The sequence below is a fragment of the Oceanicaulis sp. genome (assembly GCA_040112665.1).
Lineage (GTDB): Bacteria > Pseudomonadota > Alphaproteobacteria > Caulobacterales > Maricaulaceae > Oceanicaulis.
Window position 1 is genome coordinate 1,802,203 of the sequence record CP157796.1, and the last position, 53,320, is coordinate 1,855,522.

Consider the following 53,320-nt stretch of genomic DNA (forward strand, 5'->3'; position numbering starts at 1 on the left):
GGAGCGCTGAGTTTTCAGAGTAAGGCGCTCTACGCCCCTCACCCCACCCCCGGCCTCCGGCCGGACCCTCCCCATTGAGGAGAGGGAGTTAGGTTGGAGCTTTGCCTTCTGACGTTTCCGATAGCGCTGAGCCTTACTCCCTCCCCCCCCCTGTGGGGAGGGTGGATCGGCACGAAGCGCCGAGACGGGTGGGGGAGCGCCAGCGTCTGCAGATTTAGGCGCTCTACGATCCTCCGGGGCCTGCCGGCCCGTTCGCCGCCTTCAATCGATCCCCCGGATCGATTGATGCGCTGCGCGCACCGGCGCTCACCCCCACCCCCGGCCTTCGGGCGGACCCTCCCCATCAAGGGGAGGGAGTTGCGTTGGCGTTTTATGTTCCGACGTTCCCGGTGTTGCAGCGTCCGGCGCTCACCCCACCGGCTTGCCGCAGGCCGGGCAGTCCTCCGGCCCGCCTTCGTCCGCCTCGTCTTCGGCGCGGCCGTAGAGCCGGCCGCGCAGGGCGGACATGGGGAAGGCGGGGCCGGGGTCGCGCTTGCGGTTCGGGGCGATGTCGTCATGGCCGAGCACGGCTTCGAAGCCGTATTTCTCGTGCAGCGCCGCAGCGGCTGCGTGCAGGGCGTCGAGCTGTTCGGGCGTGAAGACGTGCCAGCCCGACGGGCCTGAACCGGGCGGGTCGAGGCGGTGAGGGGCGACGAGGACCTCCTTGTCCTTGTAGGTCTCCCCGAACCAGGCGCGCCACTCCCCGCCTTCGGTCTTTGAAAGCTCGCCGGCGTTGTCGAGCTCGATGCCGATCGAGCAATTGTTGAGCCCGGTCGCCTCGCCCCAGCTCGACCGGCCCGCATGCCAGGCCTTGCGGTTGAACGGGACCATCTGGACGATCTCGCCCTTGCGGCCGATGACCAGGTGCGCCGAGGCCTTGGCCTGCTTGTTCTGAAACCAGTTCACCGTGCTCTGAAGGCTGCGCCCGGCGGTGTAGTGGATCACCAGAAAGCGCGGCGTGATGACGCCCGATCGGTTCGGGCTCTCCTCATAGCTGACCGGCTTTCCGTTCTCGTCGAGCAGGCGATGGCTGACCACGCGCATGGGCGTCCTCCCGCAAACGTCAGGAAGGGGAGGCTAGCACGACTTTTCCGCGAGTGGGACAGGGGCGGGATAACTTTCCCGCGAACCGGTCAGCCGAGCACCGCGCCCGCCGGCACGGAAGTCCCGTTCAGGAACTCGCGCGCCTCCATCACCCCGCGGCCCTCGCGCTGCAGCCGGCTGAGGCGCACCGCCCCGCGCCCGCAGGCGATCAGGAGCCGGTCGTCGAGCGCTTCGCCGGGCTCGCCTTCACCCGGTTCAGGGCTGGCGAAATGGACCTTCACCCGCACAGGCCTGTCGCCGTGCAGCTCGAAATACGCGCCGGGGAAAGGGGACAGGCCGCGGATATGGTCGGCCACCTCGCGCGCCGGCCGGCTCCAGTCGATGCGCGCTTCGGCCGGGGTGATCTTTTTGGCGTAGGTCACCTCGTCTTCGGACTGGGGGCGGGCTTCCAGCGAGCCGCGTTCGAGCGCGGCCAGCGTGCGCGGCCAGAGCAGGGCGCCCGTGCCCATCAGCCTGTCGTGCAGGCTCGCGGCGGTGTCGGTCTCGGCGATCGGGACGATCTCGCTCATCAGGACCGGACCGGTGTCCAGGCCCTCCTCCATCTGCATGATCTGCACGCCGGTGACCTCGTCGCCGGCCATGATCGCGCGCTGGATCGGCGCCGCCCCGCGCCAGCGCGGCAGCAGCGAGGCGTGAAGGTTCAGACACCCCAGCCGCGGCGCGGCGAGCGCTCTGGCGGGCAGGATCTGGCCGTAGGCGACGACGCAGGCCGCATCGAGGTCCAGCGCCTCGAAGTCGTCGAGCACGGCGGCGTCGCGGAAGCTGGCGGGGGTCTGAACCTCCAGCCCGAACTGCTCGGCCAGCTGGTGGACGGGGGTCTTGGTCTTCTGCTGGCCGCGGCCGCGCCGGCGCGGCGGCTGGGAGTAGACCCGGACGACCTCGTGACCGGCGCCGACGATCTCGGCCAGCGAGGCGGCGGCGAATTCGGGGGTGCCCATGAAGGCGAGACGGAGAGCCATGAATGCGGTCGGATTTCTCGGCTGAAGACGGGAGATTTGCCGCGTGATACGCGTTTGTGACCGGTTTGACCACGTAAGCCCGTTTTCTGATGCTGTTGGAGCCTTTTTTGATGATGAATCCGACCACGGCCCGCCTGTCCGCCTTTGTCCTCGGGATGTTCGCCGCGCTGATCCTCGGCGCCTGCGCCGCGCCTGACGCGGGCGGTCCTTCCGACAATCCCCCGCCGCTGAAGCCCGGCCAGACCGTGGGCCTAGGGCAGGTCTGCGGCGGCATGATGGGGCTGCGCTGCGAAGGCGCGGAGGCCGGCGAGAGCTTCTGCCGGATCCCGGCCGAAGGCATGTGCGGCGCAGCCGACATGACCGGCGTCTGCGCGGTCCCGCCCCAGGCCTGCACCCGCGAATACCGCCCGGTCTGCGGCTGCGACGGGCAGACCTATCCCAACACCTGCGAAGCCCACGCGGCGGGCACGAGCGTGTCCTCCGCCGGACCCTGCACGAAGCGGGTGGAGTAGGCGGGCCCCTTCAAGACCTGGCGCTCTTTTGGCGCTCTTGGGAAAGTGGAAGGCGGGCGCCGACAGGAAATTCCCTCCCCCTCTGTGGGGAGGGTGGGCCGAGGCGAAGCCTCGGGTCGGGTGGGGGGAGCGCCAGCGTCTGTAAGTCTCGGCGCTCGACGATCCCGTCCGGGGCCTGCCGGCCCGTTCGCCGCCTTCAATCGATCCACCGGATCGATTGATGCGCTGCGCGCACCGGCGCTCACCCCACCCCCGCCCTTCGGCCGGACCCTCCCCATCAAGGGGAGGGAGTTGTGGTTCGGCTGGCGGCTCACACGCTTCAGAGAATGCCGACGCGCGCTTCCCTCCCCATAGAGCAGAGGGAAGCAGGGTCGGCGGCTCGGCTCCTACAGAACCTCGAACAGGCCGGCCGCGCCCATGCCGCCGCCCACGCACATCGTGCAGACGACGTATTTCGCGCCGCGGCGTTTGCCTTCGATCAGGGCGTGGCCGACCATGCGCGCCCCGCTCATCCCGTAAGGGTGGCCGACCGAGATCGCGCCGCCGTTGACGTTCAGGTTCTCGCTGGGGATGCCGAGCTTGTCGCGGCAGTAGAGCACCTGCACCGCGAAGGCCTCGTTGAGCTCCCACAGGCCGATATCGTCCATGGTCAGCCCGTTGGCTTTCAGCAGTTTCGGCACCGCATAGATCGGCCCGATACCCATCTCGTCAGGATCGAGACCGGCCACCGCTATCCCCCGATAGGCGCCGAGCGGTTCGAGACCGCGCTTTTCGGCTTCCTTGCGCTCCATCAGAACGCTCGCCGAGGCGCCGTCGGACAGCTGTGAGGCGTTGCCTGCGGTGATGAATTTGCCTTCCTTCACCGTCATGCCGTTGGCGAAGACCGGGTTGAGGCCCTGCAGGTTCTCCAGCGTGGTCTCGGGCCGGTTGCCCTCGTCTTTTTCCAGCGTGACCTCCTTTTTGGAGATTTCGCCTGTGGCCTTGTCCTTCACCAGCATGGTCGAGGGCAGGGGGACGATCTCGTCGTCGAACTTGCCCGCCTTCTGGGCTGCGGCGGTGCGCTGCTGGGACTGCAGGGCGTACTCGTCCTGCGCCTCGCGGCTGACGCCGTAGCGTTCGGCGACGATCTCGGCGGTCTCAAGCATCGACATGTAAAGGTCGGGCCGGTGCTCGTTGATCCAGGGATCGAACGCCTTGTGCAGGTTCATGTGCTCGTTCTGCACCAGGGAGATCGACTCGAGCCCGCCGCCCACGGTCACAGTCATGCCGTCGGAGATGATCTGCTTGGCCGCGATGGCGATCGCCATCATGCCCGAGGCGCATTGGCGGTCCACGCTCATGCCCGCTACGCCGGTGGGCAGGCCCGCCCGGATCGCGGCCTGGCGCGCGACGTTCTGGAAGGTCGAGCCCTGCTGCATGGCCGCGCCGATGACCACGTCCTCGATCTCGGCGGGGTCGATCTTCGCGCGCTCGACGGCGTGCAGAATCGCGTGACCGCCCAGCGCCTGGGCCTGGGTGTCGTTGAACGCGCCGCGATAGGCCTTGCCGATCGGGGTGCGCGCGGTGGAGACGATGACGGCTTCACGCATGGGTGAAACTCCTTTGAAAACGAGGGGGTAGAGGGGGTCAGCCGATCTTCACGCCGTGATGGTCGGCGGCGGCCTTGAGGAATTTGAAGGTCTGCGAGCCGCCTTCGGTGTATTCGTCTTGGCCGCCCGCGTCGGTGATCTTTCCAAGCGCGGCCATGACGTTCTCGGCGGTCTGCTTTTCCGGCTCGAGGTAGATCCCCGGCGTCTCGTAAATTTTCGTGGCCGCGTAACCGCCCGCGCCGGCGCACAGGATCAGACGGTTCGGCGCGTCCTCGGCGACCAGCGGGATCAGACCGGCGGTGACGCTTTCAGGCGTCATCAGCTCGCCGGCCTCGGGCGGGATCAGCCCTTCGGTCATGCGGGTGTAGGCGGTCGGCGACAGCGTGTTGACCCGGATGTCGTACTTGCGGCCTTCCAGGTGGAGCACGTTCATCAGCCCCACCAGGCCCATCTTCGCCGCGCCGTAATTGGACTGGCCGAAATTGCCGTAGATCCCCGAGCTCGAGCTCGTCATGGCGATGCGGCCGTAATTGTTCTCCTTCATGTGCTCCCACACCGCCTTGGTGCAGATCACCGAGCCCATGAGGTGGACCTCCAGCACCGCGCGGAAATCGTCGAGCCCCATCTTCGAGAAGCTCTTGTCGCGCAGGATGCCGGCGTTGTTGACCAGGATGTCGACCTTGCCGAACGTCCCGATCGCGGTCTCGACCATGTCGGCGACCTCGTCAGGCTTTGCGACATTGGCGCCGTGGGCGATCGCCTCTCCGCCGGCCGCCTTGATCTCGGCGACGACGTTTTCGGCGGCGGCGGAGGACCCGCCCGTGCCGTCGACCGCTCCGCCCAGATCGTTGACCACCACCTTCGCGCCGCGGCGCGCCAGCTCCAGCGCGTGAGAGCGGCCGAGCCCGGCGCCTGCGCCGGTCACGATCGCGGTTCGCCCGTCGAAGCGGATGTCGCTCATGAGTGCTCCTCGCCTTCCTTAATTCAGGTCGGCGACATGCGAGCCGGTTTTGCGCGCGATTGCAATCGCGCCCGTGCATTTACGGGTGCCGCGGCGAGCTCAGAGCAGGAAGGCGGGCCGGGCGGCGTCCTTGAACCGGTTGCGGCTGAGGAAGTCGCAGACGGCGTTGCGGGCGAAGCGCTCGAGCGCCTCGTCCTCGTCGAGCGCCCGGGTCAGGTCGCCTTCGCGCACGTCGCTGGCCGCGGTTTCGCAGCAGCCGGTCTCGACGACTTCGCTGGCGATCCTGTCGACGGTTTCGAGCCGGTCGCTCACCGCCCGCGCCGCCCGGGTCAGGCTGACGCCGGTCAGTGCGGCCAGGCTCAGCGCGATCTCCATGCGCAGCGCCGCCTCCAGCGACCACAGCCGCATCCGCCCGCCCTGGGGCCTGACGCCGTGCTCGGCCTTCACAAGGCCCAGCCGCTGCAGCTGGCGCAGCGTCGGCGCGGCGGGCGCCTCGGCCAGCGCCGCGCCGAGTTCGGCGTCGGTCAGCACCCCGCGCAATCGCCAGTCCAGCCCCAGAAGGGCGCTGAGGGCGGCGGGCTCGCGATAGGCGAAAGCGCTGTGGCTCGTCATGACTTCACCATGATCGTGTTCGGTGACCGTATATACTGAACACCGTCATGCGGCTTCGGTTAACGAAGTCTTGCGAAGCGCTTCGCCTGGGAATTTTTTAGTCGCAGGCCACCAAAGCGAGGCGCGCACCCCACAGGTCTCAGCGCGGGGCGCAACCGAGGCCGGAGCGCGCGCGTAGGCACAGCCGAGCCGCAGCGCAGGAGCGCCCATGGTTTTCGTGATCTTGTTCGCCCTGATGGCGGGGCTTGGGATATTCCACCATTACAGCCTGGCGCTGCTGATGCGGATGATTCCGTCCTGGATCCACACCCACGAGCTCCGGCCCATGGCGATCTTCGGCGGCATGGCGCTGGTCCATTTCATCGAGATCCTCGCGTTCGCGGGCGTCTACGGGATCCTGACCACTGCGCTCTGGCCGGACAGTTTCTCGCCCAGCTTCGGCGGCGCGCCGATGGACTACATCTATTTTTCCGCCTCGATGTTCACCACGCTGGGCTATGCGCCGTTCGTGGCGGAAGGACCGATGCGGTTGATCGCGGCGGGCCAGAGCCTTCTGGGCTTCATGGTGCTGACCTGGTCGGCCACTTTCCTTTACGCCATGGCTTCCAAGGAATGGCACGAGATCGCCGAGCGCAAGGTGAACGGCGATGACTGAAAAAATGCGTTCAATCTGCGCGCTAGCTGCATAACCGTACTTTCCTTCCGGGTATGGCCGCCTAGCTTGCGTCGCCGTCTAAGGCGGAAAGGGGCGACACATGGACTGGGCGCGGCAGGTGCGGGAATTCCGCGAACGGGTGAAACTCAAGCAGGATGCGCTGGCCGACCTCTTGCTGGTCAGCCAGTCGACGGTCTCGCGTCTGGAGAGCGGAACGCTCACGCCTGCGCCGGCCCTGCGCGCCCGGCTCGAGCGCCTGTTCAGCCGGCCTGAGAACGAGCCGCTTTTCTCCCGGTGCAGGACCCTGGTCGCCGTGTCCCCGGCCATCTGCTTCCTGCTCGGCCTTCGCGACGGCGCAATCGTGCTGGAAGCGGCCAGCGAACCCGCCCGCCGGCTCGGCCCGCCATGGAGCGAACAGGCGGTCGGCGCGCCGTTGCGCGGGGATCTCGGCGCCGACGCGCCGGCCCATCTCAAGAAACTCGTCGAGCTCGGCGTATTCCGGGGTGAAGTCTCCAGCGTGGACGTGCTCTGGACCCAAGGCGCGGGCGAAGCGACTGAGCGGTGGCATACTGTATTTGTTCCGGTCCGCGATGAGGCCGGTGACTGGTTTTTGCACGGCACTGCGGTCGCAATTGATGCGGAGGAATTCGCACGCTTCGAGCGCGGATGGGGCGGCGGCTTGCGCCTGCGCGGGCGGGAACCCGCCCAGGAGGTCGCGTAGAATGAATGCAATAATTCAATGCGCTAGCGGTTCTGAGCTGGAAAGGTCCTGTTAACTGCGCGACGCGGCATCTGGTCGCATGACCTAATCCAGGGAGGAGGGGCCATGACCGGGACCGACTGGGCCGAAAGGCTCGCATTCATCGAGGCGGCGGAGGGGCCCGCGCCTCAGATCGCAGTTGTCCGTGAAGCGCTGGGCCGGGCCATGCCCGATCTGCTGGACTCGCTCTATCGCGAAATCCGCGCGACGCCGCATACAAGCGGCTTCTTTTCCGACGGCGACACGATCGGACGCGCCCGGGGCGCGATGGAGCGGCACTGGTCCGCTGTGCTCGACGACGGATTTGACCGCGCGCGGGCCGCCGATGCGGCTCGGATCGGCCTGATGCATGCCGGTCTCGGGCTAGAACCGCAATGGTATATGGGCGCTTACGCTCGGGTCGCCGCCGGGCTGGTTCATGCTGCCGTTAAGGCCGGCGTGGGGGGTATGGCTGCGCCGGGCCGGGCGGATCGCGCGGCTGCGGCGGCCGAAACCCTCGTGCGTCTGTTCGTTCTGGACATGGAGATGGCGGTCACCGCCTATCTCGAGGCCCGCGATCGCCGCGCGGCGGCTGAGCGCGCCGAGACGGCTGACGAGATCGAAGCGAATGTCGGCGAAACCGCTGATGCGCTCGCCGCGGCCGCCGAAACGCTGGATCTGGCCGCAAGGGCTGTAACCGAAGCGATGAGCCATACCGTCGAAGCGGCGAGCAGCGCTGCGGCCGGGTCTGAAGAAGCGGCCGCCAGCGTCCGGTCGGTCGCGGCCGCGTCAAGCCAGCTGGGCGCCGCGAGCAAGGAGATCTCCGGCCAGACCGCGAGCCAGAGCGCCAAGCTCGGGGACGCCGTCGGCAAGGTCGAGTCCGCTTCGCGCACGATCGGAGAGCTGAGCGAAGCCTCTGGTGAGATCGGCGCCGTGATCGCCTTGATCGAACGGGTCGCCGAGCAGACCAACCTGCTCGCGCTCAATGCGACGATCGAGGCCGCGCGGGCCGGCGAAGCGGGCAAGGGCTTTGCGGTGGTGGCTGACGAAGTCAAGCAACTCGCCGATCAGACTGCGCGCGCCACTGAGCAGATATCGCAGAAGATTTCGGCCATGCAGGATGCGTCGCGCTTCGCGGTCGACGCCATCGGTGAAATTCGGACCGTCGTCGATGCGGTCAGCGGTTCGGCGCTGGCCATTGAAGCGGCTGTGGAAGAGCAGTCCGCCTCCATCCAGGAAATCACGCGCTCCGCAGAGGACGCCGCGCACGGCAACCAGTCCGCCGCAGAAGCCGCTGCGTCGCTGGACGCTCGGACACGGGGCGGCGCCGAGGCTGCGGCATCGGTCGGCGACGCAGCCGAGACGGTCCGCTCACGGTCCGGTCAGCTGCGTGCCCAACTCGACGGACTGCTGGCCAAGATCAGGGCTGCGTGATGTTTCTGACGCGACTGATCTATGTGAGCCGGCCCACTTTCGAGATTCGCCCGCCGGTCCTGGACGGCGAGTTGCGCCGGATCGCCGAGGCCGGCCTTCGCCGTAACCCTCTCGAAGCGGTGACCGGATTGCTGGCGATCGACAGCGACTGGTTTGTCCAGGTGCTGGAAGGCTCGCGTCCGACGGTGAACCGGACGGTCATGCGTATCGCAAACGATCGCCGCCATACCGGATTCGAAATCGTACTCGCCGAAGAGGCGGACAGACGGGTGTTTCCAGATTGGGCGGTGGCGTTCAGCGACCAGTCGACCCTGCCCCTGTCAGAGCCTCGCCATGTTGATTTCAGCGCCATGCCGGGCGACGCGCTGCTTCAGCGCATGCTCCGCATTCGACGGACGGGGGTGATCGCCTGCAGCTCGATAGAGGCGGCCTGAGCCGCCGCGCTGCGTTTCGCTGCGGGCGTACGCGACTCTCTGCCGTCTCAGCCGTTTAAGACGCCATGACAGACAAGGCGGCCTCCGGCGACCGGCGCGGCAAGATGAAGCGCGCCTCCGACAAGCTCGACGACGCGGCGCGCGGGCGCTGGGCGCTGCCCTTCCTGTTTCTGGGCTCGGTGCTGGAGTCCACCGTCTTTCCCTGGCCCATCGAGTTTCCGATGATCGCCTACATGCTCAAGGGCAAGCGGGCCACGGTGGAGGTGGTGATCATCGCCACGCTGGGCTCGATCGCCGGGGCTATAGCGCTCTATTTCGGCGGCCGGGCCGCGTTCGAAGCGATCGAGACCTATCTGATGTCCAGACCCGGGCTCGAGGCCGGGTTCGATCGCTCGCGAACATGGATCGACGAATGGGGCGCCTGGGCGGTGTTCCTCGCCGTGCTCGCGCCGATCCCGATCCAGGCCGCCGCCTTCGCCGCAGGTGCGGCCAAGCTTCCGGTCTGGGCCTTCGTGATCGCGGTGGCCGGCGGCCGGTCGCTGCGCTACGGAGCGATCGGGCTCCTGGTCTATTTCTTCGGCGACGACATCACGCGCTGGTGGAAGAACCAGCCCAAGGCGCTGCGGCGCTGGGGCTCGATCGCCGTCGTCGTGATCTTCGTGGCGCTGTTCGTCTGGGCGGTCTGGAGCGTGTTTTTCGGTTCGCCGATATAGGGCTCAGACGGGCATCATCCGGTTTCTCGGCTCAAGCCCGAACAGGCTGAACAGATGGGTCAGCAGCGTCAGGAAGAAGACGCCGCACACCAGCATGATCATCGTCCAGGGAATGTAGCGCGGCCGAAGCGGGTCGGACGGACGCCCGCTGCGCCAGGCCGACAGGGCGAACAGGCCTGCGGCCAGCGCCATCAGCAGCAATGTCGTCCATAGCGGCATCGGGCGCCTCCCGCCGGGTTCGTGAGACCCCGTGCCGGGTCTTCACCCAGACATAGGAGCGCCCCGGCATTTCGCGCAAGGCTCTGAGAAGCGCCGGACCCTGCGCGAGCCAGTAGACGGGCATTGCCGCGTAATCGAGAAGGCCCGCCTTCACGCCCGCCCGCCGTGCGCCCTGCACCGTGCAGGCGAAGGCGGCGGCGTACGCCGCGCCGGCGAGGCAGAGCCCGCACATCGCCGCAAAACCGGCGGTCCCGGTGAGCGCGAGGGTGATCGAAAACGCCAGCAGAACAAGGCCCGGCGCGAAAAGCCCGGCGAACAGCACGTTGGCGAGCAGGCTGAGCTGAAGTCCCGCGAGGGCGCGCAAGCCCGCCTGCTGAGCCAGTCCGCGGGGATCGCGCATATGCACCAGCCAGGTGACGAGATGACCCTTCAGCCATCGGCTGCGCTGACCGGTCCAGGCTTTCAGCGTGACCGGCGCTTCTTCCAGGGTGCGCGGTTCGATTAGCCCGCATCGCCAGCCATGGCGGGCGAGGCGAAAGCCCAGATCGGCGTCCTCGGTGACGTTGAACGGATCCCAGCCGCCTGCGTCCTCCAGCGCGGTGCGGCGGAACACATTGCTCGTCCCGCCCAGCGGCAGGGGAAGGCCCAGCCGGGCGTAGGCGGGCAGAAGCGCGTCGAACTGGGCGGCGTATTCCAGCGCGAACTGGCGGGTCAGCGCATTGTCGTTCGCATTGTACCAGTTCAGCGGCGCCTGAACCGCGCCCAGGCCTGGGTCGGCGGCGAAGGCTTCGGCGGCGGCGCGCAGCTGTCCGGCGGAAGGCGCGTCCTCGGCGTCATACACCGCGACGATTTCGCCGCTCGCAGCCTGAAGCGCGAAATTCAGTGCGCGGGGCTTGGTCGTCGGCCCGCACGGACCGAGCACCAGCACCTTCACCCCGCCGCGCCGCGCGGCCGCCCTGGCCGCTGCGATCGTGTCGAAGTCGTGATGTTCGAGCGCGAGCAGGATCTCGAGCTCGCCGGCCGGATAATCGAGCCGGGAGAGCGCGGCGACGAGGCCGGCGCACACCTCCGCCTCCTTGTGCAGCGCGACGATCACGCTCGCGCGGGGCAGGTCCGCATCGGCGAGGGGTGTTCTTTCGGCGTAGGCGGGTCTCAGTACTGCCCCGCAGAACCTGAGGACGGCGACGCCGGCGACCAGAAGGCCGACGAGGCCGAGCGCGATCGCCAAACTCGCCCCGGGCGCGAACATCATCAGTCCGAACAGAAACGTCAGCGGGCCTGCGATCAGGCGCAGCGGCGGGGCGAGCGGCGCGCCTGCGCTGGCTTTGGGGCGCCTGTCACGCAGGCCGAACGCGGCCTCGGCCTCGCTCGGCCGCGCCTCGTCATGATCGTCCCCGATCCAGGCGAGCGTCATCGCGCTTCTCCCCCATCCGGGGAAAGAAAAGCAAAAACGCGCCTGAAAAGCGAATCAGTTGTGGAAAACTCCGATCAGACCGGGTTCAGCCGGCCTTGGGATCGAACAGCAATACGCGGGCCGAGGCCGTCAGCGCACCGTCTTTCAGGGCGACGTCGAACACGCCGACCGAACTCGTCGGCCAGCCGCGCGGCATGCCGGTCGCGGCCTGTGCCGAGGCGGCGAGGGAGTGGGCTAGGCCGCCGATGCCGGGGTTGTGGCCGATGACCGCGACGGTCTGGGCGCCGCGCGCGATCAGCTCGCTGGCCGCCCGTTCGAGCATCTCGGTGGAGGCGTGATAGAGCGCCATCGGATCGTGCACCGGCGGCGCGCCCAGCGTTTCGGAGACCACCGCCCAGGTCTCCCGCGTGCGGCGGGCGGGGCTGACCAGCGCCTGATCGGCGGTGAGCCCGGCGCTCTTCATCGCCGCTGCGGCGCGGGCGGCGTCCTCCCGGCCGCGCTCGGTCAGGCCGCGTTCGAAATCGTCTTCGGCTTCGAGCCGGTCGACCGCCTTGGCGTGGCGCATCACGATCAGTCTGGGCACGGCGGTCGTCCTCGTCTGGCGGCGGGCGCGCCCGTCACGCGCTCGTGAGCGCCGCACAGGGTTGCGCGGCGCGGGCTTCACGTCCAAGTAAAGCGGCGTTCGACGCCCCCCGCAAACGCTCAATCGGAGGAAAATTCCATGGCCCTGCTGCTCGGCGACGTCGCTCCGGACTTCGAGGCGGAGACGACCGAAGGTAAAATCAAGTTCCACGAGTGGATCGGCGAGGACTGGGTGATCTTCTTCTCCCACCCGGCCGACTTCACCCCGGTGTGCACCACCGAGCTCGGGTACACCGCCAAGCTCAAGGACGAGTTCGCAAAGCGCGGCGCGAAAGCCATCGCGCTGTCGGTGGACCCGGTCGAGGATCACAAGAAGTGGATCGGCGACATCGAGGAGACCCAGAACGTCTCGATGAACTTCCCGATCATCGCTGATGAAAGCCGCGAAGTTTCCGCGCTTTACTACATGATCCACCCGAACGCCGACCCCAAGGTCACCGTGCGGGCGGTCTACATCATCGACCCCAAGAAGAAGATCCGCGCCACCTTCACCTACCCGCCCAGCGCGGGCCGGAATTTCGACGAGGTGCTGCGCCTTCTCGACTCCCTGCAGCTCACCGACGGCTACAAGGTGGCCACCCCGGTGAACTGGCGCGACGGCGAGGACGTGATCGTGGTCCCCAGCCTGTCGGACGAAGACGCCGACAAGCTCTTCCCCAAGGGCTACACCAAGATCAAGCCCTACCTGCGCACCACGCCGCAGCCGAACAAATAGGCGGCCCCCACCGCCGACCTGCGAACGGCCGGCCCTTTCGGGCCGGCCGTTTTTCGTTTCGGGCTGGCGAGGCGCGTCTCAGCGCCTAAACTGCGCTGAACACGACAGAAAACGCCGGGGAGGCCGCCTTGGACACCATCAAGCTCGACATCACGGACGGGATCGGTCTGATCACGCTCAACCGGCCCGATCACATGAACGCCTTCACCAAACAGATGGGCGAAGAGATCGCCGAGGCGTTCGACCGGACCGACGCCGCCGGTGAGGTGAAGGCGGTGGTGGTGACCGGCGCTGGCCGGGCGTTCTGCGCGGGCGCCGATCTCAGCGTCGGGGCGGAGACGTTCAACGCGGTCGCGAACGCCAAAGCCGAGGGCGCGCTCGACGACACCGATCCGCAATGGCGCGATTTCGGCGGTCTTCTGAACCTCAGAATCTTCGACAGCACGAAGCCGGTGGTCGCCGCGATAAACGGCGCCGCAGTGGGTATCGGCGCGACCATGATCCTGCCCATGGACGCCCGCGTGGGCCTTAAGGGCGCGAAATACGCCTATCCCTTCACAAAGCGCGGCATCGCCTGGGACGGCTGCGCCAGCTGGTTCCTGCCCCGGATCGTCGGGGTGGAGGCCGCACTCGACTGGGGTCTGTCGGGCCGGACCTTCCTGGCCGAGGAAGCGCTTGAAAAAGGCCTCGTTTCAGAGCTTTGCGACACGCCCGAAGCCGTGCTCGACCGGGCGATCGAACGCGCGCACGCGCTCACCGCCGGCGCTGCGCCGGTCTCGGTGGCGATGAACCGGCGCCTGCTCTGGCGCATGCTCGGGGCGAGCCATCCGATGGAGGCTCATCGCCTTGAAAGCAGAGCGATTTTACATCGCGGCATACACGGAGACGCCATGGAGGGCGTGACGAGTTTTCTCGAAAAGCGCGCGCCGGACTTCCCCGGCTCGGTTCCCGGCGACTACCCGCCCGGCTGGCCCTGGGACGCAGAGCCCGAGTACTGAGCAGGCATCACCGGCCGAGCCCCAGGCTCGCCTCGATCTCGTCGGCGATGTCCTGGCGGACCTGATCGCGGAACAGCCAGATGCCGTAATACCCGTAGGCGCATTCGAGCGCGGTGGCGTCCTCGCCGCCGATCAGTCCGGCCGCCTCGTCGCGCAGCATGTCGTCGAGCCGCCCGCCGTCATTGAGCATGTTGCGCACGACGCCGACCCGCAGCGGGTACTCCGCGGCCACGATATCGAGCGCGGGCGGAACCTGGTCTGCGAACATCTCAGCACGCGCCGCGCACGGGTCGCCGCCGCCTTCATTGGCTGCGTAAAAGTATGCGCCGCCGGCGACCACCGCGATCAGACCGATGAAGGCCAAAATATTTTTCATGCCTGTTTTCCTTTCAGGCTGAACCCAGTCATTGTGCGGCGTCTCGCTCGCCCGGCGGGTCGAACTCCGGCCCGGCCGGTCTAGCTTGCGCCGTGCGATTTCGAAGCCGGAGTCCTTTTTTGAAGCTTGCGACGCCTGATCCCAAACGGCCGGCCCTGACCACGGTCGAGCTGATCGCCATGGTCGGCGCGCTCATGGGTCTCAACGCATTATCGATCGATATTTTCCTGCCCGCGCTGGGAGAGATCGGCGAGGCGCTGGGCGCGCCGGGCAACGACCGGCAATTGATCATCACCGCCTACGTGTTCGGCTTCGGCCTCGCCCAGCTCGCCTTCGGCCCGCTGTCGGACGCGCTCGGCCGGCGCGTGGTCGTGCTGGGCGCGCTCGTCGCCTATCTCGCCTCGACCGCGCTGTGCCTGCTTGCGCCGAACATCGAATGGATGATCGCCGCGCGCGCGCTTCAGGGCGTCTCTGCAGCGGCGACGCGTGTGATCGCCGTCGCGCTCGTGCGCGACCTCGTCTCGGGCCGGCGCATGGCCGAGATCATGAGCTTTGCGATGACGGTCTTCATGGTCGCGCCGATTCTCGCGCCGGGGATCGGTCAGGGCGTGATGGCGATCGGCGGCTGGGGCGCGATCTTCGAGGTGCTGCTGGTGCTCGCCGGCGCGCTGGCGGTCTGGATGTTCATCCGCCTGCCCGAGACGCTGCAGCCCGAGCGCCGCGTCGTGCTCGGCGCGAAGTCCGCCGCGCGCAACTATCTGCTCGCCGCCAGCCACCGCCAGTCGGCGGGCTACATCATCGCTGCGGCGCTGATCTTCGGCGCGCTCTTCGCCTTCATCGCGACCGCCGAGCAGATCCTGCAGGAGCTGTACGGGCTGGAGGAATGGTTCGCGCTGGCCTTCGGCTCTGTGGCGCTGGGGCTCGCTGCGATCAACATCGTCAACGCGCGCATCGTCAGGCGGCTGGGGATGCGGCGGATCTCCCACGCGGCCCTGGTCGGGTTCGTGGCGCTGAACGCGATCCATCTCGCGGTCTCGCTGGCCAGCGACGGCGCGCCGCCGTTCTGGATCTATTACGTGCTTCTGTCCGCCGCGCTGATGCTGTTCGCGATGATGGGCGCGAACTTCTCCGCCCTCGTCATGGAGCCGGCGGGAGACCGCGCCGGCACGGCCGCAGCGCTGTACGGAGCGGTGACGTCGATGTCCGGCGCTGTGCTCGGATCGCTGATCGGGCAGACCTATGACGGCACGGTCACGCCGCTGCTCATGGGCTTTCTGGTGATGGGCGCGCTCGCCCTGGCGGTGGTCTTCGTCGCTGAACGCGGACGGCTGTTCGGCGCAGGGGAGGCCGAGGACGCCGAGCCCGCGGTCGCAGACTAGAACGCGTCGACCGGCAGGCTGTCTTCTGCGATCGCGCCGTCCAGCCGCCAGCCCGCGCCCTCGCTCTGGGCCAGGGTTTCAGAGAGCCACGGCAGCAAGGCGAGCAGGTCGGCTTCCAGCGTGAAGGGGGGATTGATCACCACCACGCCAGCGCCTGCGAGCTTGCCCTCGGTCCCGAGCTCTCGAACCCACAGATCGGCGCGCAGGATCTTTTCAGGCTCGAAGCCCTTCTCCTCGATCAGCCATTCGGCGAGACCGACGTCAAATCGTTCGGCGGCCCAGAGATCCTTGAGGGGCCGCCAGAAAATGAACGTGCCGGTGGGCCAGACGCTCAGCGCGTCGAACGCGGCCTGGGCCATGAAAGCCATCTCGTCGCGATGCTCGAAAGGCGGGTCGATCAGGGCGAGGCCGCGCTTCTCCTTCGGCGGCAGCACGGATTTCAGGCCCGCATAACCGTCCTCGTCGCGCACCTTCACCCGCCCGTCCCGGGCATAACGCCTGTCGAGCGTGCGCGAATCCTCGCGGTGAAGCTCGAACAGTGTCAGCCGGTCGGCTTCGCGCAGCAGCTGTGCCGCGATCTCCGGCGAGCCGGGGTAGGTTTTCAGCCCGGACGGGTTCATCGCGGTCAGGACGTCGAGCAGCGGTTCGAGCGCTTTGGCGGCGGCTTCAGGCTTGTCCGCCTCGATCACCCGGGCGATCCCCTCGCGCCATTCGGGGCTGCGCTCGGCCTCGCGTGCAGCGAGGTCATAGGCGCCGATCCCTGCATGGGTGTCGAGATAGCGGAAGGGTTTGGGCTTTTTCTTAAGGTGCTCTAGGCACAGGGCGAGCACCGCGTGCTTGAGCACGTCGGCGAAATTGCCGGCATGGAAGGCGTGGCGATAGTTCATGGCCGCGCTTTTACCGCGCTCCGGACCGTCCGAACAGGCGCCCTTGCGGCGGAACCCCGAGCGCTCCGCAGGCGTATAATTCCGGTTATTTCCGAAACAGCAGAAGGCCGTTCATGGCTGAGAACGAGACCGACCGCCGCAAGGCGGAGGAAGAAAACGCCGACCCGAAAAACACCTCCACCGTCGAAGGCTGGCAGGCCGAGCGCGCGGTGAGCGACCGGGTCCGCCCGAGCGCGCTCATGGTGTTCGAAACCGTCCGCCGCGAGGGCGCGGAGGAGATGTACCGTCCCTCCGCATCGCTGTGGTGGTCAGGGGTGGCGGCGGGCTTTGCGCTGTCGTTCTCGCTGATCATCACCGGCATTTTGACCGCGATCATGGAGCCCGGCGTGGCGGCTAGCCTGATCACGCCGTTCGGTTATGTGACCGGGTTCGTGATCGTGGTGTTCGGACGGCTTCAGCTGTTCACCGAGAACACGATCGCCGCGATCCTGCCGCTGGTCGCGAACTTCAACAACACGAACCTTTACCGCGTGATGCGGCTCTACGTGATCGTGTTCTCAGCGAACATGGTCGGGGCGGGGTTGGCCGCGACGGTGCTCACCTTCCTGCCCGTGCTCAAGCCCGACCATCTGGCCGGACTTATGGAGGTTTCCCGCAAGGCCATGGAGCCTGGCTTCTGGGAGACGCTGGCGCTCGGCGTGCCCGCGGGGTTCCTGGTCGCGGCGATGGTGTGGATGCTGCCCGCCTCGAAAGGCGGCGAGTTCTACATTGTCGTCACGCTGATCTATATGGTGGGCCTGGGCGAGTTCGCGCACGTCATCGTGGGTTCGGTAGAGGCCGGCATGATGGTGCTGGCCGGTGAAATCAGCCCGTTCAACGGCCTGTTCGGCTTCATCCTGCCCGCGCTGCTCGGCAACATGATCGGCGGCACCGCGCTGTTCGCGCTCCTGTCCTACGCGCAGATCCGCGACGAGATGCGCCAGTCCAAGGAGCGCAAGGTCTGAGCCTTGCGGTTCGCGTATAGCGCTATAACGTGAGCCTGTGATCGCGTAAGGAGCGAGCATGGGCCCGGGGGCTGCGACACGGCGAAGACTGCTCGCCTCGATGGCGGGGCTGGCGATGGCGGCGCCCGTGCTGGGCGGCTGCGCGGGCGGTGCGACCTATCGCTCGGGCCGGGGCGCGCCGCCCGAACGTCGCGTGCTGATCCTGCCCCCGCACACCATGCTGGGGCAGCGCGTGATGGGCGGGCGCTTCGATCTGCGGCGCGACTGGAGCGAGGTGCTGCGCCCCGTGCTCATCGCGCAGACCGCGCGCATGCTCGACCGGCGCGGCCGCACGCCGGTCTTCCTCGATTCCGATGACGATCTCGATCAGACCTGGCGGCTCGTCAGGCTCGGCGCGGAGGTCTCGCGCGCCGCGCTCGGAAGCGACCGGGACGAACACGGCGGGCGCAATCCGCCCACCAGAGGTCTCTCCGGGCCGTTCTCGATCGGGCCGGGCGGCGCGGGGCTGATGGACCGGCACGCCGCGCCCACCGCCGTCCTCATCGCCGTGACCGGCGACTGGCCCGCCGGCATGCAGCGGGTCGGAGAGTATTTCGGCGCGGCCAGCTTCGGCGTGCGGCGCGAGCCGCTCAGGCGCGAACTCATCGTGGCGATCGTCGCGCTCGAAGACGGCCGGATCGTCTGGGCCGGATCGCGCCGCGACCGCGACATCCGCGATCCGAGGAAAGCGGCGCGGCATGTCAGGGGGCTTCTCGGCAAGGCCTGGCTGAACCCCGAGCCGCGGCCCCGCCGCCGCCGGCGCTTAGGACGGCCGGTCACATGATCCGCCTGATCGTTCTCGCCCTCGTGCTCGTGCTCGCCGGCTGCGCCGGTACGGGCGTGTACGGGCCGGGGCTCTACGATGCGGGGCGGTATTCGCTCGCGTTGCAATCGCGCTGGAGCCGGATCGGGGCGGCCGCCGACGGCGACCTCGCCACCGCGCAGCTCACCCGAGACGGGCTCTTTCTGAACCGTGTGATCCTGGTCTCGGAGCTACGGCCCGGCGGAACGCTCTTCACGCCGGGCTTTGATCACCCGCCGCGCTTTGATCCGGCTGCCGGAGAGGCGGGGATCGATACGTTCCTGACCGGCTCGATCGAACGGCTCGACTATCAGGGTCTGGAGATCACCAAACGCGAGACGGACGAAGACTGGACGGTGCGCCGCCTCGCCGCCCGCCGGCCCGACGCGCTGGCGATTTCAGGACTGGCCTGGTCGCGGGTGCAGGACGGCCGGCTCGATCTGGTGATCTATCTCGCCCCGGACGAGCACTATTTCGAGCGCGACCGGGCCGAGGTGGAACAGATGCTCAGACGTTGAACTTGAACAGCATCACGTCGCCGTCCTGCACGACGTACTCCTTGCCTTCCTGGCGCAGCTTGCCCGCTTCGCGCGCGCCCGACTCTCCGCCTGCGGCGACATAGTCTTCAAAGGCGATGGTTTCGGCGCGGATGAAGCCGCGTTCGAAATCGCCGTGAATGACCCCGGCGGCTTTCGGCGCGGTCCAGCCGCGGCGGATGGTCCAGGCGCGGGCCTCCTTGGGGCCGGCGGTGAAATAGGTCTGAAGGTCGAGCAGCTGGTAGCCGGCGTGGATCAGCCGGTTGAGGCCGGGTTCCTCAAGACCGAGTTCCTGGAGGTATTCTTCGCGCTCTTCGGGCTCGAGCAAAGCCAGTTCGGCCTCGATCTTCGCGCTGATCACCACGCAGGCGGCGCCTTCCTCGGCGGCGCGCTTCTGCACCGCTTCGGACATGGCGTTGCCGGTCGCGGCGCTGTCTTCATCGACATTGGCCACGAACATCACCGGCTTGGCGGTCAGAAGCTGCAGCATGCGCCATTCGCGGCGGCGGTCCGCAGGAATGTCCGCGCGGCGGGCGGGGCGGCCCTCCTGAAGCTCGGCGAGAGCGATGTCGACGAGTTCGAGGGTCGCCTTGGCTTCCTTGTCGCCGGTCTTGGCCTTCTTCTCGAGATTGGAGCGCCGCTTTTCCAGGCTCTCCATGTCGGCGAGCATCAGCTCGGTCTCGACGGTCTCGAAATCGGCGAGTGGGTCGACCTTGCCGGCCACGTGGGTGACGTCACCGTCTTCAAAGCAGCGCAGCACGTAGAGCACAGCGTCGGTTTCGCGGATATTGGCCAGGAACTGGTTTCCCAGGCCCTCGCCCTGGCTCGCGCCTTTCACAAGACCTGCGATGTCGACGAAGTTCATCCGCGCGGGCACGACATTGGCCGACTTGGCGATCTCGGCGAGCTTGTCGAGCCGGGGTTCGGGCACGGCCACTTCGCCGACATTCGGCTCGATCGTGCAGAACGGATAGTTCGCCGCCTGGGCCGCAGCGGTCTGGGTCAGCGCGTTGAACAGGGTGGACTTGCCCACGTTGGGAAGTCCGACGATGCCGCATTTGAAACCCATGTCCTCGCCCTTCTCGGCCGCTCATCTGTGCAGCCCGGGCGTATAGGCGAAGCGGCCTTGTCGCGAAAGAGGCGCGTCAGCGCGGCGGGTCGTCACCCTCGCCGCCGCCGGGCTCGTCATTGCGCCGGCCGGAATAGGCTGCGAGCCAGGTGTCGAATTCGGGCGGGTCGTAGCTTCCGTTCCCGTCCGCATCGTAAAGCGCGTACTGGGCTTCGGTGACGTCGGGGGCGACGGCGAGCAGTTCGGCGTGGGTCACCGCGCCGTCGCTGTCCGCGTCGACCTCGATGAAGCTCACCGGATCGGCGACGCCGGCGAGAACGAGCGATAGCGCGGCGGCGCTTGCATGAAGGGTCATGGCTGCCTCCCTGTCTCAGGCACGGTGAAACGCAAAGCCCCGGCGCCGGGTTCGGCCGGGCCGGAACGAAAAACCCCGGCGCTCTGGCCGGGGCTCGGTGTTTCCTTGCAGCTCGATCAGGCCTCTCCGACCGTGTCGAACATGGCCGCCGACACCGCCTCGGCCGCGCTCTTGCCGCTCCACAGAAGATAGTGGAAGGCAGGGTAGAGCCGCTCGCCGGCCTCTTTGGCGGCCGCGATCAGCGCGGCGGCCTGGGAGACCGATACGCCCTCGGCTTCAGGCAGGGTCAGCGCGTGGCGGAAGATGATCGAGCCGTCGTCTGCCCAGACGTCGAAATGGCCCAGCCACAGCCGCTCGTTCAGCCGCGCGACCAGCTCGCACACGTCCTTGAAGCGGTTGTCGGGCGCTTTCAGCTCCAGGCTCGCGCAGACATGGATGACGTCCAGCTCGGGCCGGTAGGCGAACCAGATCTGATGGTCGCGCCAGGCGCCCGGCGCGGCCAGGTGCAGCTCCAGCTCGTCGCGTTCGTATGGATATTGCTCGCCGATGACGGCCTGTTCGACGCTTTCGAGCGGATCGATCGCGGTCGAAACGTCCTGGGTCTCGAGCTCCATGTGGTCCTCTCCCCCTAGCGCGCCGGTCTTGTGAGCCGGACGCGCGAACGACGGTAAGCCGCGTCGTGGACGCGGCGCAACTGAACAAAAGGTGACAATGCTAAGCGATTAATCGGACGCCTTTTTCGACGTTCCGCGTTTGGCCGCCGGCTTGCGGGTGGCGGTCTTGGCCCCCGCCGGTTTCGCCTCCAGCGCGTCGAGCCGCGCCTTGAGCGATTCGAGTTCGGCCTCGGCGCGCTCGGCTTTCAGGCGCACCGCCTCGAACTCCTCGCGGGTCACCATGTCCAGCTCGGCGGCGACGCGCTCGGCCTGCGCCCGGAAGGCGGTGCGGGCCTCCTCGCCCGCCGCCTGGGCGGCGGAGAACGCATCCGTCATCAGATCGGCGAAATCGGAAAAGAAGGGACTGCGCGACTGCATGACAACACCGCTCGAACTGCTATGAAGGCCCCATATAGGCGGTCGGGCCCCGCCCGCGCAACGTGCGCGGCGGAGATCGAGGCGCCTGACCTGCGTCCGGGAGGGGATGAATGGGCTTCTGTCCGCCGAGTTTCGACCTGATCGATCCGGTGCTGGTGACCATCCCGGAGGTCTTCGGGATCGGCCCGTTCCCCATCCGTTGGTATGCGCTGGCCTATATCGCGGGCCTGTTCATCGGCTTGTGGTGGGTGCTGCGGCTTGTGAAGAACGACGCGCTGTGGGGCACGACGGCGAAGACCATGACCGCGCCCTATTCGCGCGCCTTCGTCGACGATCTGGCGCTGTGGATCATGCTCGGCGTGATCGGCGGCGGCCGTCTGGGCTATGTGCTGTTTTATCAGACCAGCGCGATCTGGGAGCGGCCGCTCTGGGTGCTCACCGGCATCACCGAAGGCGGGATGAGCTTCCATGGCGGCCTCATCGGCGTAGCGCTGGCGGTCTACTTCACCTCGCGCCATTACAAGGCGCCGCTGCTCAGGGTCGCCGACGCGGTGGCTGCGGCCACCCCGATCGGGCTGTTCTTCGGACGGCTCGCGAACTTCATCAACGGCGAGCTTTGGGGCCGGCCGACCGACCTGCCCTGGGGGATGCGCTTCGCCACCGATCCGCTGTGCGTCGATCGCCATCCCAGCCAGCTCTACGAAGCGTTCCTGGAAGGCGCGGTGCTGTTCGCCGTGATCGCGTTCCTGATCTACCGGTTCAAGGCGCTGGCCCGTCCCGGCCTCAGCGCGGGCGTGTTCTTGCTGGGCTATGGTGTTTTCCGCGCCATGGTCGAGCTGGTGCGCGAGCCTGACCGGCACATGCCAGAGGCGCTGCAGGGCTATGTCACGATGGGCATGATCCTGTGCATCCCGATGATCGCCGCCGGCGCGTTCCTGATCCGCCGGGCGCTGCAGCGCCCGGCTATCGGACAGACCGCCGCCGCCTGAGTTTCGTGATGACAGACGACGAGTTCCGCCCCGCCGAGATGCTGGCCGAACGCCTGCGCGCCCGCATCCGAGAGGAGGGGCCGCTGCCCGTCTCGGCCTATATGGCCGAGGCGCTGTTCGATCCGATGGCGGGATTTTACGCCACGAAAGATCCGCTGGGCGCTGGAAACGACTTCATCACCGCACCCGAGATCAGTCAGATGTTCGGCGAGCTGTGTGGGTTGTGGGCCGCCGAAGTGTGGGCGCAGATGGGCGCGCCCGCCCCGGTCCAGCTCATCGAGCTTGGTCCCGGCACGGGCCGGATGATGAGCGACATGCTGCGCGCGAGCCGCGCCGCGCCGGGCTTTCTCGATGCGTGCGACGTCACTCTGGTCGAGGCCAGTCCCGCGCTGAAAATGGTGCAGGGCCGGACGCTGTCCAAAGCGCCCGTCCCGGTGCGCTGGGCCAGGCGGATCGAGGACGCCGCCGCAGGGCCGTGCGTCATCGTGGCGAACGAGTTTCTCGATTGCCTGCCCATTCGGCAGGCGGTGCGGATCGAAGGCGTCTGGCGAGAGCGCGTGGTCGGCATCGCGCCCGACGATCCGGAGACGTTCGCCTTAGGTCTGGGCGCCGTGCTCTCCCCGGCCGACCTTGAAAGCCTGCCCGAGCCTCTGCGCGAGGCGCCGGAAGGCGCACTTGTCGAGCTGCGCCCGGCGGACGGCCCGCTTATCGAGGAGATCGCGCGCCGGCTGAAGGCTGCGCCCGGCTATGCGCTGTTCATCGATTACGGATCGGACGCGCCGGAGTTCGGCGACACGCTTCAGGCCATCCGCAGGCACCAGAAAGTCGATCCGCTCGACGCGCCGGGCACGGCGGATCTCACCGCCTGGGCGGCCTTCGACCGGTTCGGCGCGCTGGCGCGGGCCGCCGGGCTCGACGTGTACGGCGCCGAAGGGCAGGGCGCGTTCCTCAAAGGACTCGGGATCGAACACCGCGCCGCCGCGCTCTCTCGCGGCCAGGACGCCGAAGGCCGCGGCCGGATCGCCCGCCAGCTGCAGCGGCTCGTCGATCCTGAAGAGATGGGGACCCTGTTCAAGGTGATGGCGCTGGCGAGCCCCGGCCTGCCGCCCGCGCCAGGGCTGGAGCGGTTCGGGGAGTAGACCTAGAACCGCACGGCGATCCCGGCGTCTTTCAGGATCGCGTTCGTCTCCCAGAAAATGCTCGGCACGAGGTCGGCGAGATCGCGGGAGGCGAGAGCCTCTGCTGAAAGATGGTTAGCCACGATCAGTTTCGGCGCTTCCTCGCGCATCACCTGCTCGAATTCCTCGATCGTGGCCGCTTCGATGTGCAGGCCGAGGATATCGCTTTCGGACACGTAGACGCCGGCTTCGTCGTCCCACAGGGCTTTCACACGGAAGGCGGGATTGGACATGGGCGCTCCAGAGATGTTTGACCGAAAAGAAGCTAACGCATTCCGCGCGTTTGCGCGAACACGCCCCTACCGCCCCCAGCCTTTGCGCGGCGCGCCCATCCTGCTATGAGCGCGCCGGACACGGACGATGTGCGAAAGGCGATTCCCATGAAGCTCATGTGCGGCAACGCGAACCGACCGCTCGCCAAGGCGATCGCCGATTATCTCGACGCGCCGCTTTCGAACGTCGACATCGAGACCTTCGCCGACGGCGAGCTGTTCGTCCGGATCGACGAGAACATGCGCGGCCAGGACGTCTTCATCATCCAGTCCACGTCCAAGCCGGCGAACGACAATCTGATGGAGCTTCTGATCTGCATGGACGCGCTCACCCGGGCGAGCGCGAAGCGGATCACCGCGGTCATTCCCTATTTCGGCTACGCCCGGCAGGACCGGAAGACGGGCGGGCGCACGCCGATCACCGCCAAGCTGGTGGCGAACCTCATCGCAGGGGCGGGCGCGCACCGCGTGCTGACGCTCGATCTGCACGCCGGCCAGATCCAGGGCTTTTTCGACATTCCGACCGACAATCTGTTCGCAACCCCGGTGATCGAGGCGGACATCCGCCGCGCCTACGACACCAAGGATCTGATGATCGTCTCGCCCGACGTGGGCGGGGTGGTGCGCGCGCGCGCGCTCGCCAGCCGCATCGGCGCGGACATCGCCATCGTCGACAAGCGCCGTCCCAAACCCGGCCAGGCCGAGGTGATGAACATCATCGGCGACGTCGAAGGCCGGCGGTGCATCATCTTCGACGACATCATCGATTCGGGCGGCACGCTGTGTAACGCCGCCGCCGCGCTGAAAGACCGCGGCGCCGCCGAGGTCGCCGCCTACATCACCCACGGCGTGCTGTCGGGCAAGGCGGTCGAGCGCATCGGCGCCTCGGCGCTGAAGGAGCTTGTGGTCACCGATTCCATCGACGTGACCGAGAAGCTGGGCGGGCAGAAAACCAATGTGCGCGCTCTTTCGGTCGCGCCCCTTCTGGCCGAGGCGATCCGGCGCATCGCCAACGACGAATCCGTCTCCAAGCTGTTCGACTAGAACCCCTTCACCGAAAGCGCTGCGACCGCTCGGAACGGGGCGGGTGGGCTCGCGTTGACTCCGCTGAACACGCCGCAGACGCGGCGCGAACAAAGGAGGACGACCCGATGAAAAAGTTCGCTCTGATCGGCTCTGTCGCAGCGCTCGCCCTCGGCGGCGCGGCTTTCGCCGACCATCACGACGAAGACGAAACCTGGATGGACGCTGACGAAGAAGGCTTCGTCATGATGTTCGACAGCCGTCTTCAGCGCGCCTATTCGGCCATCGACGCGAACGATGACGGGACCGTCTCGTACCAGGAATGGGGCGAGTGGCAGGCCGATGACGGCTTCTACGCCGAACGCTTCGACATTTTCGACACCGATGGCGACGATACGATCAGCTGGGACGAGTACCGCACCGCGACCATGTCGCTGTACGACACCAGCAACCTGACCGACTAAGTCTGGTCGGAATTCTCCGGAAGGGCCCGGCGCGCCGCGCCGGGCTTTTTCGTGTCTCAACCCGGCTCGCCTCCGGTTTTGCTCGCCTCCGCCGCTTCGCCCCGCTAGATTCGCTGCAGGCTGACCAGAAAGGGAGGGCGGCGCATGCTGCTGGCGATCGGGCTTTTTCTGTTTGTTTGCGGCGTGGTGTTCGTGGGCGCGCCGTTGATCAAGCGCCCGGCGCTGACGCGTCTTCTCGAGCTCGACGGCCGGTTCGAGGCCGCCGCTTCGATCTTCGCGGGCGTGCTGTTCCTGCTTTCGGGCGGCGCGCTTCTGACCGGGTTCGAGCAGCCGCGCTGACCGGCTTCAGGAACGCGGCTTTAACTCAGCGCCTGCGCTTGCGCCCCCCCGCGTCATCGGCTATACGCCGCGGCTCGAATTACGGCGAAGCGTCCATAAAGCGCTGCGCCTCGTAGCGCCGCCGGCAGGCGGCGCTCGCGTTTGAACCGACTTCGCCTAAGGACCGGACCGATGAGCGATATTGTTCTTAATGTCGAGGTGCGCGAGCGCACCGGCAAGGGCGGCGCCCGTCAGGCGCGCCGCGACGGCTTCGTGCCGGGCACGCTGTACGGCGGCGGCCAGGACCCTGTTTCGATCTCGCTGAAGAACAACGAGCTCATCAAGGCGATCAACTCCGGCAAACTGCTGGCGAACATGATCACCATCGAGCACAAGGGCGACAAGCAGACCGTGTTCGCCCGCGACGTGCAGTTCCATCCGGTCAAGGACCTGCCGCTCCACGTCGACTTCCAGCGCGTCAACGCGCAGGACGTGATCTCCGTGGAAGTGCCGGTGCACTTCGTCGGCGAAGAGCAGGCCGAAGGCATCAAGCGCGGCGGGGTTCTGAACGTGGTCCGCCACGCGATCGAAGTGAACTGCCCCGCCGGCTCGATCCCCGAAGCGATCGAAGTCGACGTCTCGGGCATGGATATCGGCGACTCGGTGCACATCTCGGCGGTCTCGCTGCCTGAGAACGTGACCCCGACCATCACCGACCGCGACTTCACCATCGCCACGATGCAGGGCTCGCGCGCCCTGGTCGAGGAAGAGGCCGAAGCCGACGACGAAGGTGAAGGCGTGACCGACGCCGAGGGCGACGAGGCCGAAGCTTCCGCCGAGGACGGCGAAGGCGAAGGCGACGCCGAAGACTAGGCGCGCCGGCCTATTTGCAAACCCGTTTAAGGGCGGCCGGCCGGACATCGCGGCGGCCGCCCTTTTCGTTTCCGGGAGCGGGCGGATGTATCTGATCGCAGGGCTGGGAAATCCAGGTGCGCAATACGCCGGCAACCGGCACAACGCCGGCTTCATGGCGCTGGACGCCATCGCCGAGCGTCATGCGCAGACCCCCTGGCGCAAGCGCTTCCATGGCCAGGCCTGCGAGGCGCTGATCGAGACCGGCCAGGGCCCTCAGAAGGTGCTGCTCTTAAAGCCTGAGACCTACTACAACGAGGCCGGCCGGTCGGTCGGCGAGGCGGCGCGCTTTTACAAGATCCCCACGCCCATGGTCGCCGTCTTCCACGACGAGCTCGACCTCGCGCCGGGCAAGTTCCGGCTCAAGCTGGGCGGCGGGCATGCGGGAAACAACGGCCTGCGCTCGATCATGGCGCATCTGGACGGCGATTTCCGCCGCGGCCGGATCGGCATCGGCCACCCCGGCGACAAGAACAAGGTGACCGGCTGGGTGCTGTCGGACTTTCCCAAGGCCGAGACCTGGATCTCCGACCTCACCGACGCGATCGCCCGCGCCGCCCCGCTTCTGGTCGAAGGCCAGGACGACGCCTTCCAGACCAAGGTCACCCATCTCGCGCCGGCGCCCTGACGTTCAGCTACCTTTCGCTTCCGCTAAAGTTTGCTATCTGCTAACCTCCGCGCATGAAGCGTGTGGTCTATGAGCGGCAGGCGGTGAGAACGCTCGCGAAAATGCCCGCGAACACGGCGGGCTTGATCCGTGAGAAGATTGATCACTCGCCGCCGATCCCACCTCGCTTGGAAACAACGTCAGGCGCTTGAAGGGCCGGGAAGGCGTTTTTCGCCTCAGGGTCGGGGACTGGCGCGTTCTCTACCGGGACGGTGTCGTGATCGCGGTCATCCGGATCGCGCCGCGCGGATCGGCTTATGAATGAGGATGTCATGTCGAGACAGGTGATCACCGCTCCGAACGGCGACCGGCTCGTCGTCATGCCGGAGGCCGAGTACGAGGCTCTGGTCGAGGCGGTCGAGGACGCCGAGGACCGGGCCGTGGTGGACGCTTATGATCGTGCGGCTGCGGCGGGATTGACCGATCCGGTTCCCTCCGAGATCGTCGATCGCCTGCTCTCCGGCGCTGAAAGCAAGGTGCGGATCTGGCGCGAGCATCGCGGCCTGTCGGCGGTCGAACTCGCGCGCGCCGCCGAACTGAGCGCGCCCTACGTCTCCCAGATAGAAAGCGGCCGCCGGGAGCCGGGCATCGACGCCCTGAAGCGTCTGGCGGCCGCCTTGAAGGTGGATATCGACGATCTCGTCTGAACAAAAACGCCCCGCTCGTCCGAGCGGGGCGTTTGTGTCCGACCCTGGCCGCTGATTAGAGGCCGGACGCCTTTATCAGCGCGCGCAGGTGGGCGCGGTGGGCCTTGGCTTCACGGCTGCCGATGAGGTCGGGCAGCCAGTCCGGGCCGACCCAGCCCTTGACGTCGTTGATCGACGCCAGCGCCGCAGAGCGGGCGAAGGGCGCATACGGGCCCGACGGGCTCGCGATCGCGATCAGCTGCTGCAGATAGGCCACCTGCAGGTTCTGCCGGTAGGTGTTCGGCTCGCCGCGCACGTCGGCGGCGAACATGATCGCCGTCAGGTCCTGCATGTAGTCGGCGACCGGGTACTCCCCGCCGTAACGCGCCGCGTCACCCATACGGTTCAGGACGTTGGGGTGGACGAGGTGTGCGAGGATCGCCTGCTGCTGGGCGAAGGCCCGGGCGTGCAGGGACGGGTCCTCGTCGGTCGGGAAGTGGTCGAAGAAGCGCCGCTGGCGCTGCAGCCGGTCGGCGTAGGCCTCCTCCACGGTGAAGGCGTCGGGGCCGAACACCGCCGCTTCGAGCACGTCGAGCGCCTGCTCCTGCTTGGCGCGGGGGACCGGCACGAAGGGCGTCTGAGCGCCTTCCTGACCGACCACGGCGCGGTTGTTGTAGATGCCGCCGACATGACGGCTCGCCACGTTCGCCGCGCCGAAGCGCTGGCCGGAGAGGATGAGATAGCTCGTCAGAAGGTTCTGATAAGTCTCGCCTTCTTCGACCGCGATCTCGGGCAGGCGCGCCAGCGTGTCGTTGATCAGCGCCACCCGGCCTTCGGCCCAGGCGACAGGATCGTCGGACAGGTCGTTGATCATCACCCGCGGGTCGATGTGACGGCCGGGCGAACGCATGTCGTCGGCATCGTTGCCCAAGAACAGCTCACGCTCGGTCGATCGTGCGAGGATCGTGGGCAGAGCCGCGTCCTCAGCGGTGTAACCGTACTGGATCGCCCAGACATCGTAGGCGCCCGGAATTTCCTGGGAGTACTGCACGCTCGCGCCGGGCTCGCCGGGCAGGTTCAGCGCCGGGTAGTCCATGATCGAGTGGGTCACGGTCTGGCCCGAGGCGAGCTCTTCCAGGCTCACGCCCGAGCTTGCGCCCATGTTGTGCATCAGGCCCAGCGTGTGGCCGATCTCGTGGATGACGAGATAGTGGAGCGCCTGGCGGATCAGCTCGTCGATATCGACCTGGCTCGCGCCCTGCGCCCTGAGCGCGGCGACGCCGGCCTGGGTCTCGAACTGCAGGTGTTCGGCGAAATTGCACATCGCGCCGTGCTCATGATCGTGCGCGAACATGTGCGCCGGCTCGCCGGTCAGCTCGGCGAGCTGGTCTGCGGGCAGCCACTGGCTGAGGCCGGCCACCTCGAACAGCTCGGAATAGCGGATGCGATTCGTCAGGAAGACGTATTCGAGCATGATGTCCGCGCCGATGATCTCGCCGGTGCGCGGGTTGGTGAAGCTCGGCCCGTAGCCGCCGAAGGGCGGGGTGGGCGAAGAGGTCCAGCGCAGCACGTTGTAGCGGATGTCGCCGGCGTCCCAGTCCGCGTCGTCGGGCTGAACGCGCACTTCGATGGCGTTGGAGAAGCCCGCCGCCTCGAAGGCCTGGTTCCAGGTCAGCGCCGCCTCGCGGATGGTGTCGCGCAGTTCGAGCGGGGTGGTGTTCTCGATCCACCACACGATCGGCTCGACCGGGTCGGAGATTTCCGCCTCGGGGTCCTGCTTGACCAGCCGCCAGCGATTGATGACGTCGTCATACGGCGTCACCGAGGTGTCGGTGAGATTGGTCACGCGCTGGCCGAAATAGCCCACGCGGAAATCGTCCGCGCGCGGCTCGAAACCCTCTTCGGGCATGGCCACGAAGGAGTGCTGCAGCAGCACCGCCACGGTGCGCGGATCGGTGATCTCCGCGCCGGCCGGGCCGTTCGGCGTGCCGTCGTGATAGACGTACTCGACGACCACGTCGGTGTTTTCCGGATAGGAGCGCACGTCGGTGATACGGGTCTGGCCCGACTGCAGCCGGCCGAGCTGGAACGTGGTCCGGGCCGCCGGACCCCGCGGCGGGGTCGGCTTGATCTGGTGCAGGTCTTCGCCGCGGAGCAGGTCGCCTACGTCGATCAGATAGCGCGCCGGCGCGGCGTCCTCGCCTTCGCCCGCGGGCGTTTCCGCTTCGATGTCGAGCATGGCGAGCGGCGCGCGGGTGATGTTCGCGTCCGCGGCGCGCGAGAGCGCGTTGTCTTCATCGAAGGAGAAGTTCGTGTTTTCCGCAGCGATCTCGATCTCGCCGTAGCGCTTGGTGAAGGTCAGCACCCGGTTGGCGCGGAACTGGCCGCGGAAATGCCCGACCCGGGGCGCGCCGTTCTCGGTGTAGGTGAAATAAATCACCTCTTCGCCGAGTTGGTCTTCGCCGATCTCCATGTAGAGATCGCCGTCCTCGGGATCGCGATAGAGCGTGAACAGGCCTTCGAAGCGCTCGAAGTCCTCGGTGAAGCTCTCGATGGTGTCGTCGTCCTCGTCCGCCTCGGCGTCCTGAGCGAAGCCGGGCGCACCGGCGACCACGGCCGCGAGCAGCGCCGCGGACCAGCGGCTGCGAATAAAGCGCATGATGGAATCCCCTCCCGTTCTGTATCGAACAAACTAGGTCCGAACACCCCGGGGGGCCAAGGCGCGGAACGTTACCATTCGTTCAAATTGCAGCCCGCTGTCGCCTTTATGCACAGACCGCTGCACCCGCGCGGCTGGCGTGCGCCACGCTTTGTTCTATAAACGTTCCTGTGAGCACAGCCGAGATCGGCGAGGGGATATGAGCGGCGAGGACGAGACATTGCGCGACGCGCTGGCCTACGCGCTGTGGCGCTCGCCCTGGCGGACGCGGCTCGGCGGGCTGGACGCGTGCCGGCTCGCCGCGGCCGATCTGGTGCGTCATCTTCGGCGCGCTGGCTACGAGGTCCGCCCAGGCCCCCCGATGGAGCCGCACGGGGGGCTTTCCAGAGGCGCGCCGGACGATCAGTCCTCCGCCCACTGACGCAAGAGATTCGCCCGGCTCTTGGCGATCCGGTCATAGGCTTCGGTCTTGCCGCCGGTCCTGAAGACCTCGCGTGCGGCCGCGCCGAGATCGAACAGGATCTCTCGCTGGTCGGCCCGGCGCACGAAGCTGCGCACCCAGCCTACACAGGCCAGGCGCTCGCCTCGGGTCACAGGCGTCACCTCGTGCAGGGCGCCTGTCGGGTAGAGCACCGCGTCACCGGCTTCGAGCTTCACCTCCGTCGCCCCGGCGCTGTCGTAAAGCACCAGCGCGCCGCCTTCATAGCCGGACGGATCGCTGAGAAAGACGGTGAAGGACAGATCGCTGCGGCTGCGCCCCATCAGCGCGTCGTCGACATGGACGCCATACGCCTCGCCCGGCCCGTAAAGGCTGATCATGGTGCGCAGGATGCGGTTCGGAAGGGCGGCTTCCCGGAACGTCTCATGACGATTGAGCGCGGCCTCGACCAGTCGTCTCGCGGTGTCCGCCTGAGGCCCGGGACGCATCTGCCGGTTCGCCTTCACCGCCCTGGCCGCCGCGCCCGCGGTCCGCGCGCCGTCGGAGAACAGGGCGGGATCGGCGGCGAGCTTTCGAACCGCAGCGAGGTCTTCGGCGTTCAAAACCTGTGAAAGGCGATGCAGCATTGCGGGCTTTCTTGCAAATCGTTCGCAGCCGGGCTAGCACGGCCGCCACAAGAAAGAAAAGGACGCGCTCATGGCTATCCGCAAGACCCCGTTGTTCTGGACCGCGAGTCTGGCCGCCGTCGCCGCCGGTTCGCTGGGCGCGTGCGGCGAGCCGGAGACCGGCCGGGAAAGCGCCGATCAGGTCGAACTGACCGATCCCGAAGCGCTGCGCGACGGCGAGGCGGCGATCACGGCGTCTGACGATGAAGCCGGTACACAGACCGAAACCGCGGCCGCGGGTCCCGATCTCGAAGGCGAGGGCGGAGAAGGCGGCGAAGGTGGCGAGGCCGGCGGCGAATTCGGCATCGACCCGGCGATCGCGGCCGACGATCCGGTGGTCTATCTTTCGGCGATCGAGGTGATGCGGGCGCACTATCTGGCGGGCCTCGCCGCGCTGGAAGCGGGAGACCGCAGCGCTGCGTCGGAAATGTTCTCCCACCCGGTCTCCGAGATCTACATCGACTTCGAACCGGTGATCGAGGAGCGCGGCGGCACGGTCATGCTCGAAGAGATGAACGAGGCCGCGGTGCTGCACTTCCAGGGCGCGTCGGACGAGGAGATCCGCAACGCGGTGGTCACCGTGCTCGAGCTTCTCGATCAGAACGAAGAGGTCGCGCCCGCGCCGCGCACCGAACAGGCGCTGGTGGACGCCGAGGTCCTGCTCGATCTCGCCGACCGCGCCGCGCTCCAGTACGGGTTCGCGGCGGGCGAAACCGCCGGCGGGGAAGCCTGGCTCGACGCTTATGGTTTCAACGCCGCCGCCCAGATCTACGCACGGCGCAAGACCGAGGCGATCATCCTCGAGCGCCCTGATCTGGCGCAGGCCATCGCCGAGCTTTTGGTGGTGATGGAGAGCGCGTTCAGCGACTATGATGGACCGGACGAGAGCGCGCCGTCGCCTCAGGCCGTCGCGGATGCGGCGGAGGCGCTGCGCCGTCAGATCGACCCGCCGGGCGACGAGGCGACCGCGCCCTAGGCGGCTACTCCCTGTAGGGCGATACCGACCGGGCCGTCATCGCATAGGCGCTGGCGGCCAGATCGGTGTCCACGCGCTCGATCTCGATGCGCCCTTCCACCCAGACCGGCTCCCACAGGCTGTCGAACCGGATCGGTTCGGGCGAGCGCAGATAGACCACCTGGTTGGGCGGCGGCGCGGGCGAGTGGATGCAGGCGCCGTGATAGGGCAGCAGCAGGAATTCCCGCGCCTCGCCGCGCTGGGCGTAGTTCAGCGGCAGGATGTAGCCCGGCATGCGGACGACCAGCCCGTCGAGATCCTCCACCACGTTGAACGTGCCGATCTGGCCCTCGACCGGGCTCTGATTGAGGAAGCGGCCGAGCATGGAGGGATCGGCCCGGCCCTCGTCCAGCGCCTGGATCGTTTCGAGGTCCTCGTCGGGGATGAGGTCGCGCCAGCTGACCGTTTCAGCCTCGATCGAGGCGTCGACCGGCTCCAGTCCCAGATCCGCGCCCGGAGGCGGCGCTGCGTCCTCTCCGCAGGCGGCGAGCAGGACCAGGCTGGCGGCGAGGGCGAGGCGAAGCGTCATGATCGTTTCCGGTCCGTCGGCGACGTAACAAAGTAACATCCAGAATGGGGATCGCGGTGCCCTGCCGCAAGATGAATCCGAAATCCACGCTGTTTTAAGACCTTTGCGGGATGATCCTCTCCAGAACTGCGGAAAAACGCGGTCAGGAGGGTGGATTGATGGCGCTCGAGGATACGAGCAAACAAACCGTCGCGGCTGAGAGCCGGCGGATGAAACGGCTGCTGGTCGCGCGCAGCGCTGTGCGCGCCGTGCCGATGAATATCGTGAACGCGTTGCTTTTGAGCGTGCTTTTCCTGGGTCATGTCGACCCGGTCGCGCACGGGGCGTGGTTCTCGGTGCTCACGATCGCGGCGCTTCTGCGCCTGGCCTCGATGTGGCGCGCCACCCGCGCCGACCGGGTGCCGACCGACGGCGAGATGCTGCGCTACACCCTGATGAGCGGCGTTGTCGGGCTGTGCTGGGGCGCCACGCCGTTCCTTCTCACCGACTCCACCCCTGCGATCGTCGGTCACGCCGTTGCGCTTGTGATCGCGGGCATGGTCGCCGGCGCGGGCCTGACCAGCGCGGCGGAGCACCGGGTGGTCACCGCCTACGCCGTGCCTGCGCTGGGTCTCTGGGCTGTCTCGCTGGCGCTCGAAGGCACCTGGCAGGGCTTTCTCGTCGCCTTCATGCTGGCGGCCTTCTATCTGGCGATGAACACGCTGACGAAGACCTATTCCAACACGCTGGCCGAAGCGGTCCGCGCCAATGTCGCGCTTGAAGAGGCGCACCGGCACACAGAGGCGCAGGCCGCCGCCCTGTCGCGCCTGGCCGAGCATAACGACCAGGCCGCCCGCCGCGCCGAAGATCAGGCGCGGGCGAGCGCGGCGATGATCGCGAACATGAGCCATGAACTGCGCTCCCCGCTGAACGGCGTGCTCGGCATGGCCCAGCTTCTGGCGGAGAACGATCTGTCCGCGGATCAGAAGCGCATGGCTCGCCGCATCACCGAATCCGGCGAGGAGCTGAACCGGCTCCTGACCGACGTGCTCGACGTCTCGCGCATTGAGGCAGGCAGGCTTGAGCTGAGCCTGGAGGACGTCACCGCCCGGAGCCTCGCCGATAAAGTGCGCCGGCGCATGCAGCCGATCGCCGACGCCAAGGGCGTGGCGTTCGAGGTGCAGGTGTCCGGGGAGGCCGTGCGCCCCTTGCGCGCCGATGAAGAACGGCTCCTGCAGCTCGCCACCATTTTCGTCGGCAACGCCGTGCGCTTCACCGACGCGGGCGGGGTGACCGCCGCCTTCATCGCCAAGCCGGGCGGAGAGGGCGAGGCGCGCCTGCGCGTGCAGGTCCGTGACACCGGATGCGGCGTGCCCGAAAGCGCGCGGCCGAACCTGTTCGACGCGCTGTCGGCGGACAAGATGGACGCGAATATCCGCGAGGCCGGCACCGGTCTCGGGCTCTACCTCGCCAAGCGCCTTGCGCGCCTGATGGACGGCGAGGTCGGCTACGAACCCGCCGCCAGCGGCGCCGGCTCCGTGTTCTGGTTCGAAGTCGGGCTGAAGCTCTCGGGCAAGGCCGACCGCTGGGCGGACGGCGAGCAGCTGACCTTCGAAGCGCGCCGGTTGCGCATGCTGGTGGGCGAGTCCGATCCTGCGCGCCGGTCCGTGCTGCTGGGTTATCTGAAATCGTTCAATTGCGTCGTCACCTGCGTGGAGACGAGCGAGGAACTGGTCGAAGCGCTGGGCGCGGCCGCCTACGACTCGGTCGTGCTGGGTCTGGCGCTCAGCGATTGCGAGCCCGAAGAGGCCGCCGGCGATATCCGGGGTCTTGCGTCGACCGCAGCGATGACGCCGATCGTGCGCCTGGTCCGCGATCTCGAACAGCCCGTTCTGGCTGCGGCGACCGAGACGCGCGTGCGCGCGCCGGTGTCGGCCGACGCCCTGCTGGACGGGCTGAACATGGCGCTGTCCAGCGATGCGGCGGCGCTCGCCAATCTGCGCCGCATCGCCTGATCGGCCTTCACAGGCTGAACGAAGAACGCCGCGGGGCGACCCGCGGCGTTTCTCGTTTCGGAAAGGCGGTGAGCGCCTACGCTGCGCCGCGAGCGGCGTCTTGCGTCTCGCGCTGAAGACGCAGCGCGGCTTCGATCGCGTCGAACAGCCTGTCCTTCTCGATCGGCTTGGCGACATAGCCGTCCATCCCCGCCTCGCGGCAGCGGATCTCGTCGCCGCGCATGGCGTTCGCCGTCAGCGCGATGATCGGAACCCTCGAAGCCGGACCGTCGAGCGCGCGGATGCGGGCGGTGGCCTCGAACCCGTCCATGCCGGGCATCTGCACGTCCATCAGCACCACGTCGTAGGCCGCGCGCTGCACGGCGGCGAGCGCCTGGACGCCGTCCGGCGCCATGTCGCAGCTCCAGCCGCGCAGCTTCAGAAAGCCGCGTACGACCTCCTGGTTGATCGGGTTGTCCTCGGCAACGAGGATGCGCGGGCCGTCGCCCTCGGCTGCCATTTCCGGAACCGCCGCTTCGATATCGACGGGCGCTACGTCCGTCTCGACCGGCGCGGCGCGCCGCAGGGGCGCCTCGAACCAGAAGGTCGAGCCCGACCCTTCGGTGCTCTGAAACCCGATCGAGCCGCCCATGAGGTCTGTCAGCCGCTTGCAAATGGTCAGCCCCAGCCCCGTGCCGCCGAACTTGCGCGTGGTCGCCCCGTCTGCCTGGGTGAAGGCGGTGAAGAGCTTGGCCTTGGCCGCTTCGGGCACGCCGCAGCCGGTGTCGGTCACCTCCGCGCGCAGCACGGTGCGGCCCGGCCCGATATCGGTCAGGGTCAGGCGCGCGGTCACGGAACCTTCCTTCGTGAACTTGATCGCGTTGCCCACGAGGTTGAACAAAAGCTGCTTGAGCCGGACCGGATCGCCCTGAAGGCTCGCCCCGGCGCAGCCCTCCGCGGTGACGCTCAGGCGCAGGCCCTTCTCCTCGGCGCGCGGCCGCCACAGCGACCAGGCCGCCTGCACCAGCTCGTCGAGCTCGAAGCGCGTAGTTTCGAGCTCCATCTTGCCCGCCTCGATCTTGGACAGGTCGAGAATGTCGTTGAGCAGCCTTAAAAGCACCTCGCCCGAGGTCCGGATCGTGCGGACGAGCCTCGCCTGCTCGTCGTTCAGGCCGCTTTCCTGAAGCAGCTGCGCCACCCCCAGCACGCCGTTCAGAGGGGTGCGGATCTCATGGCTCATCGTGGCGAGGAACTCGCTCTTGGCCTGGTTCGCGCTCAGCGCCTCGATCCGGGCGCGGCCGAGCTGTTCGGCCAGGGCGACGAGCTTGCGATTACGCTCCTCGCTCTCGGCCTGCAGCATCTTCATCAGGCTCACGCCCGTGCCGACGCCGGCGTACTTGCCGTCCTCGGTGATGATGAAACCGTCGAACAGCGCCGCGTTGCGGTCGGTGAGGATGTGGCGGCTGAGTTCGGACACGAGACGGTCCGCCTCGACCACGAGCGGGTCCTTGTCCATGACGAACGTGACGGGGCGCTTGGCGAAAAGCGCGCGGCCGTGGGTGTCCGCCATGCGCAGGAAAAACGCGTTGCGCGCGACCAGGCCGATCGGCCGGCCGGCCTCCACTACTGCGCACACCAGAAGATCGGGATCGTCGCTGAAGAGATCGTAGACCTCAGAGCCGGAGGTCATCGGATCGAGCTGGGGCGCGTCCTGACGGAGCAATCTGACGGTGCGGCTCATGAGGTCCCGGCGCTCATCTCATGCGGGCGGGATCGCCCGTGTCTTCAGGGCGATAGGCCACCGGCCCGCTTGCGCGCGGGTTAACGCCCGGACGGTTTCATCGAAACTTCACCGCCCTGTCATGAACCGCGCGGCGAGGCGGTCTGTTCTGCAATCCAGGCGAGAAAGCCTGCAGACGATCCCTCCGCCTGCACGCCCAGGCGCACGACGGCGGGTTCGTCATAGGGATGAAGCGCGACGATCCGCGCCGCGCAGGCGTCAGCCTGGGCCGCGCCGGTCTTGAAGATCACCGCCACCTCGGCGTCGGTGCAAACCTCGCCCTTCCAGCGATAGACCGAGCGCATCGGGCCCAGCACGTTCGCGCATGCTATGAGGCCTTCGTCCAGAAGCGTCCCCGCCGCCGCCTCTGCGGTCGCGGCGTCCGGCCAGGTGGTGTAGATGAGCGCGGCCTCGGTCATGACCCGTCCTTGCAGCAGAGCGCGTGAAGGCGGATATAGCCCGCCATGAACACCGACACCAAACCCGGAGCCGCACTGGTGCTCTTTTCCGGCGGGCAGGACTCTGCCACCTGCCTGGCCTGGGCGCTGTCGCGCTTCGACCGGGTGGAGACGATCGGGTTTTCCTACGGCCAGCGCCACGGCGTGGAGATGCAGGCGCGAGAGCGCGTGCGCGCCGCGGTCGCCGAGGCGTTTCCCGCATGGGCGCAAAAGCTCGGCGAGGACGTGGTGGTCGATATTTCCGGCTATGGCGCTCTGGCTGAAAGCGCGCTGACGCGCGAGGCCGAGTTCGCGATGAGCGAGAAGGGCCTGCCGACCACCTTCGTGCCGGGCCGCAATCTCGTCTTCCTCGCCATAGCCGGCGCGCACGCCTACCGGCGCGCCACGCCGCATCTCGTCACCGGCGTCTGCCAGACCGATTACTCCGGCTATCCCGACTGCCGGGAGGCGACGATGAGGGCGCAGGAGCAGGCGCTGTCGCTCGGCCTTGATGAACAGGTGCGCATCGAGACCCCGCTCATGCACCTGACCAAGGCGGAGACCTGGGCGCTCGCGCACGATCTCGGCGGCGAGGCGCTGGTCGATCTGATCATCGAAGAGAGCCACACCTGCTATCGCGGCGATCGCGAACACCGGCACGCCTGGGGGTATGGCTGCGGGGATTGCCCGGCGTGCGAGCTGCGCGCGAAGGGCTTTGCTGAGTGGCGGGCGAGCGCATGACCTATTCGGTCAAGGAGATGTTCCTCACCGTGCAGGGCGAGGGCGGCCAGGCGGGCCGGCCTGCGGTGTTTGTGCGCTTCGCCGGCTGCAATCTGTGGAGCGGGCTCGAGCGCGACCGGGCGAGCGCGGTCTGCACGTTCTGCGACACCGACTTCGTCGGAACCGACGGCGTGAACGGCGGCAAATTCAAGACCGCGCAAGCGCTGGCGGAGGCGGCCTATTCGCTCTGGCCGGGCGGGGGCGAGCCCTATCTGGTCTGCACCGGCGGCGAGCCGCTCTTGCAGCTCGACCCGCCTCTGATCGACGCGTTTCACGAGGCCGGCTTCGAGATCGCGGTGGAGACCAACGGCACGATCGCCGCGCCTGAAGGGATCGACTGGATCTGCGTCAGCCCGAAATCGACCGCGCCGCTGGTGCAGCGCTCAGGCCATGAGCTCAAGCTCGTCTACCCGCAGGCGGACGCGCCGCCTGAAGCCTTCGAGCATCTCGATTTCAGGGAGTTCCGGCTCCAGCCCATGGACGGGCCGAACCAGATGCAGAACGCGCGCGCCGCGTTCGAGTACTGCACGAAGTACCCCAAATGGCGGCTGAGCCTTCAGACCCATAAATGGATCGGCGCGCCCTGACCGGCCTTACTCGGCGGCCCGCACCGGCTCTTCGGTGAGTTCTGCGGCGACCATGCGGGCGAAGCGGTCGAAGGCGTTCTCCGCATCGGTCCACACCAGCGTGTACTGCTCGCGATCGAGCGCCGGCGTGCGCCAGGAATAGGCGAAGCGCCCGAGCTCGTCGCCGGCGGGGTCGGACATCACAGCGGTCACCCGCGCTCCGCCGATGGAGACGGTGCGCGCAGACAGGCTGGGGCGGTCTGCGAGCTGCTGGAAGGTGGGCCGGTTGGGCGTCGCGTCCTCGATCACCACCAGAAGCGTGCTGGCGCTGGGATCGTCCACTTCGGCGTAGCGGCCTGCGTCGAGCAGGGCGTCGATCAGCGCGCCTTCGAGCTTTCTTTGAAGAATGAGCAGCTCGCGCTCACCGTATTCGCCCGCGCGCTCGGACAGTTCGGGACCGATCTCGATCACCGCGACCGCGACAGGACCTTCCGGAGATCCGTTGAGGCTCTGGCGGAATTCCTCGGCGCTCGCCGGAGCGGCCAGGGCGAAAAGCGTAGCGATGAAGACGATAAGCTGACGCATGGGGCGCTCCCGTGTCTGACGGGAGAACGCGCCCGATGCGGGAAGGTTCGCGCCGCGCGGTGGGTTCGGCGCCTAGTCTTCGCCGTCGTCCTCGTCGTCGTCCCCGTCACCGGGGATGAGGACTTTCGCCGTGCCTTCCGCGACGTCGCCGGCCACGCCGATCGTCGCGCCGGCGACGCCGGCCGCCACGCCGACGGCCTGAACCGCCACGCAGCCCTGGGTGAAAACGAGGGCGGCGAAGGCGAAAAGCGCGGCGAGCGTACGGGACATGGCCGGTCTCCAGAAAAACGGAACGCCCGCCCGGAATAACCGGGCGGGCTGAACCGCGCCTTAACGATGAACCGCCGTACTGCGCTAGCGGGTGTCGGTCATCACGATCTCGGCGTCCTCGGAGGCCTTGATCTCGATCGTGCCGACATCCTTGATCGCCGCGCCGTCGCGGGCGTTCACGAACACGCCGTTCACCTCCGCCGAGCCGCGCGCCAGGGCGATATAGGCGTGCCGGCCCGGTTCGAGGTCGTATTTCGCGCTCTCGCCTGCGGCCAGCGCGGCGCCCAGCACCCGCGCGTCCGCCCGGATCGGCAGGGCGTCGTCGCCCTTGCGGCCCGAGGCGAGCACTTCGAGCGCGCCGGACCGGTCGCCCCTGGGGAACTCGCGCGCGCTCCAGTACGGCGCGCCGCCGCGATGATCGGGCAGAATCCAGATCTGGAAGATCCGGGTGAGGACGTCTTCCTTGTTGTACTCGGCGTGCCGTATGCCCGAGCCTGCGCTCATCACCTGCACGTCGCCGGCGACCGTGCGGCCGCGATTGCCCAGGCTGTCTTCATGGGTGATCGCGCCGTCGCGCACATAGGTGATGATCTCCATCTCCGCATGCGGATGGGGCGGAAAGCCGGTCTGGGGCCGGATCTCGTCGTCGTTCCACACCCGAAGCGCGCCCCAGCCCATGCGGCGGGGATCGTGGTAGTGGCCGAAGCTGAAATGGTGTTTGGCGTTCAGCCAGTCGGTGCGGAAAGCGCCGAGGCTTTCAAAGGGCCGAAGGTCGATCATGGTTCGCTCTCCCTCATTGGGGTTTCGTTGAGCGAGGAGATAGGCGAAGCCGAGCGCCGCCTTAATAGGCGTAAAAGCGGCTCAGTCTTGCCGTCTGGGAAAAGATCAGCCGCCCTCCCTGCGCCAGGCGCCGGCGAGGAGCCCCAGGATCAGCGCGGCGATCAGAAGGCCCGGCGCGAGCGGGGTGCGCTCTGCGTCGGTCACCCGGTAGGCGCCGCGCCGCTCCAGCCCCAGCCAGCCCCGCCCTCCTGCGTCGGCGTTCTCGTTCACCCGCCGGATCTGCGGCGGTCCGCCGGAGGCCAGCCTGAACACGCCGCCGCCCGTCGGATCGACGAGGCCGGCGAGCCCTTCGGGATCGGGGCGCAGGTCTGCGTATTCGCGTGGATTGAGCGGGCCCGAGGCGACCACGGCGGTGAGATCGCCCGAACGAAGGCGCACGAGGCCCAGCTCGTCGGCCTCTGTGCGGGCTGTGAACCGGCCCGGCGCGGTCTCGCTCATGTCCAGCGTCTCGACCGCGCCGGACGGCCATTCGACGACCAGCGGCGGAGCGGTTTCAGCCAGCGTCGTGCGCACCGCTTCCAGCGCGCCGTCGGAGACCTGAGCGCTCAGCCGTTCCTCGTCGAGTTCGGGTTCGCCCATCAGCCAGTGCGCGACCCGGCGGAACAGCTCGTCATGCGGCCCGCCGCCTTCATGGCCGCGCGCCCAGAGCCAGGCCTGATCGGACAGAAGGATCGCCGCGCGGCCTTCCCCGGCGCGGGCGAGCGTGAGCAGGGGATCGCCGTCAGGGCTCTCAAGCAGGGTCTCGCCCGCGACCGCACGCGCGCCGATGCGGCGATACCAGGGCCCCCAGCTTTCTTCCTGGCCGGACATCGGCGCGGTCACCGGATGGCGCTGGCCGGCCGCGCTGATCTCGGGCGTGAACGCGCCTTCCTCGATCGTGCCGTCCGGCGTGGCGGGCAGGACCGAGGCCAGCGGCGAGCGCGCCACGCTTTCAGGTCCGGCGAAGGGCGGACCGGTGGTCACCAGAAGCGCGCCGCCGCCTTCGACATAGCGGGCGATATTGTCAAAATAGAGCGGGCGCAGAATGCCGCGCCGCCGGTAGCGGTCGAAGATGACCAGATCGAACTCGTTCAGCCTCAGCTGGAACAGCTCGAAGACCGGAAAGGCGATCAGCGCCAGCTCGTCGGCGGGTACGCTGTCGTCCTTGTCCAGCGGGCGCAGAATGGTGAAGTGGACGAGATCGACGCCGGGGTCGGATTTCAGAAGATTGCGCCAGGCGCGCGCGCCGTTATGCGGCTCGCCGGTGACCAGAAGCACGCGCAGCCGGTCGCGGACGCCGGTGACGCTGACCGCGGCGCGGTTGTTCACAAGGCTCAGCTCCTGCCGGCCGGGCTCGACCTCGATCTGAACGGTGTTGGGTCCGCGATTATCGAGCCGTGCGCGCACCTGCACGTCCCGGCCGATGGCGAGGCGCTCGCGCACGGGCGGGCCGCCGTCCACCGACAGGCTGACCTCGGCGCTGCCGGCCGCTTCGGTGTCGTCCTCGACGCGGACGGTGAAGGTGACGAACTCGCCCACCAGCCCGTATCGGGGCGCTTCGGAAACCACGAGCCGGCGGTCGCCTGCGGCCGGATCGCCGGCGAGCAGATGGTGGACGGGCACGTCGAGACCGAAATTCTCCGCCTCCAGCGCGCCGTCATGGGTCTGCCCGTCGCTGACCACGACCACACCGGCGAGGCGCTCGCGCGGGACCCGGCCCAGCCCTTCGCGCAGCGGATCGGCCAGGCGCGTGCCGTCCGCGTCCCGCCCGCCGCTGACGGTGACGAGTTCCAGCGTCTCGTCGCGCGCCGCGGCGTCTTCGAGCGCGGCGCGGACCGCGTCGGCCTGGGCGGTGCGTTCGCCGACCTCCATCGAGATCGAATCGTCGAGGATCAGAAGGGCGATGTCGCTCAGCGGTTCGCGCAATTCGCGCACCAGCGCCGGGTTGGCGAGCGCTGCGGCGATGAGCAAGGCGGCGAGCCCGCGCCAGATCCAGCCCTTGAGGCCACGCACTGCAGCGAAGCCGCACACCGCGAGCGCCAGGATCGCCAGCGCTGCGATGAACGCCGGGGCGATGAGCGGAGAGAGGTCGAGGCTGGCCGCGTTCATCAGTCCCGCCCCAGCCGCTCGAGAATGGCCGGCACGTGGACCTGGTCGGCCTTGTAGTTTCCGGTCAGGGCGTACATGGCGAGATTGACGCCGAAGCGGATCGACAGCTCGCGCTGGTACTCCCCGCCCTCGACCGGCGCCAGCGGCCGTCCTTCCTCATCGAGCGCCCAGGCCGAGGCCCAGTCCGCCGATCCGATCACCACGCCGGAGACCCCGTCGCGCGCCGAGCCTTCGGGGATCGCCTCCACCCAGACCTGCCCGCCGGGGAAACGGCCCGGATAATCGTCGAGCAGGTAGAAGGCGCGGCCGATCACGTGATCGTCGGGCACGGGCTGCAGGGGCGGCACGTCGATCGCGTCGAGAATGCGCACCAGCCCGGGATGGGGCGCGTCGCCGGGCCGTCCGATCCCGCCGTCGCGGGTGTCGAAGACGATGAGCCCGCCTTCCTGAAGATAGTCGCCGACCTTGGCCGCGGCCGCTTCGGACAGGGGTGGCGCGGTCTCGCTGACCGGCCAGTAGATCAGCGGGTAGAACAGGATCTCGTCGGTTTCGATGGTCACGCCCACCGGCTCGGCGGGCTCTACGGCGCTCCTGCGCGTGCTCTCCCGGCTGAGGCCTGACAGGCCCGCCCGGCTGATCGCGTCGGTGCGCGCATCGCCTGTCAGGACATAGCCGAAGCGGACGTCGAGCGCGCCATGGGCGGCGGCGCTGTCCTGCGCGGCCGCCTCGCCCTGGGCCGCGATCGCGAGGAGCGGCGCGGCGAGCATCGCTGCCGCAGCGCCTGTCCGGGGCAGTTTCGGCATCCGGCCCGAGAGCACGAGCCCGATCAGCGTATCGGCGATCAGCAATAGCGCGGCGAGCACCAGAAGCGGACCGGCGAAGCGAATCTCGCGGGTCTCCCCCCGCGTCTCGATCACCGCACCGGGCAGCGTGCGGGCCATGGGCTGCAACGTGTCGCCGGGCTGCAGCGTGTTGAGCGCGGCGCTCGCCGCACCGAGCGTCCAGAGTCCCGGCGGGGTCTCCGCGCTGGCGCGCGCCTGAGAGAAGGCGTCGGACGGGATGGGCTGGGCCGCGTCGGAGGGTTCGGTCAGCGCGCCCGATCCGTCCAGCATGGCTTCGAGCCGCCAGGCGCCGCCCGTAGGCGCGGGGGCGCGCGATCCGCCCGACAGGGCCAGCGTGCGTTCGAGCATGGCCGGGTAAAGGCCTGAAAGCGGCAGCGAGGACCAGTCCGGTCCGGCGGTGACGTGAAACAGCACCACCCAGCCGTCGCCGCGCCGCTCGGCGGTCACCAGCGGCGTGCCGTCCTCGAGCCGGGCCCAGACCCGCGCGTCCAGCGCCGGGCCGGGCTCGGCGAGCACCTGACGGCGGATCTCGACCTCGCCGCTGGCCCTGAGCCCTGCGAACGGGCTGTCCTCGGGAAACGCTGCGAGGCCTTGCGGATCGTCCCAGGCGAGCGCGCCGCCGAAGAGCCGGCCGCCGGTCCTCAGCCGCACGGGCAGTATCCCGTCCGGGTTCGCGGCCAGGCGCGGTCCGGCGAAGCGCAGGACGAGCCCGCCCGCTTCGGCGAAGCGTTCGATCTCCGGCGCGTCGGCGCGGGCGGCGTCGGTCAGCACAAGAGCGGCGGGTTCGGCGGCGAGCACGGTTTCGAGGTCCCCTGTCACAAGCTCGGCCGAGCCCGACAGCGCCTCGCGGGCGTAGTGAAGGTCGGAAAGCAGCGGCTGGGCGTCTTCGCCCGCCCCGCCGATCAGGCCCACACGCGGCCTGAGCCAGCGGTCGCCGGTCAGGTGCACGAGGCCGGCCGAGCGCGCGCCTTCCACCTCGACCCGGGCGATGCGGTTTCTGAGATCGAGCGGCAGGCGGGCTTCCAGCCGGGCTTCGGTCTCGCCGGGCTCGAACGCGCCGGTCGCACGCGCGATCGCCCGCCCGTCCGCGCCCAGAGCGATGGCGGAGACCGGCGCGCCGATCTCGGGGTTGGCGCGGCGCACGACGGCGGTGAATCCGTCAGGGCTCGCCTCGATAGCGGTGAGGCCGAGCACGCTGTCCGAGGCCGGCGGCAGCAGCACGCGCAGCGCGCCGCGCGCCGAAGCGGTCCGCGACAGCTCCGCTTCGCCTTCGCCGGAAAGCCCGTCGGCCAGCCAGACAGTCTCGATCCGGCGCGGCGCGCCGTCTTCAGACAGCGCCGCGGCAAGGCGGTCTGCGGCGCGCGTCCGGTCCGCAGGCCAGGGCCGGGGGTCGTGCGCGGCCAGGCGCGAGAGGGCGTTCGACGCGTCGCCAAATTCAAGCGGCGCCGCGCCGGGCGGTGCGGCGGTGAACAGAAGCGCCGCGTCCCGGCCGTCCGCGCGCGCCGCTTCCAGCCTCACGCGCGCCGCGTCCGACAGGGCGGACCAGGTCTGAGCGCCGGCCCAGCCGTCGTCGACGATGACCAGAAGCGGCGCCTCGCCCAGCGTGGCGGGCTCGGGCTGCAGGACGGGCCGGGCCAGCGCCAGGATCGCCAACGCGGCGAGCAGCAGCCTCAGAATGACCAGCCACCACGGAGTCGCCTCGGGCGTTTCCGGCGTGCGCGCCAGACGCTGCAGAAGGCGGAGCGGCGCGAAGGCGACCTCTCTCGGCGCCGGCGGGGTGGCGCGCAGCAGCATCCACAGAAGCGGCAGGGCCAGGAGACCCAGAAGCGCCAGAGGCGCGCCGAAGGCGAGCGGTCCCAGGCTCAGCATCAGACCGCTCCCGACACCGCCTGATGAAGCGCCAGCACCGCGCTCGCCGCAGGCCGGTCTGTGCGGTGGGTCACCATCACGAAGCCGGAACGGCGCGACAGATCAGCCAGTCGCTCGCCATGCTCGGCCCAGAGCCTGTGATAGGCGGTCCGCGCATCCTGCGCCCGGCCGAACAGAAGCGGCTCTCCTGCTAGATCGAAGCGGAAGCGGGTGCGGCCTTCGAAGGGGAAGTCCTCTTCGGCCGGGTCGATGACGCGCAGCATGACCCCGCGCGCACCGGCGGCCGACAGCGCTTTGAGGCGCGCCTCCCAGGTTTCCGGCGGGTCAAGAAAATCGCTCGCGAGCACGACACGGGCGTGTCGCGGCAGGTCAGGCGCCTCGACCGACGCCGAAGCGCCAGGGCCGTCGGCCAGCGCGCGGGCGGTGAGTTCGAGCCCTGTCCGCCCGCCGCGCGCGCGCCCGGTCTCGCCCAGCGCCGCCATGCGCTCCCCGCCGCGATGAAGCAGGCTCGCCAGCGCGATCAGGCAGACCGCCGCACGGTCGCGCTTCAGCGGAACGCCGGACGAGCCGGTGCGCATGCCCGCCTCGCCGTCGCGCCAGAGAAAGACGGCGTTGGCCGCCTCATGCTCGGTTTCGCGCACGAAAAGCTGGTCGCCGCGCGCAGAGCGCCGCCAGTCCACGCCGCGCGCGCCGTCCTCGGGACGATGGCGGCGGTATTCCCAGAAGGTTTCGCCTGAACCGGGCCTGCGCCGGCCGTGCACGCCGTGCGCCACGCTGGCGGCGATCGTCTCCGATTCGGCCAGAAGCGCGGGAAAGCGCGACGCGGCGCGCTCGCCTTCCCGGCGCAATGTGACGGCGCGGGGTTCAGCCATGGACGATCAAGCTGCCTCGCTGGCGAGCCGGGCGACGAGCGCGTCCACGCTGAGCCCGTCGGCGCGGGCGGCGAAGCTGATCGCCATGCGGTGCTTGAGCACGGGGCCCGCAAGCGCGGCGACGTCTTCGGTCGACGGGGCGAGCCGGCCCTGCAGCAGCGCGCGCGCCCGAACCGCCAGCATCAGCGCCTGGCCGGCGCGCGGGCCGGGACCCCAGGCGACCGCCTCGCGGACTTGGGCGTCGCTGGACCGGTCGGGCCGGGCGCGTTCGAGCAGGTCGAGAATGGCGTCGGTGACCTTTTCGCCGACCGGCATGGCGCGCACGACGTGCTGCAGATCCATGATCTCCTCAGGGCTCAGCACCGTGTGGGACTGATCTTCGCCCACCCCGGTCGTGGCGAGAAGGATGGCGCGCTCTTCCTCGCGGCTGGGATAGGGCACGTCGATCTGCATCAGGAAGCGGTCGAGCTGGGCTTCGGGCAGCGGATAGGTGCCTTCCTGCTCGATCGGGTTCTGCGTCGCCAGCACGTGGAAGGGTCTGGGCAGGTCGTGGCGCTGACCGGCGACGGTGACATGGCCTTCCTGCATGGCCTGCAGAAGCGCGGCCTGGGTGCGCGGGCTCGCCCGGTTGATCTCGTCGGCCATCAGAAGCCGGCAGAACACCGGCCCCGGCACGAAGCGGAACTGGCGCGAGCCGTCGGCGGCCTGATCGAGGACCTCGGAACCCAGGATGTCGGCCGGCATCAGGTCGGGGGTGAACTGCACCCGCTTGTCGTCGAGCCCGGTGACGATGGCGAGCGTGTGCACGAGCCGGGTCTTTGCGAGCCCCGGCGCGCCGACGAGCAGGCCGTGCCCGCCCGACAGGATCACCGCCAGCGCCTGCTCGACCACGGTCTCGAGCCCGATCACGGTCTTGGCGACCGAGGCCCGGACCTCGGCCAGGCGTTCGGCGGCGGCGTCCAGACGCTCGGGCGTGAGGGCTTCGGCTTTCTTCTCGGCGCTCATCGGCTTACATCCGTTAGAGAGGTTTACGCCAAACATGGCCGCAGCCACGGAAGGTGTCCATGGCCACCCCCGAACCTGACCGAAATGCAATGCAGTCCCTGATCGAGGCCGCCGAGAGCGGCGGAGAAGGCGGCTATCCGCCCGTCGAGCGCTGGGAGCCGGAGTATTGCGGCGAGATGGACATGGTCATCCGCCGCGACGGCTCCTGGTGGCACGAAGGCAGCCGGATCGGCCGGGAGAAGCTGATCCGCCTGTTCTCGCGCATCCTCAGGAAGGATCAAGACGGGGAGACGTATCTCGTCACCCCGGTCGAGAAGATCAAAATCGTGGTCGAAGCCGCGCCCTTCCTCGCCGTCAGGCTGGACGCCGCGGGCGAGGGTAAGGATCAGCGCATCGCCTTCGCCACCAATATGGACGATCTGGTCGTCGCCGGTCCCGACCATCCGCTCCGCGTCGAGATCGGACCTGACGGCGAGCCCGAGCCCTTCGTTCATGTCCGCGGCCGTCTGGAAGCCCTGATCACCCGGGCCTGCTTCTACGATCTCGCCGAGCTGGCCGTGGAGGGCGAGGGCCCTGACGGCGCGCCCGTGATGGGCGTGTGGAGCCGCGGCGCGTTCTTCCCGCTCGGACCCAAAGCGTGAGCGAACGATCCCTGAGCGAAACAGGCGCGAGCGGAGAAGCCGCCGCGCGCCGCGCCGGGGCGGACGCCGTCATCGCGCGCCTGAAAGCCGTGCTCGATCCGGTCGACGGCAAACGCCGCCCGCCCGCCTTCGGTGACGGCGACCTCAACGGCGCGCCCTCGCCGACGGGCCGGCCCTTGCGTCCGGCGGCCGTGCTGGCGCTGATCGTGCGGACCGGCGACGCGCTGGAGCTCGTCTTCACGCTGAGGGCCGATCACCTGCAGGCGCACGCCGGCCAGGTCAGCTTTCCGGGCGGCCGGCTGAATGTCGGCCGCGAGAGCCTCGCGGAGTGCGCCCTGCGCGAAACCGAAGAGGAGATCGGCGTGCCGCCCGAAGCGATCGAGCTTCTGGGCCGCTGGGAGCCTTACGAGACGGTGACCGGCTACGAGGTCACGCCGTTTCTGGGGCTGGCCGAAGGACCGCTCGACTTCACCGCCGATCCCGGAGAGGTGGCGGAAGTGTTTCTCGCCCCGTTCGATTTTCTCATGAATCCGGTTAATCACCGGCTGGAAGAGCGCGAATTCCGCGGCCGGCTGAGGCGCTATTACGCCATGCCGTGGAAGGGGCGGTATATCTGGGGCGCGACCGCGGGGATGCTCAAGGCGCTCTCGGCGCGCTGGTCGGAGGGGCGTGGACGATGATGCGTTTCATCCTGGTGCTCGTGCTGGTGTTCGCAGCGCCCTTCGTCATCTGGGCGGTGTACAATCTCATCAAGGGCGGATCGGGCGGCGCGCCGACGCGGACGCTGGTCATCACCGCCTCGCTGTCGACGGCTGCGGCCTTCGTGGTGCTGGCGATCCTGTCGCTTCAGGACGGCTCGCGCGACGGGGTCTACACGCCGCCGCGCCTTCAGGACGGCGAGGTCCGGCCGGGGCGCTTCGACGACCGCGAACCTTCGCCGAGCCAGGACCCCGCCGCCCGATGAGCGGTCAGGCCGCCCACCGGCTCGATCCGGCCGGGCACGGCTGGATGACCGCACCGGAGACGCGGGCGGTGATGGAGGCGCTGAACGGTCCGGGCGGGGATCGGGCGCGCTTTGTCGGCGGCTGCGTGCGCAACGCCCTGATCGGCGCGCCCGTCGACGACGTCGATATCGCCACCGTGCTCGAACCCGGACAGTCCACCGCCAAGCTCGAGGCCGCCGGGATCAAGGTGATCCCCACCGGCGTCGAGCACGGCACGGTGACTGCGGTCTGCGGCGGCAAGCCCTTCGAGGTCACCAGCCTGCGCAAGGACGTGGAGACCTTCGGCCGCCGCGCGGTGGTCGCCTTCACCACGAACTGGGAAGAGGACGCCGGACGGCGCGATTTCAGGCTGAACGCGATCTACGCCAGGGCGGACGGCACGCTGTTCGACCCGTTCGGCGGAGTTGAAGACGCGCGCGCCGGCCGGGTCGTCTTCATCGGGCGGGCGGAAGACCGGATCGCCGAGGATCATCTGAGGATCCTGCGCTTCTACCGTTTCACCGCCTGGTACGGCCGGGCGATCGATCCGGACGGCCATGTGGCGTGCGTCGCCATGCGCGAGACCTTGCACGGCCTGTCCGCCGAGCGGGTGTGGAGGGAGCTCAAGAAGCTCCTGGCCGCGCCCGATCCCCGCGCGGCGGTCAGGGCGATGCTCGAAGGTCACATTCTTAACGAAGTCTTGCCCGGAAGGGTCGACTTCAACCTTTTCGCAGGCATAATTAACGCTGATCGAGGGAAGAACCGCGCGGCCGATCCGCTTTTGCGGCTGGTCGCGCTGCTGGGACGTGACGAGGACGCGACTGCGTCGATGATGGCTGTGATGAAAACGTCCAAGGCTGAAACCGCCCGTACCGAGGCGATGACCGGACCCGCCGAAGCGGTTCCGTCCGGCGCGCTGCGCCCCGGCATGACCCCTGCGCTTCGAAACCGTGCGCTTTACGCGCTGGGCGCCGACGCGGTGATCGCGCGCCTGCGGCTCGACGAGGCCGAAGGGCTGGGCTCCGCGGACGCCGATATCGAGGCCGCCGGCGTCTGGACCCGGCCGCGCTTTCCTGTGAAGGGCAAGGATCTGATCGCGCTCGGCTACGCGCCCGGCCCGGCTCTGGGCGAAGCGCTCGCCCGGCTTGAAGCCGAATGGATCGAGTCCGGATTCACGCTGGACAAGGCGAGCCTTCTCGCGCGGGCCGGAGGGGGCGCATGAGCGAGCCGGGCAAGCTGAACCCTGAGACGGTGTTCGAGCGCGCGATCGATCGAATGACCGCCTTCGGCTATGTCGATCGCGGCTGGATCAAGGCCGCCTGCTACGCCTTTCTCGACAAGCAGCAGAAGAAAAAAGACAAGACCGAGGAAAAGCGGTCGGGCTTCTTCACGCTGATCGGCGACGTGTTCGCCGCGCTCAATCCGTTCCGCGTACCGCAGGACATTCCGCCCTCTGAGCGCGATCAGCGCGGACGGGCACATCCGGCCTGGCTGATCGTGCAGGCCGTGCTCGATCAGGTGCCCGCACGCATGGCCCAGCGGGCGCCCGCCGGCGGCCGGCGCCGCAAGTCGCTGAAGGAGGTCCTGGCCGAGACCGAGGCTGAGGATCGCGAACTCGCCGCGAAATTCCTGCGCAAGTCAGGCCTTGAGGAAACCGGGTTTCCGGTCCGCATGATCGGCGAAGGCGAGGAGACGCCCAGGCCGGTCTCCGCCTCGACGTTCAAGACGCCGGAAACCACGGCCGCCAAGCGCGGCGCGGCGCTGTCGACGCTGACCGGCGGGCTGCTCTACCGGTTCGCCTACGACCACGACAAGAAGCTCAAATGGGAAGACACCCAGAAGGTCTTCCGGGCGAGCGGTCTTTACAGCGTCTATATCGTGCCGCCCGATCCGGCGTATGTGGAGCGGCGGCTGCTTCTGGTCCGGCTGGACGAGGACGGCGCGATCGTGCGCGCCGCCGAGATCAGGAAGCCGCGCGACCGTTTCGTCGTGCGCGGCGGCTATGTAATCCCCGCCAGCGGCGTGAACACGCTGATCCTGTCCTCCGACTTCTCGCCCGAAACCCTCGCCGAGATGATCGAGAGCGAACTCTCGGCCGCCGCCCGCGATCTGATCTTTCCCGACGGCACGCCTGAAGAAAGCCAGACCTCGGCGTCCTTCCTTCAGGAGCACCAGCTCGGCTTCTACAGTCTGTTCAGCCGGGGCGAGGGCGAGCTGCGCGGCGCGGTCCTGGAAGGCCCGACGCCCTCGACGGCCGTGGGCTACAAGATCCGGCCCGAAGATCTGGACCTCACCGGCGAGCGCACGCCGGGGCTGGGCTTCCTGGAGTTCGACGAAATCGCCGATCGCCGCGACCGGATCCTGATCTCCGCGATCGGGCGCAATCCGGCCGTCAGCATCGATATCGGATAAGGCGGCGGGCCGAGCTTAGGGCCAGATCGCTTCAGGCGGCATCGAGGACAGAATGGACTCGATGTTGCCGCCGGTCTCCAGCCCGAATTTCGTGCCCCGGTCGTAGAGCAGGTTGAACTCGGCGTAGCGGCCGCGGCGGATCAGCTGTTCACGGCGGTCCGCGTCGGTCCAGCGTTCGCCCATCCGGCGCTCGACGATCCTGGGATAGACGTCGAGAAACGCCTCGCCGACATCGCGGGTGAGCGCGAAGTCCGCCTCATAGTCGCCGGTGTCGAGGTGATCGTAGAAGATTCCGCCGGTGCCGCGCGGCTCGGCCCGGTGCCTCAGCCAGAAATACTCGTCGCACCACTTCGAGAACCGCTCCCAGTAGTCCGCGCCATGCGCGTCGCAGGCCTTTTTCGCCGCGGCGTGGAAGTCCTGCGTGTCGGGGAAGCTCTTGTCGCGCTGATAGTCCTGGGTCGGGTTGAGATCCATGCCGCCGCCGAACCAGTTCAGCGTGGTGGTGATGTAGCGCGTGTTCATATGCACGGCCGGCACGTGCGGATTGCGCATATGCGCGATCAGCGAAATACCGGTGGCGAAGAAGCGCGGATCGTCCTTAGCGCCGCGCACACGGGCGGCGAATTCGGGGCTGAACGAGCCGTAGACCGCCGAGACGTGCACGCCGACCTTTTCAAACAGCCGGCCGCGCATGATGCCCATCACGCCCCCGCCGAGATCCTCGCTTCCGTCGCCGCGCTTCCAGGGGGTGAGCTCGAACCGGCCGGCCTCTCCGGGATAGAGCGCCGGATCGGCCGCGTCCTCGAGCGCCTCGAACCGGGCGGTGATGCGGTCGCGCAGCGATTCAAACCAGGCCTGCGCCTCGGCGCGGCGCTCCTGCATTGTTTCGGGGGCGGCTTGGGCGAGATCGGTCATGGCGCGTCCTTGAAAACTTTCACAGCCGAGACAAGCGCGCACCGCCCGATTTGGCAAGCGCCGGGGGAACGGCGGAGAGCTTGACTTCTGTATTCGTATATTCATAGATATCTATGTAAAAGGAGAGGAGGCGGATATGCCGACGCGTCGTTTCATTCTCACCGCTGCGGGTGCGACTGCGGTCGTCCTCGGCGCCGGGCTGGGCGGGACGGCGGTCCTTGCGCCCTCCACAGACGCGGCGCGCGCGCCCTGGGCGGCCGCGGGCGCGGGGTTCGGCGATCCCCGTCTCGATGCGCTGTCCTACGCCGTTCTCGCGCCGAGCCCGCACAATCGTCAGCCCTGGCGGATCGCGCTTCAGGGCGCGGACGCGATGACCGTCTTCTGCGATCTCGATCGAAGGCTGCCTGAGACCGATCCGCTGGACCGCCAGATCGTCATCGGCTTCGGCGCGTTTCTGGAACTCTTGCGCATGGCCGCGGCCGATCTCGGCTACGCTGCAGAGATCACGCCGTTTCCGGACGGCGTGCCGGCGGGCCGGCTGGACGATCGTCCGGTCGCCCATGTGAGAGTCCACGCCGCAGCCGGCGCACGCGATCCGCTGTTCGCCCATGTGCTCGATCGGCGGACGGTGCGAACCCCGTTTTCCGGAACCGTTCCCGGTGAAGCGGTCCTTGCGCGTGTGTTTTCAGAGCCGATGGCCGGATTTACGGCTCGTCCCGAACGCGTCTCGGAGCTGAAATCGCTCTGCCGCGAAGGCTGGGAGATCGAGCACGCCAATCGTCCGACCCTGGAGGAAAGCGTCGATCTCACCCGTATCGGCGCCAACGAGGTGAACGCCAGCCCGGACGGCATTTCGCTGAGCGGGCCGGCCATCGAGGCGGTGCGGCTGACCGGTACGCTGTCGCGCGCCGCGATGCGCGAGCGCGGCAGCTGGGCGTATCGTCAGGTGCTCGATTTCTACCTCGCCGCCATCGAGGCGAGCCCGGCCTTCGGCTGGCTGCTCGGCGAGGGCGACACCCAGCTCGACCGGCTGGACGCAGGCCAGCGCTGGCTGCGCGTTCATCTGCACGCGACGCGGGAGGGGCTGGCGCTTCAGCCGCTCAGCCAGGTCCTTCAGGAGTTCGAGCCGATGCGGCCGCTTCTACGGCGGGCGCATGATCTGCTCGCACCGGACGGCGGGCGCGTGCACGGCCTGTTCAGGCTGGGCTTCGCCGCTTCGCCGCCGCCCGCGCCGCGATGGCCGCTGGAAAGCCGGATCACCCCGGCATGACCGGGACGCGCGCGCGACTGACCGAAGGCGGGGCGGCGGAGGCCGGGCTTCCCGAGGATCCGACATTCTTCAAGGCGATGAGCGAGATCGCCATGATCGCGCATCTTTCCGACACGGCGTTCGCCCGTCTGCTCACCGGCGGCCTCACCCCGGCCCAGTTCGGCGTGCTGAACCGGCTGGTGCGCCTGCGCCGGCTGGAGACCGTCAGCGAGCTCGCCG

The 53,320-nt window shown here is 68.3% G+C and carries 60 protein-coding genes (1 of these 60 cut by a window edge); 33 read left to right on the forward strand and 27 right to left on the reverse strand.

From position 1 onward, the window contains the following. Positions 1-408: 408 nt before the first annotated feature. Entirely contained in the window at positions 409-1,083 is a 675-nt protein-coding gene (locus ABL308_08665; GenBank protein XBQ15031.1) for an N-acetylmuramoyl-L-alanine amidase, read from the reverse strand. An 89-nt stretch (positions 1,084-1,172) separates the two neighbouring features. Continuing rightward, complete coding sequence (fmt, locus tag ABL308_08670) at positions 1,173-2,102, reverse strand: methionyl-tRNA formyltransferase (GenBank protein XBQ15032.1); 930 nt, start codon at positions 2,100-2,102, stop codon at positions 1,173-1,175. 110 nt (positions 2,103-2,212) lie between these two features. On the opposite strand from fmt, the gene ABL308_08675 reads away from it, so the two are divergent. Next, positions 2,213-2,614, forward strand: coding sequence for a Kazal-type serine protease inhibitor family protein (locus ABL308_08675; GenBank protein XBQ15033.1), 402 nt, complete (start codon positions 2,213-2,215; stop codon positions 2,612-2,614). A 386-nt stretch (positions 2,615-3,000) separates the two neighbouring features. On the opposite strand, the gene ABL308_08680 is transcribed toward ABL308_08675, so the two are convergent. The 3 genes from ABL308_08680 to ABL308_08690 all read right to left on the reverse strand — a co-directional run bounded on the left by ABL308_08680 (position 3,001) and on the right by ABL308_08690 (position 5,776). After that, positions 3,001-4,203 carry an acetyl-CoA C-acyltransferase gene (locus ABL308_08680; GenBank protein XBQ15034.1) on the reverse strand — a complete coding sequence of 401 codons (1,203 nt, stop codon included), beginning with the start codon at positions 4,201-4,203 and terminating at the stop codon, positions 3,001-3,003. Positions 4,204-4,240: 37 nt separating this feature from the next. Next, the gene (locus tag ABL308_08685) at positions 4,241-5,164 is read right to left on the reverse strand and encodes an SDR family NAD(P)-dependent oxidoreductase (protein XBQ15035.1); all 924 of its coding nucleotides are present in this window, start codon (positions 5,162-5,164) and stop codon (positions 4,241-4,243) included. 99 nt (positions 5,165-5,263) lie between these two features. Then, positions 5,264-5,776 carry a hypothetical protein gene (locus ABL308_08690; GenBank protein XBQ15036.1) on the reverse strand — a complete coding sequence of 171 codons (513 nt, stop codon included), beginning with the start codon at positions 5,774-5,776 and terminating at the stop codon, positions 5,264-5,266. A gap of 208 nt (positions 5,777-5,984) precedes the next feature. Here ABL308_08690 and ABL308_08695 point away from each other — a divergent pair, with 208 nt between their 5' ends. From ABL308_08695 to ABL308_08715, 5 genes are all read left to right on the forward strand, one after another. Continuing rightward, positions 5,985-6,431, forward strand: a complete 447-nt coding sequence (locus ABL308_08695; GenBank protein XBQ15037.1) for an ion channel — start codon at positions 5,985-5,987, stop codon at positions 6,429-6,431. A 100-nt stretch (positions 6,432-6,531) separates the two neighbouring features. Beyond that, on the forward strand, positions 6,532-7,152 hold the full coding sequence (locus ABL308_08700; GenBank protein XBQ15038.1) for a helix-turn-helix transcriptional regulator: 621 nt from the start codon (positions 6,532-6,534) through the stop codon (positions 7,150-7,152). 105 nt (positions 7,153-7,257) lie between these two features. Next, positions 7,258-8,604 (forward strand): globin-coupled sensor protein, encoded by a 1,347-nt coding sequence (locus ABL308_08705; protein XBQ15039.1) that lies wholly within the window; start codon positions 7,258-7,260, stop codon positions 8,602-8,604. After that, positions 8,604-9,038, forward strand: coding sequence for a BLUF domain-containing protein (locus ABL308_08710; GenBank protein XBQ15040.1), 435 nt, complete (start codon positions 8,604-8,606; stop codon positions 9,036-9,038). Before ABL308_08705 ends, ABL308_08710 begins: the two co-directional genes overlap by 1 nt. Positions 9,039-9,103: 65 nt before the next feature. Further along, positions 9,104-9,751 (forward strand): VTT domain-containing protein, encoded by a 648-nt coding sequence (locus ABL308_08715; GenBank protein XBQ15041.1) that lies wholly within the window; start codon positions 9,104-9,106, stop codon positions 9,749-9,751. A gap of 31 nt (positions 9,752-9,782) precedes the next feature. On the opposite strand, the gene ABL308_08720 is transcribed toward ABL308_08715, so the two are convergent. After that, entirely contained in the window at positions 9,783-11,384 is a 1,602-nt protein-coding gene (locus ABL308_08720; GenBank protein XBQ15042.1) for a glycosyltransferase, read from the reverse strand. A gap of 85 nt (positions 11,385-11,469) precedes the next feature. After that, on the reverse strand, positions 11,470-11,967 hold the full coding sequence (locus tag ABL308_08725) for a histidine phosphatase family protein (protein XBQ15043.1): 498 nt from the start codon (positions 11,965-11,967) through the stop codon (positions 11,470-11,472). Between the two features lie 138 nt (positions 11,968-12,105). Between ABL308_08725 and ABL308_08730 the strand changes: the two genes are divergently transcribed. Together ABL308_08730 and ABL308_08735 are read left to right on the forward strand one after the other, a co-directional pair. Next, positions 12,106-12,741 carry a peroxiredoxin gene (locus ABL308_08730; protein ID XBQ15044.1) on the forward strand — a complete coding sequence of 212 codons (636 nt, stop codon included), beginning with the start codon at positions 12,106-12,108 and terminating at the stop codon, positions 12,739-12,741. Positions 12,742-12,869: 128 nt separating this feature from the next. Beyond that, positions 12,870-13,739, forward strand: a complete 870-nt coding sequence (locus ABL308_08735) for an enoyl-CoA hydratase-related protein (protein XBQ15045.1) — start codon at positions 12,870-12,872, stop codon at positions 13,737-13,739. A 7-nt stretch (positions 13,740-13,746) separates the two neighbouring features. Here ABL308_08735 and ABL308_08740 read toward each other — a convergent pair whose 3' ends face one another. Beyond that, positions 13,747-14,115 carry a hypothetical protein gene (locus ABL308_08740; protein ID XBQ15046.1) on the reverse strand — a complete coding sequence of 123 codons (369 nt, stop codon included), beginning with the start codon at positions 14,113-14,115 and terminating at the stop codon, positions 13,747-13,749. Between the two features lie 119 nt (positions 14,116-14,234). Between ABL308_08740 and ABL308_08745 the strand changes: the two genes are divergently transcribed. After that, the gene (locus ABL308_08745; GenBank protein XBQ15047.1) at positions 14,235-15,494 is read left to right on the forward strand and encodes a multidrug effflux MFS transporter; all 1,260 of its coding nucleotides are present in this window, start codon (positions 14,235-14,237) and stop codon (positions 15,492-15,494) included. Here the strand turns inward: ABL308_08745 and rlmJ are convergent. Further along, on the reverse strand, positions 15,491-16,381 hold the full coding sequence (gene rlmJ / locus ABL308_08750; GenBank protein XBQ15048.1) for a 23S rRNA (adenine(2030)-N(6))-methyltransferase RlmJ: 891 nt from the start codon (positions 16,379-16,381) through the stop codon (positions 15,491-15,493). The two genes, ABL308_08745 and rlmJ, sit on opposite strands and share 4 nt — an antisense overlap. Positions 16,382-16,494: 113 nt before the next feature. On the opposite strand from rlmJ, the gene ABL308_08755 reads away from it, so the two are divergent. The 3 genes from ABL308_08755 to ABL308_08765 are packed head-to-tail and all read left to right on the forward strand — an operon-like array spanning position 16,495 to position 18,744. Further along, positions 16,495-17,385 (forward strand): formate/nitrite transporter family protein, encoded by an 891-nt coding sequence (locus ABL308_08755; protein ID XBQ15049.1) that lies wholly within the window; start codon positions 16,495-16,497, stop codon positions 17,383-17,385. Positions 17,386-17,443: 58 nt separating this feature from the next. Next, positions 17,444-18,208, forward strand: coding sequence for a hypothetical protein (locus ABL308_08760; protein ID XBQ15050.1), 765 nt, complete (start codon positions 17,444-17,446; stop codon positions 18,206-18,208). Beyond that, the gene (locus tag ABL308_08765) at positions 18,205-18,744 is read left to right on the forward strand and encodes a hypothetical protein (GenBank protein ID XBQ15051.1); all 540 of its coding nucleotides are present in this window, start codon (positions 18,205-18,207) and stop codon (positions 18,742-18,744) included. Before ABL308_08760 ends, ABL308_08765 begins: the two co-directional genes overlap by 4 nt. On the opposite strand, the gene ychF is transcribed toward ABL308_08765, so the two are convergent. From ychF to ABL308_08785, 4 genes are all read right to left on the reverse strand, one after another. Then, the gene (gene ychF, locus ABL308_08770) at positions 18,734-19,831 is read right to left on the reverse strand and encodes a redox-regulated ATPase YchF (GenBank protein XBQ15052.1); all 1,098 of its coding nucleotides are present in this window, start codon (positions 19,829-19,831) and stop codon (positions 18,734-18,736) included. The genes ABL308_08765 and ychF overlap by 11 nt on opposite strands. Positions 19,832-19,907: 76 nt before the next feature. Further along, on the reverse strand, positions 19,908-20,186 hold the full coding sequence (locus ABL308_08775) for a hypothetical protein (protein ID XBQ15053.1): 279 nt from the start codon (positions 20,184-20,186) through the stop codon (positions 19,908-19,910). Between the two features lie 116 nt (positions 20,187-20,302). Continuing rightward, a complete protein-coding gene (locus ABL308_08780; GenBank protein XBQ15054.1) occupies positions 20,303-20,800 on the reverse strand; it encodes a YbjN domain-containing protein in 498 nt (165 codons plus the stop codon). Between the two features lie 108 nt (positions 20,801-20,908). Further along, on the reverse strand, positions 20,909-21,217 hold the full coding sequence (locus tag ABL308_08785; GenBank protein ID XBQ15055.1) for an accessory factor UbiK family protein: 309 nt from the start codon (positions 21,215-21,217) through the stop codon (positions 20,909-20,911). A gap of 110 nt (positions 21,218-21,327) precedes the next feature. Between ABL308_08785 and lgt the strand changes: the two genes are divergently transcribed. Then, positions 21,328-22,206, forward strand: a complete 879-nt coding sequence (gene lgt, locus ABL308_08790) for a prolipoprotein diacylglyceryl transferase (GenBank protein ID XBQ15056.1) — start codon at positions 21,328-21,330, stop codon at positions 22,204-22,206. An 8-nt stretch (positions 22,207-22,214) separates the two neighbouring features. Beyond that, positions 22,215-23,345 carry an SAM-dependent methyltransferase gene (locus tag ABL308_08795; protein ID XBQ15057.1) on the forward strand — a complete coding sequence of 377 codons (1,131 nt, stop codon included), beginning with the start codon at positions 22,215-22,217 and terminating at the stop codon, positions 23,343-23,345. A gap of 2 nt (positions 23,346-23,347) precedes the next feature. Here ABL308_08795 and ABL308_08800 read toward each other — a convergent pair whose 3' ends face one another. Next, positions 23,348-23,617: a DUF1902 domain-containing protein gene (locus tag ABL308_08800; GenBank protein ID XBQ15058.1), complete on the reverse strand. Its 270-nt coding sequence runs from the start codon at positions 23,615-23,617 to the stop codon at positions 23,348-23,350. Between the two features lie 147 nt (positions 23,618-23,764). Here ABL308_08800 and ABL308_08805 point away from each other — a divergent pair, with 147 nt between their 5' ends. The 7 genes from ABL308_08805 (at position 23,765) to ABL308_08835 (ending at position 27,687) form a co-directional block, all read left to right on the forward strand. Further along, complete coding sequence (locus ABL308_08805) at positions 23,765-24,700, forward strand: ribose-phosphate pyrophosphokinase (protein ID XBQ15059.1); 936 nt, start codon at positions 23,765-23,767, stop codon at positions 24,698-24,700. 107 nt (positions 24,701-24,807) lie between these two features. Continuing rightward, a complete protein-coding gene (locus ABL308_08810) occupies positions 24,808-25,143 on the forward strand; it encodes a hypothetical protein (protein XBQ15060.1) in 336 nt (111 codons plus the stop codon). A gap of 144 nt (positions 25,144-25,287) precedes the next feature. Continuing rightward, a complete protein-coding gene (locus ABL308_08815; protein ID XBQ15061.1) occupies positions 25,288-25,482 on the forward strand; it encodes a hypothetical protein in 195 nt (64 codons plus the stop codon). Positions 25,483-25,653: 171 nt separating this feature from the next. Beyond that, positions 25,654-26,334, forward strand: coding sequence for a 50S ribosomal protein L25/general stress protein Ctc (locus tag ABL308_08820; protein XBQ15062.1), 681 nt, complete (start codon positions 25,654-25,656; stop codon positions 26,332-26,334). A gap of 85 nt (positions 26,335-26,419) precedes the next feature. Then, a complete protein-coding gene (gene pth, locus ABL308_08825) occupies positions 26,420-27,001 on the forward strand; it encodes an aminoacyl-tRNA hydrolase (GenBank protein XBQ15063.1) in 582 nt (193 codons plus the stop codon). 187 nt (positions 27,002-27,188) lie between these two features. Continuing rightward, on the forward strand, positions 27,189-27,305 hold the full coding sequence (locus ABL308_08830; protein XBQ15064.1) for a type II toxin-antitoxin system RelE/ParE family toxin: 117 nt from the start codon (positions 27,189-27,191) through the stop codon (positions 27,303-27,305). Positions 27,306-27,312: 7 nt separating this feature from the next. Continuing rightward, entirely contained in the window at positions 27,313-27,687 is a 375-nt protein-coding gene (locus tag ABL308_08835) for a helix-turn-helix transcriptional regulator (protein XBQ15065.1), read from the forward strand. 55 nt (positions 27,688-27,742) lie between these two features. Here the strand turns inward: ABL308_08835 and ABL308_08840 are convergent, their stop codons facing one another. After that, the gene (locus tag ABL308_08840; protein ID XBQ15066.1) at positions 27,743-30,325 is read right to left on the reverse strand and encodes a zinc-dependent metalloprotease; all 2,583 of its coding nucleotides are present in this window, start codon (positions 30,323-30,325) and stop codon (positions 27,743-27,745) included. 199 nt (positions 30,326-30,524) lie between these two features. Between ABL308_08840 and ABL308_08845 the strand changes: the two genes are divergently transcribed. Beyond that, positions 30,525-30,746, forward strand: a complete 222-nt coding sequence (locus tag ABL308_08845; protein XBQ15067.1) for a hypothetical protein — start codon at positions 30,525-30,527, stop codon at positions 30,744-30,746. On the opposite strand, the gene ABL308_08850 is transcribed toward ABL308_08845, so the two are convergent. After that, a complete protein-coding gene (locus ABL308_08850) occupies positions 30,728-31,390 on the reverse strand; it encodes a Fe2+-dependent dioxygenase (protein XBQ15068.1) in 663 nt (220 codons plus the stop codon). The genes ABL308_08845 and ABL308_08850 overlap by 19 nt on opposite strands. Positions 31,391-31,460: 70 nt before the next feature. Between ABL308_08850 and ABL308_08855 the strand changes: the two genes are divergently transcribed. After that, a complete protein-coding gene (locus tag ABL308_08855) occupies positions 31,461-32,405 on the forward strand; it encodes a hypothetical protein (protein ID XBQ15069.1) in 945 nt (314 codons plus the stop codon). Between the two features lie 4 nt (positions 32,406-32,409). Here ABL308_08855 and ABL308_08860 read toward each other — a convergent pair whose 3' ends face one another. After that, positions 32,410-32,973: a DUF3299 domain-containing protein gene (locus tag ABL308_08860; GenBank protein ID XBQ15070.1), complete on the reverse strand. Its 564-nt coding sequence runs from the start codon at positions 32,971-32,973 to the stop codon at positions 32,410-32,412. Between the two features lie 209 nt (positions 32,974-33,182). Here ABL308_08860 and ABL308_08865 point away from each other — a divergent pair, with 209 nt between their 5' ends. Further along, positions 33,183-34,967, forward strand: a complete 1,785-nt coding sequence (locus tag ABL308_08865; protein XBQ15071.1) for a hybrid sensor histidine kinase/response regulator — start codon at positions 33,183-33,185, stop codon at positions 34,965-34,967. A gap of 76 nt (positions 34,968-35,043) precedes the next feature. On the opposite strand, the gene ABL308_08870 is transcribed toward ABL308_08865, so the two are convergent. Then, the gene (locus tag ABL308_08870) at positions 35,044-36,687 is read right to left on the reverse strand and encodes an ATP-binding protein (protein ID XBQ15072.1); all 1,644 of its coding nucleotides are present in this window, start codon (positions 36,685-36,687) and stop codon (positions 35,044-35,046) included. 119 nt (positions 36,688-36,806) lie between these two features. Continuing rightward, positions 36,807-37,145: a divalent-cation tolerance protein CutA gene (cutA, locus tag ABL308_08875; protein ID XBQ15073.1), complete on the reverse strand. Its 339-nt coding sequence runs from the start codon at positions 37,143-37,145 to the stop codon at positions 36,807-36,809. A gap of 45 nt (positions 37,146-37,190) precedes the next feature. Between cutA and queC the strand changes: the two genes are divergently transcribed. Both queC and queE read left to right on the forward strand, forming a co-directional pair. Next, positions 37,191-37,904: a 7-cyano-7-deazaguanine synthase QueC gene (queC, locus tag ABL308_08880; protein XBQ15074.1), complete on the forward strand. Its 714-nt coding sequence runs from the start codon at positions 37,191-37,193 to the stop codon at positions 37,902-37,904. Beyond that, positions 37,901-38,530, forward strand: a complete 630-nt coding sequence (gene queE, locus ABL308_08885; GenBank protein XBQ15075.1) for a 7-carboxy-7-deazaguanine synthase — start codon at positions 37,901-37,903, stop codon at positions 38,528-38,530. Before queC ends, queE begins: the two co-directional genes overlap by 4 nt. Before the next feature lie 6 nt (positions 38,531-38,536). Here queE and ABL308_08890 read toward each other — a convergent pair whose 3' ends face one another. The 7 genes from ABL308_08890 to ABL308_08920 form a co-directional block, all read right to left on the reverse strand. Beyond that, a complete protein-coding gene (locus ABL308_08890) occupies positions 38,537-39,094 on the reverse strand; it encodes a hypothetical protein (protein XBQ15076.1) in 558 nt (185 codons plus the stop codon). A gap of 72 nt (positions 39,095-39,166) precedes the next feature. Beyond that, the gene (locus ABL308_08895; protein ID XBQ15077.1) at positions 39,167-39,364 is read right to left on the reverse strand and encodes a hypothetical protein; all 198 of its coding nucleotides are present in this window, start codon (positions 39,362-39,364) and stop codon (positions 39,167-39,169) included. 84 nt (positions 39,365-39,448) lie between these two features. Then, complete coding sequence (locus tag ABL308_08900) at positions 39,449-40,144, reverse strand: pirin family protein (GenBank protein ID XBQ15078.1); 696 nt, start codon at positions 40,142-40,144, stop codon at positions 39,449-39,451. A gap of 105 nt (positions 40,145-40,249) precedes the next feature. Continuing rightward, positions 40,250-42,292 (reverse strand): hypothetical protein, encoded by a 2,043-nt coding sequence (locus ABL308_08905; GenBank protein ID XBQ15079.1) that lies wholly within the window; start codon positions 42,290-42,292, stop codon positions 40,250-40,252. After that, the gene (locus tag ABL308_08910) at positions 42,292-45,003 is read right to left on the reverse strand and encodes a DUF4159 domain-containing protein (protein XBQ15080.1); all 2,712 of its coding nucleotides are present in this window, start codon (positions 45,001-45,003) and stop codon (positions 42,292-42,294) included. The genes ABL308_08905 and ABL308_08910 overlap by 1 nt, the downstream gene beginning before the upstream one ends. After that, the gene (locus ABL308_08915; protein XBQ15081.1) at positions 45,003-45,875 is read right to left on the reverse strand and encodes a DUF58 domain-containing protein; all 873 of its coding nucleotides are present in this window, start codon (positions 45,873-45,875) and stop codon (positions 45,003-45,005) included. Before ABL308_08915 ends, ABL308_08910 begins: the two co-directional genes overlap by 1 nt. A 6-nt stretch (positions 45,876-45,881) precedes the next feature. Further along, a complete protein-coding gene (locus tag ABL308_08920) occupies positions 45,882-46,880 on the reverse strand; it encodes a MoxR family ATPase (GenBank protein XBQ15082.1) in 999 nt (332 codons plus the stop codon). A gap of 59 nt (positions 46,881-46,939) precedes the next feature. Here ABL308_08920 and ABL308_08925 point away from each other — a divergent pair, with 59 nt between their 5' ends. From ABL308_08925 to ABL308_08945, 5 genes are read left to right on the forward strand one after another with little or no spacing between them, the layout of a single operon-like run. After that, a complete protein-coding gene (locus ABL308_08925; protein XBQ15083.1) occupies positions 46,940-47,521 on the forward strand; it encodes a DUF1285 domain-containing protein in 582 nt (193 codons plus the stop codon). Then, the gene (locus tag ABL308_08930; protein ID XBQ15084.1) at positions 47,518-48,201 is read left to right on the forward strand and encodes a CoA pyrophosphatase; all 684 of its coding nucleotides are present in this window, start codon (positions 47,518-47,520) and stop codon (positions 48,199-48,201) included. The genes ABL308_08925 and ABL308_08930 overlap by 4 nt, the downstream gene beginning before the upstream one ends. Beyond that, positions 48,198-48,485, forward strand: coding sequence for a hypothetical protein (locus ABL308_08935; GenBank protein ID XBQ15085.1), 288 nt, complete (start codon positions 48,198-48,200; stop codon positions 48,483-48,485). Before ABL308_08930 ends, ABL308_08935 begins: the two co-directional genes overlap by 4 nt. Next, positions 48,482-49,726, forward strand: coding sequence for a CCA tRNA nucleotidyltransferase (locus tag ABL308_08940; GenBank protein ID XBQ15086.1), 1,245 nt, complete (start codon positions 48,482-48,484; stop codon positions 49,724-49,726). Before ABL308_08935 ends, ABL308_08940 begins: the two co-directional genes overlap by 4 nt. Beyond that, the gene (locus ABL308_08945; protein ID XBQ15087.1) at positions 49,723-50,916 is read left to right on the forward strand and encodes a hypothetical protein; all 1,194 of its coding nucleotides are present in this window, start codon (positions 49,723-49,725) and stop codon (positions 50,914-50,916) included. Before ABL308_08940 ends, ABL308_08945 begins: the two co-directional genes overlap by 4 nt. 15 nt (positions 50,917-50,931) lie before the next feature. Here the strand turns inward: ABL308_08945 and hemF are convergent, their stop codons facing one another. After that, positions 50,932-51,831, reverse strand: coding sequence for an oxygen-dependent coproporphyrinogen oxidase (gene hemF, locus ABL308_08950; protein ID XBQ15088.1), 900 nt, complete (start codon positions 51,829-51,831; stop codon positions 50,932-50,934). Positions 51,832-51,967: 136 nt separating this feature from the next. Here hemF and ABL308_08955 point away from each other — a divergent pair, with 136 nt between their 5' ends. Together ABL308_08955 and ABL308_08960 are read left to right on the forward strand one after the other, a co-directional pair. Further along, positions 51,968-53,101: a twin-arginine translocation pathway signal protein gene (locus ABL308_08955; GenBank protein ID XBQ15089.1), complete on the forward strand. Its 1,134-nt coding sequence runs from the start codon at positions 51,968-51,970 to the stop codon at positions 53,099-53,101. Then, a protein-coding gene (locus tag ABL308_08960; protein ID XBQ15090.1) for a MarR family transcriptional regulator crosses the window boundary here: on the forward strand, positions 53,098-53,320 show its beginning. Its footprint extends 296 nt past the window's final position; only the first 223 of its 519 coding nucleotides appear in the window; its start codon is at positions 53,098-53,100; the stop codon falls past the right edge of the window. The genes ABL308_08955 and ABL308_08960 overlap by 4 nt, the downstream gene beginning before the upstream one ends.

What these genes read in the sequence shown, in the direction of transcription:
- ABL308_08665 (XBQ15031.1), bottom strand. Translation starts at nt 1,083, where the DNA reads ATGCGCGTGGTCAGCCATCGCCTGCTCGACGAGAACGGAAAGCCGGTC.
- fmt (XBQ15032.1), bottom strand. Translation starts at nt 2,102, where the DNA reads ATGGCTCTCCGTCTCGCCTTCATGGGCACCCCCGAATTCGCCGCCGCC.
- ABL308_08675 (XBQ15033.1), top strand. Translation starts at nt 2,213, where the DNA reads ATGATGAATCCGACCACGGCCCGCCTGTCCGCCTTTGTCCTCGGGATG.
- ABL308_08680 (XBQ15034.1), bottom strand. Translation starts at nt 4,203, where the DNA reads ATGCGTGAAGCCGTCATCGTCTCCACCGCGCGCACCCCGATCGGCAAG.
- ABL308_08685 (XBQ15035.1), bottom strand. Translation starts at nt 5,164, where the DNA reads ATGAGCGACATCCGCTTCGACGGGCGAACCGCGATCGTGACCGGCGCA.
- ABL308_08690 (XBQ15036.1), bottom strand. Translation starts at nt 5,776, where the DNA reads ATGACGAGCCACAGCGCTTTCGCCTATCGCGAGCCCGCCGCCCTCAGC.
- ABL308_08695 (XBQ15037.1), top strand. Translation starts at nt 5,985, where the DNA reads ATGGTTTTCGTGATCTTGTTCGCCCTGATGGCGGGGCTTGGGATATTC.
- ABL308_08700 (XBQ15038.1), top strand. Translation starts at nt 6,532, where the DNA reads ATGGACTGGGCGCGGCAGGTGCGGGAATTCCGCGAACGGGTGAAACTC.
- ABL308_08705 (XBQ15039.1), top strand. Translation starts at nt 7,258, where the DNA reads ATGACCGGGACCGACTGGGCCGAAAGGCTCGCATTCATCGAGGCGGCG.
- ABL308_08710 (XBQ15040.1), top strand. Translation starts at nt 8,604, where the DNA reads ATGTTTCTGACGCGACTGATCTATGTGAGCCGGCCCACTTTCGAGATT.
- ABL308_08715 (XBQ15041.1), top strand. Translation starts at nt 9,104, where the DNA reads ATGACAGACAAGGCGGCCTCCGGCGACCGGCGCGGCAAGATGAAGCGC.
- ABL308_08720 (XBQ15042.1), bottom strand. Translation starts at nt 11,384, where the DNA reads ATGACGCTCGCCTGGATCGGGGACGATCATGACGAGGCGCGGCCGAGC.
- ABL308_08730 (XBQ15044.1), top strand. Translation starts at nt 12,106, where the DNA reads ATGGCCCTGCTGCTCGGCGACGTCGCTCCGGACTTCGAGGCGGAGACG.
- ABL308_08740 (XBQ15046.1), bottom strand. Translation starts at nt 14,115, where the DNA reads ATGAAAAATATTTTGGCCTTCATCGGTCTGATCGCGGTGGTCGCCGGC.
- rlmJ (XBQ15048.1), bottom strand. Translation starts at nt 16,381, where the DNA reads ATGAACTATCGCCACGCCTTCCATGCCGGCAATTTCGCCGACGTGCTC.
- ABL308_08755 (XBQ15049.1), top strand. Translation starts at nt 16,495, where the DNA reads ATGGCTGAGAACGAGACCGACCGCCGCAAGGCGGAGGAAGAAAACGCC.
- ABL308_08760 (XBQ15050.1), top strand. Translation starts at nt 17,444, where the DNA reads ATGGGCCCGGGGGCTGCGACACGGCGAAGACTGCTCGCCTCGATGGCG.
- ABL308_08765 (XBQ15051.1), top strand. Translation starts at nt 18,205, where the DNA reads ATGATCCGCCTGATCGTTCTCGCCCTCGTGCTCGTGCTCGCCGGCTGC.
- ychF (XBQ15052.1), bottom strand. Translation starts at nt 19,831, where the DNA reads ATGGGTTTCAAATGCGGCATCGTCGGACTTCCCAACGTGGGCAAGTCC.
- ABL308_08775 (XBQ15053.1), bottom strand. Translation starts at nt 20,186, where the DNA reads ATGACCCTTCATGCAAGCGCCGCCGCGCTATCGCTCGTTCTCGCCGGC.
- ABL308_08780 (XBQ15054.1), bottom strand. Translation starts at nt 20,800, where the DNA reads ATGGAGCTCGAGACCCAGGACGTTTCGACCGCGATCGATCCGCTCGAA.
- ABL308_08785 (XBQ15055.1), bottom strand. Translation starts at nt 21,217, where the DNA reads ATGCAGTCGCGCAGTCCCTTCTTTTCCGATTTCGCCGATCTGATGACG.
- lgt (XBQ15056.1), top strand. Translation starts at nt 21,328, where the DNA reads ATGGGCTTCTGTCCGCCGAGTTTCGACCTGATCGATCCGGTGCTGGTG.
- ABL308_08795 (XBQ15057.1), top strand. Translation starts at nt 22,215, where the DNA reads ATGACAGACGACGAGTTCCGCCCCGCCGAGATGCTGGCCGAACGCCTG.
- ABL308_08800 (XBQ15058.1), bottom strand. Translation starts at nt 23,617, where the DNA reads ATGTCCAATCCCGCCTTCCGTGTGAAAGCCCTGTGGGACGACGAAGCC.
- ABL308_08805 (XBQ15059.1), top strand. Translation starts at nt 23,765, where the DNA reads ATGAAGCTCATGTGCGGCAACGCGAACCGACCGCTCGCCAAGGCGATC.
- ABL308_08810 (XBQ15060.1), top strand. Translation starts at nt 24,808, where the DNA reads ATGAAAAAGTTCGCTCTGATCGGCTCTGTCGCAGCGCTCGCCCTCGGC.
- ABL308_08815 (XBQ15061.1), top strand. Translation starts at nt 25,288, where the DNA reads ATGCTGCTGGCGATCGGGCTTTTTCTGTTTGTTTGCGGCGTGGTGTTC.
- ABL308_08820 (XBQ15062.1), top strand. Translation starts at nt 25,654, where the DNA reads ATGAGCGATATTGTTCTTAATGTCGAGGTGCGCGAGCGCACCGGCAAG.
- pth (XBQ15063.1), top strand. Translation starts at nt 26,420, where the DNA reads ATGTATCTGATCGCAGGGCTGGGAAATCCAGGTGCGCAATACGCCGGC.
- ABL308_08835 (XBQ15065.1), top strand. Translation starts at nt 27,313, where the DNA reads ATGTCGAGACAGGTGATCACCGCTCCGAACGGCGACCGGCTCGTCGTC.
- ABL308_08840 (XBQ15066.1), bottom strand. Translation starts at nt 30,325, where the DNA reads ATGCGCTTTATTCGCAGCCGCTGGTCCGCGGCGCTGCTCGCGGCCGTG.
- ABL308_08845 (XBQ15067.1), top strand. Translation starts at nt 30,525, where the DNA reads ATGAGCGGCGAGGACGAGACATTGCGCGACGCGCTGGCCTACGCGCTG.
- ABL308_08850 (XBQ15068.1), bottom strand. Translation starts at nt 31,390, where the DNA reads ATGCTGCATCGCCTTTCACAGGTTTTGAACGCCGAAGACCTCGCTGCG.
- ABL308_08855 (XBQ15069.1), top strand. Translation starts at nt 31,461, where the DNA reads ATGGCTATCCGCAAGACCCCGTTGTTCTGGACCGCGAGTCTGGCCGCC.
- ABL308_08860 (XBQ15070.1), bottom strand. Translation starts at nt 32,973, where the DNA reads ATGACGCTTCGCCTCGCCCTCGCCGCCAGCCTGGTCCTGCTCGCCGCC.
- ABL308_08865 (XBQ15071.1), top strand. Translation starts at nt 33,183, where the DNA reads ATGAAACGGCTGCTGGTCGCGCGCAGCGCTGTGCGCGCCGTGCCGATG.
- ABL308_08870 (XBQ15072.1), bottom strand. Translation starts at nt 36,687, where the DNA reads ATGAGCCGCACCGTCAGATTGCTCCGTCAGGACGCGCCCCAGCTCGAT.
- cutA (XBQ15073.1), bottom strand. Translation starts at nt 37,145, where the DNA reads ATGACCGAGGCCGCGCTCATCTACACCACCTGGCCGGACGCCGCGACC.
- queC (XBQ15074.1), top strand. Translation starts at nt 37,191, where the DNA reads ATGAACACCGACACCAAACCCGGAGCCGCACTGGTGCTCTTTTCCGGC.
- queE (XBQ15075.1), top strand. Translation starts at nt 37,901, where the DNA reads ATGACCTATTCGGTCAAGGAGATGTTCCTCACCGTGCAGGGCGAGGGC.
- ABL308_08890 (XBQ15076.1), bottom strand. Translation starts at nt 39,094, where the DNA reads ATGCGTCAGCTTATCGTCTTCATCGCTACGCTTTTCGCCCTGGCCGCT.
- ABL308_08895 (XBQ15077.1), bottom strand. Translation starts at nt 39,364, where the DNA reads ATGTCCCGTACGCTCGCCGCGCTTTTCGCCTTCGCCGCCCTCGTTTTC.
- ABL308_08900 (XBQ15078.1), bottom strand. Translation starts at nt 40,144, where the DNA reads ATGATCGACCTTCGGCCCTTTGAAAGCCTCGGCGCTTTCCGCACCGAC.
- ABL308_08905 (XBQ15079.1), bottom strand. Translation starts at nt 42,292, where the DNA reads ATGAACGCGGCCAGCCTCGACCTCTCTCCGCTCATCGCCCCGGCGTTC.
- ABL308_08910 (XBQ15080.1), bottom strand. Translation starts at nt 45,003, where the DNA reads ATGCTGAGCCTGGGACCGCTCGCCTTCGGCGCGCCTCTGGCGCTTCTG.
- ABL308_08915 (XBQ15081.1), bottom strand. Translation starts at nt 45,875, where the DNA reads ATGGCTGAACCCCGCGCCGTCACATTGCGCCGGGAAGGCGAGCGCGCC.
- ABL308_08920 (XBQ15082.1), bottom strand. Translation starts at nt 46,880, where the DNA reads ATGAGCGCCGAGAAGAAAGCCGAAGCCCTCACGCCCGAGCGTCTGGAC.
- ABL308_08925 (XBQ15083.1), top strand. Translation starts at nt 46,940, where the DNA reads ATGGCCACCCCCGAACCTGACCGAAATGCAATGCAGTCCCTGATCGAG.
- ABL308_08935 (XBQ15085.1), top strand. Translation starts at nt 48,198, where the DNA reads ATGATGCGTTTCATCCTGGTGCTCGTGCTGGTGTTCGCAGCGCCCTTC.
- ABL308_08940 (XBQ15086.1), top strand. Translation starts at nt 48,482, where the DNA reads ATGAGCGGTCAGGCCGCCCACCGGCTCGATCCGGCCGGGCACGGCTGG.
- ABL308_08945 (XBQ15087.1), top strand. Translation starts at nt 49,723, where the DNA reads ATGAGCGAGCCGGGCAAGCTGAACCCTGAGACGGTGTTCGAGCGCGCG.
- hemF (XBQ15088.1), bottom strand. Translation starts at nt 51,831, where the DNA reads ATGACCGATCTCGCCCAAGCCGCCCCCGAAACAATGCAGGAGCGCCGC.
- ABL308_08955 (XBQ15089.1), top strand. Translation starts at nt 51,968, where the DNA reads ATGCCGACGCGTCGTTTCATTCTCACCGCTGCGGGTGCGACTGCGGTC.